This is a genomic window from Deltaproteobacteria bacterium, from assembly GCA_023382265.1.
Classification (GTDB): domain Bacteria; phylum JAMCPX01; class JAMCPX01; order JAMCPX01; family JAMCPX01; genus JAMCPX01.
Window position 1 is genome coordinate 1 of record JAMCPX010000054.1, and the last position, 57,671, is coordinate 57,671.

At 39.3% G+C, this 57,671-nt stretch carries 47 protein-coding genes (1 of these 47 running past the window's edge); 21 read left to right on the top strand and 26 right to left on the bottom strand.

Going from position 1 to position 57,671, the window contains the following annotated elements; translation table 11 throughout:
• Window positions 1-425: 425 nt before the first annotated feature.
• Both M1381_09480 and M1381_09485 read right to left on the bottom strand, forming a co-directional pair.
• Window positions 426-2,081, bottom strand: coding sequence for a glycosyltransferase family 39 protein (locus M1381_09480; protein MCL4479310.1), 1,656 nt, complete (start codon window positions 2,079-2,081; stop codon window positions 426-428).
• A gap of 6 nt (window positions 2,082-2,087) precedes the next feature.
• A complete protein-coding gene (locus M1381_09485; protein MCL4479311.1) occupies window positions 2,088-3,512 on the bottom strand; it encodes a B12-binding domain-containing radical SAM protein in 1,425 nt (474 codons plus the stop codon).
• A 163-nt stretch (window positions 3,513-3,675) separates the two neighbouring features.
• Here M1381_09485 and M1381_09490 point away from each other — a divergent pair, with 163 nt between their 5' ends.
• The 3 genes from M1381_09490 (at window position 3,676) to M1381_09500 (ending at window position 7,675) form a co-directional block, all read left to right on the top strand.
• Window positions 3,676-4,470, top strand: coding sequence for an alpha/beta hydrolase (locus tag M1381_09490; GenBank protein MCL4479312.1), 795 nt, complete (start codon window positions 3,676-3,678; stop codon window positions 4,468-4,470).
• Between the two features lie 89 nt (window positions 4,471-4,559).
• Entirely contained in the window at window positions 4,560-6,974 is a 2,415-nt protein-coding gene (locus M1381_09495) for a TonB-dependent receptor (protein ID MCL4479313.1), read from the top strand.
• 44 nt (window positions 6,975-7,018) lie between these two features.
• The gene (locus tag M1381_09500) at window positions 7,019-7,675 is read left to right on the top strand and encodes an energy transducer TonB (protein ID MCL4479314.1); all 657 of its coding nucleotides are present in this window, start codon (window positions 7,019-7,021) and stop codon (window positions 7,673-7,675) included.
• 50 nt (window positions 7,676-7,725) lie between these two features.
• Here the strand turns inward: M1381_09500 and M1381_09505 are convergent, their stop codons facing one another.
• From M1381_09505 to M1381_09590, 18 genes are all read right to left on the bottom strand, one after another.
• Window positions 7,726-8,496, bottom strand: coding sequence for a cytochrome c biogenesis protein CcdA (locus tag M1381_09505; protein MCL4479315.1), 771 nt, complete (start codon window positions 8,494-8,496; stop codon window positions 7,726-7,728).
• A 1-nt stretch (window position 8,497) separates the two neighbouring features.
• Window positions 8,498-9,088 carry a TlpA family protein disulfide reductase gene (locus M1381_09510; GenBank protein MCL4479316.1) on the bottom strand — a complete coding sequence of 197 codons (591 nt, stop codon included), beginning with the start codon at window positions 9,086-9,088 and terminating at the stop codon, window positions 8,498-8,500.
• A gap of 2 nt (window positions 9,089-9,090) precedes the next feature.
• Window positions 9,091-9,645 (bottom strand): TlpA family protein disulfide reductase, encoded by a 555-nt coding sequence (locus M1381_09515; protein ID MCL4479317.1) that lies wholly within the window; start codon window positions 9,643-9,645, stop codon window positions 9,091-9,093.
• Window positions 9,646-9,749: 104 nt separating this feature from the next.
• Window positions 9,750-10,403, bottom strand: a complete 654-nt coding sequence (locus M1381_09520) for a MazG family protein (GenBank protein ID MCL4479318.1) — start codon at window positions 10,401-10,403, stop codon at window positions 9,750-9,752.
• An 11-nt stretch (window positions 10,404-10,414) separates the two neighbouring features.
• Window positions 10,415-11,473, bottom strand: coding sequence for a sensor domain-containing diguanylate cyclase (locus M1381_09525; protein ID MCL4479319.1), 1,059 nt, complete (start codon window positions 11,471-11,473; stop codon window positions 10,415-10,417).
• A gap of 248 nt (window positions 11,474-11,721) precedes the next feature.
• The gene (locus tag M1381_09530) at window positions 11,722-12,762 is read right to left on the bottom strand and encodes a YIP1 family protein (GenBank protein MCL4479320.1); all 1,041 of its coding nucleotides are present in this window, start codon (window positions 12,760-12,762) and stop codon (window positions 11,722-11,724) included.
• Window positions 12,763-12,800: 38 nt separating this feature from the next.
• Complete coding sequence (thiC, locus tag M1381_09535; GenBank protein ID MCL4479321.1) at window positions 12,801-14,099, bottom strand: phosphomethylpyrimidine synthase ThiC; 1,299 nt, start codon at window positions 14,097-14,099, stop codon at window positions 12,801-12,803.
• A 163-nt stretch (window positions 14,100-14,262) separates the two neighbouring features.
• Complete coding sequence (gene bioF, locus M1381_09540) at window positions 14,263-15,438, bottom strand: 8-amino-7-oxononanoate synthase (GenBank protein MCL4479322.1); 1,176 nt, start codon at window positions 15,436-15,438, stop codon at window positions 14,263-14,265.
• A gap of 30 nt (window positions 15,439-15,468) precedes the next feature.
• Window positions 15,469-16,449, bottom strand: coding sequence for a biotin synthase BioB (bioB, locus tag M1381_09545; GenBank protein MCL4479323.1), 981 nt, complete (start codon window positions 16,447-16,449; stop codon window positions 15,469-15,471).
• A gap of 60 nt (window positions 16,450-16,509) precedes the next feature.
• The gene (locus M1381_09550) at window positions 16,510-17,448 is read right to left on the bottom strand and encodes a phosphatidylglycerol lysyltransferase domain-containing protein (GenBank protein ID MCL4479324.1); all 939 of its coding nucleotides are present in this window, start codon (window positions 17,446-17,448) and stop codon (window positions 16,510-16,512) included.
• A 120-nt stretch (window positions 17,449-17,568) separates the two neighbouring features.
• Window positions 17,569-20,853 (bottom strand): IPT/TIG domain-containing protein, encoded by a 3,285-nt coding sequence (locus tag M1381_09555; protein ID MCL4479325.1) that lies wholly within the window; start codon window positions 20,851-20,853, stop codon window positions 17,569-17,571.
• 9 nt (window positions 20,854-20,862) lie between these two features.
• Window positions 20,863-21,510 carry an outer membrane beta-barrel protein gene (locus tag M1381_09560; GenBank protein MCL4479326.1) on the bottom strand — a complete coding sequence of 216 codons (648 nt, stop codon included), beginning with the start codon at window positions 21,508-21,510 and terminating at the stop codon, window positions 20,863-20,865.
• 190 nt (window positions 21,511-21,700) lie between these two features.
• Window positions 21,701-22,423 (bottom strand): nucleotidyltransferase family protein, encoded by a 723-nt coding sequence (locus M1381_09565; protein ID MCL4479327.1) that lies wholly within the window; start codon window positions 22,421-22,423, stop codon window positions 21,701-21,703.
• A gap of 702 nt (window positions 22,424-23,125) precedes the next feature.
• Entirely contained in the window at window positions 23,126-23,365 is a 240-nt protein-coding gene (locus M1381_09570) for a hypothetical protein (protein ID MCL4479328.1), read from the bottom strand.
• Window positions 23,366-23,532: 167 nt separating this feature from the next.
• Window positions 23,533-23,796, bottom strand: a complete 264-nt coding sequence (locus M1381_09575) for a PqqD family protein (protein MCL4479329.1) — start codon at window positions 23,794-23,796, stop codon at window positions 23,533-23,535.
• Window positions 23,797-23,832: 36 nt separating this feature from the next.
• On the bottom strand, window positions 23,833-26,916 hold the full coding sequence (locus M1381_09580) for a hypothetical protein (protein ID MCL4479330.1): 3,084 nt from the start codon (window positions 26,914-26,916) through the stop codon (window positions 23,833-23,835).
• Window positions 26,917-27,113: 197 nt separating this feature from the next.
• Window positions 27,114-27,983 (bottom strand): agmatinase, encoded by an 870-nt coding sequence (speB, locus tag M1381_09585; protein ID MCL4479331.1) that lies wholly within the window; start codon window positions 27,981-27,983, stop codon window positions 27,114-27,116.
• The gene (locus M1381_09590; protein ID MCL4479332.1) at window positions 27,980-28,525 is read right to left on the bottom strand and encodes an arginine decarboxylase, pyruvoyl-dependent; all 546 of its coding nucleotides are present in this window, start codon (window positions 28,523-28,525) and stop codon (window positions 27,980-27,982) included. The genes speB and M1381_09590 overlap by 4 nt, the downstream gene beginning before the upstream one ends.
• A 169-nt stretch (window positions 28,526-28,694) precedes the next feature.
• On the opposite strand from M1381_09590, the gene M1381_09595 reads away from it, so the two are divergent.
• The 8 genes from M1381_09595 (at window position 28,695) to M1381_09630 (ending at window position 38,751) form a co-directional block, all read left to right on the top strand.
• Window positions 28,695-29,342, top strand: a complete 648-nt coding sequence (locus M1381_09595; GenBank protein MCL4479333.1) for a TetR/AcrR family transcriptional regulator — start codon at window positions 28,695-28,697, stop codon at window positions 29,340-29,342.
• Window positions 29,339-30,658: a TolC family protein gene (locus M1381_09600; protein ID MCL4479334.1), complete on the top strand. Its 1,320-nt coding sequence runs from the start codon at window positions 29,339-29,341 to the stop codon at window positions 30,656-30,658. The genes M1381_09595 and M1381_09600 overlap by 4 nt, the downstream gene beginning before the upstream one ends.
• 55 nt (window positions 30,659-30,713) lie before the next feature.
• Window positions 30,714-31,673 (top strand): HlyD family secretion protein, encoded by a 960-nt coding sequence (locus M1381_09605; GenBank protein MCL4479335.1) that lies wholly within the window; start codon window positions 30,714-30,716, stop codon window positions 31,671-31,673.
• A gap of 69 nt (window positions 31,674-31,742) precedes the next feature.
• The gene (locus tag M1381_09610; GenBank protein ID MCL4479336.1) at window positions 31,743-33,326 is read left to right on the top strand and encodes a DHA2 family efflux MFS transporter permease subunit; all 1,584 of its coding nucleotides are present in this window, start codon (window positions 31,743-31,745) and stop codon (window positions 33,324-33,326) included.
• A 63-nt stretch (window positions 33,327-33,389) separates the two neighbouring features.
• Entirely contained in the window at window positions 33,390-34,127 is a 738-nt protein-coding gene (locus M1381_09615) for a TPM domain-containing protein (protein MCL4479337.1), read from the top strand.
• 19 nt (window positions 34,128-34,146) lie between these two features.
• A complete protein-coding gene (locus M1381_09620; GenBank protein MCL4479338.1) occupies window positions 34,147-34,863 on the top strand; it encodes a hypothetical protein in 717 nt (238 codons plus the stop codon).
• Window positions 34,864-34,865: 2 nt separating this feature from the next.
• A complete protein-coding gene (locus M1381_09625) occupies window positions 34,866-35,444 on the top strand; it encodes a LemA family protein (protein MCL4479339.1) in 579 nt (192 codons plus the stop codon).
• A gap of 49 nt (window positions 35,445-35,493) precedes the next feature.
• Window positions 35,494-38,751 (top strand): UvrD-helicase domain-containing protein, encoded by a 3,258-nt coding sequence (locus M1381_09630; GenBank protein ID MCL4479340.1) that lies wholly within the window; start codon window positions 35,494-35,496, stop codon window positions 38,749-38,751.
• A 353-nt stretch (window positions 38,752-39,104) separates the two neighbouring features.
• On the opposite strand, the gene M1381_09635 is transcribed toward M1381_09630, so the two are convergent.
• Window positions 39,105-39,407: an RNA-binding protein gene (locus M1381_09635; protein ID MCL4479341.1), complete on the bottom strand. Its 303-nt coding sequence runs from the start codon at window positions 39,405-39,407 to the stop codon at window positions 39,105-39,107.
• A gap of 345 nt (window positions 39,408-39,752) precedes the next feature.
• On the opposite strand from M1381_09635, the gene M1381_09640 reads away from it, so the two are divergent.
• Window positions 39,753-41,759 (top strand): cytochrome c3 family protein, encoded by a 2,007-nt coding sequence (locus tag M1381_09640; protein MCL4479342.1) that lies wholly within the window; start codon window positions 39,753-39,755, stop codon window positions 41,757-41,759.
• Window positions 41,760-41,816: 57 nt separating this feature from the next.
• Here M1381_09640 and M1381_09645 read toward each other — a convergent pair whose 3' ends face one another.
• From M1381_09645 to rlmN, 5 genes are all read right to left on the bottom strand, one after another.
• Entirely contained in the window at window positions 41,817-43,949 is a 2,133-nt protein-coding gene (locus M1381_09645) for a bifunctional alpha,alpha-trehalose-phosphate synthase (UDP-forming)/trehalose-phosphatase (protein ID MCL4479343.1), read from the bottom strand.
• Window positions 43,950-44,083: 134 nt separating this feature from the next.
• The gene (locus M1381_09650) at window positions 44,084-45,301 is read right to left on the bottom strand and encodes a glycosyltransferase (GenBank protein MCL4479344.1); all 1,218 of its coding nucleotides are present in this window, start codon (window positions 45,299-45,301) and stop codon (window positions 44,084-44,086) included.
• Window positions 45,302-45,955 (bottom strand): DUF5752 family protein, encoded by a 654-nt coding sequence (locus M1381_09655; GenBank protein ID MCL4479345.1) that lies wholly within the window; start codon window positions 45,953-45,955, stop codon window positions 45,302-45,304. It abuts the gene before it with no gap.
• Entirely contained in the window at window positions 45,952-46,794 is an 843-nt protein-coding gene (locus tag M1381_09660) for an MBL fold metallo-hydrolase (protein ID MCL4479346.1), read from the bottom strand. Before M1381_09660 ends, M1381_09655 begins: the two co-directional genes overlap by 4 nt.
• A 57-nt stretch (window positions 46,795-46,851) precedes the next feature.
• Window positions 46,852-47,892 (bottom strand): 23S rRNA (adenine(2503)-C(2))-methyltransferase RlmN, encoded by a 1,041-nt coding sequence (gene rlmN, locus M1381_09665; GenBank protein ID MCL4479347.1) that lies wholly within the window; start codon window positions 47,890-47,892, stop codon window positions 46,852-46,854.
• A 265-nt stretch (window positions 47,893-48,157) separates the two neighbouring features.
• Between rlmN and M1381_09670 the strand changes: the two genes are divergently transcribed.
• The 9 genes from M1381_09670 to greA all read left to right on the top strand — a co-directional run.
• Window positions 48,158-48,529, top strand: coding sequence for a hypothetical protein (locus M1381_09670; GenBank protein ID MCL4479348.1), 372 nt, complete (start codon window positions 48,158-48,160; stop codon window positions 48,527-48,529).
• Between the two features lie 232 nt (window positions 48,530-48,761).
• On the top strand, window positions 48,762-49,304 hold the full coding sequence (pyrR, locus tag M1381_09675) for a bifunctional pyr operon transcriptional regulator/uracil phosphoribosyltransferase PyrR (GenBank protein ID MCL4479349.1): 543 nt from the start codon (window positions 48,762-48,764) through the stop codon (window positions 49,302-49,304).
• Window positions 49,301-50,236, top strand: coding sequence for an aspartate carbamoyltransferase catalytic subunit (locus tag M1381_09680; GenBank protein ID MCL4479350.1), 936 nt, complete (start codon window positions 49,301-49,303; stop codon window positions 50,234-50,236). The genes pyrR and M1381_09680 overlap by 4 nt, the downstream gene beginning before the upstream one ends.
• A complete protein-coding gene (locus M1381_09685) occupies window positions 50,217-51,539 on the top strand; it encodes a dihydroorotase (GenBank protein ID MCL4479351.1) in 1,323 nt (440 codons plus the stop codon). The genes M1381_09680 and M1381_09685 overlap by 20 nt, the downstream gene beginning before the upstream one ends.
• Entirely contained in the window at window positions 51,520-52,641 is a 1,122-nt protein-coding gene (carA, locus tag M1381_09690) for a glutamine-hydrolyzing carbamoyl-phosphate synthase small subunit (GenBank protein MCL4479352.1), read from the top strand. The genes M1381_09685 and carA overlap by 20 nt, the downstream gene beginning before the upstream one ends.
• Window positions 52,625-53,269 (top strand): hypothetical protein, encoded by a 645-nt coding sequence (locus M1381_09695; GenBank protein ID MCL4479353.1) that lies wholly within the window; start codon window positions 52,625-52,627, stop codon window positions 53,267-53,269. Before carA ends, M1381_09695 begins: the two co-directional genes overlap by 17 nt.
• Window positions 53,266-54,189 (top strand): radical SAM protein, encoded by a 924-nt coding sequence (locus M1381_09700; protein ID MCL4479354.1) that lies wholly within the window; start codon window positions 53,266-53,268, stop codon window positions 54,187-54,189. Before M1381_09695 ends, M1381_09700 begins: the two co-directional genes overlap by 4 nt.
• A gap of 135 nt (window positions 54,190-54,324) precedes the next feature.
• Window positions 54,325-57,564: a carbamoyl-phosphate synthase large subunit gene (gene carB / locus M1381_09705; GenBank protein MCL4479355.1), complete on the top strand. Its 3,240-nt coding sequence runs from the start codon at window positions 54,325-54,327 to the stop codon at window positions 57,562-57,564.
• A 20-nt stretch (window positions 57,565-57,584) separates the two neighbouring features.
• A protein-coding gene (gene greA / locus M1381_09710) for a transcription elongation factor GreA (protein ID MCL4479356.1) crosses the window boundary here: on the top strand, window positions 57,585-57,671 show its start. The gene runs 402 nt beyond the window's last position; the window shows 87 of its 489 coding nt (coding positions 1-87); its start codon is at window positions 57,585-57,587; the stop codon falls past the right edge of the window.

Sequence of the window (57,671 nt, forward strand, 5' to 3'; positions counted from 1 at the left end):
ACCCCATAACCTGCCTCCTTTATCAAAGGCAGACTATAATATCCATCTCTGAAGCTGTATCTTTCGGTTAGATTTTTACATGACAAGATGATACCCTCCATGGTTAGATTTTACATGACTCGATTCGCAGAATTCAAAAATACCTTATTTAGATGTATAATCCTTTTAAAACAGGAAATTTTCCATTACACTACACAAACCTTCTTATTCTCAAATATATTATTTTGATAAAAAAATGATGCACGATGTTATGAGTGCAACCAATTAATACAAACAGATATTATAATGGCTTTAATTTGAAGTTGTTTCTTGACGGTATAAGAGCTTATGTTCTAAACATAAGCCTGCTTAAACCTATAAAGGTAAATAAAGCACGCGTTCTTTTTCAGTATCACTTTTATGCTCCCGGTTTGAAAATATAAACACTAAGGAATTTTTTCATCTTCGTTTTCCGCATAAGTGCGTTTAAGCAATTTGTATGACCCGATATCCGAATCCCCTATTTCTTTTACCGGTTGATAGTGTGTGAAGATATATTTCTCAAGCGTATTGAGGGAAAAAATCTTACCCTGTTCCTTCGATATACGCCGAAGTTCGGTGTATGACCATTGGTAGGTAATAATGTATTTTGTCTTTGAAGCCTTCAGTTCCCCGATGATCTTATTCATAATAAATAATGGAGCACTCGCAACTGTTCCTAAACTCGGCACTATATCATAGCTTGTAGGGTTTTGTATATCCATTGCAGTATAGAGAATCGGAGCAAAAGGATAGACGAATACTTTTCTATCGTTTTTAATGATTCTGTCTGTTTCCGTAATGAAATTCACCATAGTCTCCGCTCCGTATCTGTCAAATGTCCATAATCGCTCGTGATCAAGAGTGAAATGGTAACCCTTTTCCTGTATCTTTTTGACAGAGAAAAACAACATCACAAACACAACTACCATACATGCGGATATAACCGCGTTGATCCCTCTCTTAAATAATTTATTATACAATAACTCCCAGCTTTTTTTCTGCAGCATATCATCAAACAGGTATATCAGATACACCCCGAAAACCATTGAGAGTCCCATATTAATGTAGGTAGTCGTTGGAATAATCAGCATGATGCGATGACCGTTATTAAGAAAAAAGATGATGGAGCCCGCAAACAAAATATATTCTATGGATGTCCTGGCTTTTCTACGTATGAACATGAACACGCTCAATAACGCAGTTATAACCTGGAATAAACGAATGGGGTCGTCTACGACATATTTCGTTGACGCGAACGGAGACATTAAAAACATGTCTATCCTTGGGTATGCGGACAGCAGGATGTATTCGTCCTGCAAAAATCCATAGACTGCTCTATTCACAATAAGGAACAGCAGCATGAATAAAAGCGGAATGCCGGCCCCAATCATAAACTTTATGATCATGCTCAATCGTACGTGTTTGGCCGATCTACCTTCAACAGCTTTACCCGCATTTTTAAAGAATTTCTCCGGTATCCATAGCAATAAGATTGTAAGTATAACAATCGTATAAACACCCGTAGACTGAAGGAATACGGTGGTGAGCCCTGCAAGAAATCCCGATACATAAAGGAATATATCCTTTCCTGAGGAAAAGAATTTATTCAAAAATGCCAGTGTCAGAAGCAGGATAATTGCTGCTGTGATATAGTGGTTAAAAGTAAACCATTCGGTGAACCCAAAAGTGAGAAACAGCAGGGGTGCTAAAATCGCATACCACCTTTTTATAACCAATCTGGAGAAATGGTACAGGAGTACATTGATCACGCAGCCCGTTACAATTGTAATCTCGTTCGTTACAATAATGCCGGAACCAAAGATTTTGTATAAACCGGCGAGCAGATATGTATTACCCGGAAAAAATATATCAAAAAAGTCCCTGTATATCACCTGGCCGTGAAGAACCCTTAATGCGCTGATCATTGTACCCTCGTCATTTGAAGGGTTTGTAAGGAAAAAATAACGTGTGTAAAAAGAAAGGTATGCAAAACTTATAAGAGCAGCTATTATATAGGGTATTGTTGTATATACAGGTTCAAGCAGCTTTCTATTTTTCATTCTTGTTCAATCCACTGTATGTGATTTTAACCCGCCAAAGATTTGATGTTTTAAAATATGCCATAAAAATACAAGTATAGTAATTGGTGTAATGCGTTTCATGGCATTGAGAAAATGTTTTGGAGTACTATAGAATCTTATGTAAGCGTACAATTGGTAGAGTTTTAATCGTTTGTAGCTAATATTTTCCAACTCAAGAATACCGCCGGTTTGTTTTCCATACTTGCTCCAGTCTTTTGACAACAGCCTTAATCCCCCTTCATTATGCTCTGCCATTATCGCAACCTCTGTCCCAGGGTATGGAACAAGAGTAAAAAAACTTGCATAATCAAGCGGCAGAGAGCATGCAAAATCTATCGTTTTTTTTATTGTATGTTTATCTTCATAAGACAGACCGAGTATGAAATTCGCATCAACCTCGAGTCCTACTTCTCTTGCAAGGTTAACGGCATTTAATGAATCTTTTCGTGTTATTCCTTTTGAGTTTTTTTTGAGGATCTCATCATCCCCTGATTCAATACCAAAAGTGACACTTCTCACGCCTGCGTTTTTCATATACATGAGTATCTCTCTATCAACGACATCGGTTCTTGTTTCACATATAAACTCAACTTCTTTGTTTATACCCTCTTTTATTATTGATTCACAGACCTCGATTACGAACGATTTCTTTATAGTAAAGGTATCATCACCTATCAGGATCTGCGATGGATGATATCTTTCTATGTCCATTTTGAGTTCTTCAATAATGTTTTTAACAGTTCTGAATCGTACCTTTCTCCCCATTGGTCCCGAACAAAAACTACAGTCATAAGAGCATCCCCTTGTTGTAAACACCGGTAATGCAACACCCCTGTCATGAGAATACTGAGGCTTATAATTATCAAGCAGGAATAGATCATAGGCAGGAAAAGGGATGTCATCAAGATGTTCAATTAATGGTCTTGATTTACCGGATTTTATATTACCGTTTTCTCTATAATATAGTCCCCTATCATCCAATTTCTCTTTTCCGGAAAGATACGATATCAATTTGTAAAAAGTTTCTTCTCCTTCACCTTCAACTAGATAATCAAATGCTTTGAATTCTTTTAATGTTCCCTCCGGTAAGGCACTTGCATGGGCACCGCCAATAACTGCAACGATATTGTTATCTATGGATTTGCTTAAATCGGCAATATAGTTTGCATCGACTATCTGAATTGTAGATGCGGATATGCCGATAATATCAGGTTTTTTTTCCATTATTACTTTTTGTAAATCGGATGTTTTAAATTCGCCGACACTCGCATCATAAATACTGACATTTATACCTCTATGTCTAATGTACGAAGCTATGTATGCAATGCCTGTATTCATACTGAGTTGTTTTTGCCCTATTTCGCCAAACTTGCTAAAGTATCGGGGCGGCTGAATTAAAAGTACCTTCATAATGTTAATTTATCTCTTATGAGTGAAACATTAGCACAATAGTAAGTATGTAAACAAGAATAAAATACCCCTCATTGTATTTTTCAATAAGTGCAATTTTTGTGTAACAAAAGATATTATTGTGGTAATATTCTTCTGATAAATGTTTAGGGTTATAAACCAAATGCCATACATAAACATAGATAACAAAAAAATATATTATGAGATCAATGGAAATGGCAGTACAGTACTGTTATTTTTACATTGCTGGACATGTAATCACACCTTCTGGCAGGAACAGGTAAATACATTATCAAAGATGTATAAATGCATAACAATTGATTTCCCCGGGCATGGTTTATCAGAGGATGCAGGGAATTATACAATTGATGAGTTTTGTAGATATGTTTATGTGGTAACAAGAAAACTTCGTATCAGGAAATTCATTATTATAGGGCATAGTCTTGGAGGCATGGTGGCTTTAAAATTGGCATTGGACTATTCTGATTTATTAGCCGGCATGATCTTAATAGATACATCGGCAAAACTAAAAAGGCATCTTTTGCAGAACGTTTCTTCCATGTTGGGCATTGCCGGCGGCAAATTAGTTTTTCCTGCAATCAAAAGAGCAGTTATTGACTTCAGCGCTGTTCATCCTCTTACCGGATGGAAAACGAGAAAAAAGATTAAAGACGACATAATTAAGGTTCCGAATAATATAACTGTAAAAACCTTAAAAAGTATCAGATCGTTTGATGTGATTGATACACTCGGGCGTATAACAGTCCCTGTCCTGATAATGGTTGGCAGCATGGACATATTCACGGACATCCGTCACGCGCTTACACTTTATGTGAGAATACCACATTCCAGCCTGAGGCTCATAGGAGGAGCAGGGCATATGTCTATGCTTGAACAACCGGGAAAAGTCAATGCGTATATAAAAGAGTTTATTTCAACATTACTCCATAAGACTTGAATATTTAAAGGATAAGGCTTAATTATGGAGTTTTATAGGAATACGGATGTATTTGGGAATACATATAATAACGTGAATGGAGCAAAACAATGCGCCGTATATTATGCCATATAACTAAAAAAGGAATCAATGGATTGAATAGTTTTATCTTTGGTGAAGTGAGATACCATTCTATTGTATTATCCGGTTTCATTATGTTGTTTTCATGTTTATACGTTTCCAATACAATGGCTGCATCCATATCTGGCACGGTTAAAGATGCAGTTACAGGTAAACCCATTTACTCCGCCCACATATATACTAAAGCCGGAAAGGTAATCGAAAAAGAGACATTGTCCGGGAAAGACGGCAGTTTCTTAATAGACAATATTAAACCAGGCAAATACACATTAAACATAGAACATAACGGATATGAATCTGTTAATAAGCGTATTCTGTTAAATGATAAGGTACATCTGAATTTTAATGTTGAACTTATAAATATATCTGTAATAACGGGGAAAGAATTTCTCGTAACCTCAAGCAGAATCATGCAGAAACACATGAATAAGGTAGAACTTGAAAAGCCGTCAACCGAGTATGTGGTAGGCGGACGGGAGGCAAAAAGGATAGCAGGAAATATTGAAAATCCTGTTCAGGCTATTGTAACACTGCCGGGGGTATCCGATGCCGGAGAACTATCATCATACATGTACGTTCTTGGCGGAGGTGCTGATGAGAATAGCTACTACCTTGACGGTATACCTCTGTTTGATCCAACACACCTGGGCGGCACAACAAGCATATACAATGATGACATGGTTGATGTAATGCAATTTTATCCCGGCGGTTATCCGGCTACTTACGGCAATGCTTTAAGGGGCATCTTAAATGTTGATTACATCAATGGTAATATGGATAAGTACACCGGCAAAGCCAACTTCAGTTTGATTGATGCATCAGTGCTGGCGCAGGGACCGCTCGATAAAGGCAAGGCTTCTTTTATTATTGCTGCAAGAAGAACATACTATGACTTACTTATAAATGCGCTCGATCTCGCAAATAATACCGTTATACCAAGTTTTTATGATGTTCAGGCAAAACTTTCTTACATACCGGATGATAAGCTAAAAATATTCATGGATTATATTCTGTCGGGAGATAATGTCTCCGGATATCTGAAACGATCCAGTCAATATAATCAACCTGCTTACGGGGACGTATACTGGCTGCATAGACAGAACATTCTCGGTGCAGGGTTGATTTACACACCTTCTAAACTGTTAAAGTATGAACAGCTCCTGTATGGTGCAGCAGATGAGAATAATGCATCTCTAATAGGCTCAAGCTCTAATATCGCAAATACCTTGATACAGCAGCTAGGTGCAAAAGGTACACTGAGTTTATACCCATCTTCATGGGATAAACTATTTTTGGGTTATGAAGCCGAATATGCTCCTGTTAACGCATCGGTATCTATACTTAGCGCACTTATTGTAGGTTCTGCTCAGAATCAGACAACGAATTATTCTACAAGAAACCATGGCCAGTACAACAATACACTGAGCGATATCTTTAAGATCTACAGCGGATTTATAGGTAACAGGTTTACAATAGCAAAAAGATTTATTATAACCCCCTCGCTGCGTTACGATTATTTTATATTAAATAAAGAAGCGACGTATAGCCCGAGTCTTGAGCTTGGCTATAAAATAAGCAAACACCAGACAATAAAGTTTGTTACGGGATTGTATCATCAACTGCCACTTACAGAGGTTGCTGAAACAGGGAATTATAGCCTTTCATCATCTGAATCAAGGCACTTTATCCTCACCTATGAGATCTACAAAGGAAGTTATTACGGCAGGGTAGATGCGTTTTATATGCTTGATAATAATCTCATCTATACATACATCAATCCTGCAAACATAAAGTTCGTTAATCCGTGTGAGCCTGTTGTTACTATCAGTTCAGCAAACTCATCAAAAAGGATGACTTACGGAGCCGACGTAATGCTTCAGAGGTATGTTACGGGTAAATGGGATGGGTGGATAAGCTATACGTATATGTTTACAAAACAGCAGGATACATCAAATGGACCGTGGTATTTCCCACAGCAGGACCAAAGGCATACAATAAACGTGGTTGCCGACTTCAGGCCTTTCACAAGCTGGGAGTTTTCATGGAGATGGAGCATACATTCGGGCAATCCTTATACGCCGATTACAGGCTCTACAATTGTACCAAATCCACTCGGCTCATGTCCAGATCAGCCAAAGACAATTGTAATGCCTTTGCAGGGTTATCCCGATTCAGAGAGATTTCCGTTCTATAACCGCCTTGATTTTACCGCTTCAAAAACATTTAATTTTAGCTATTCAAGTTTAAAGGTATACATAAGCGTAATAAATTTACTTGATTACTCGAATGTTGTTGGATATTTTTACAATTCTAATTATACACAAAAAGAGACCATTTATTCATTGCCCATTATACCCTATTTTGGTATCGAATACGATTTCTAATGCGCAGCAGCTATTTTGATAAAAGATTTAAGTATTTTATCTTAATGTCCATTGCATTACATTGTAGTTTCTTAGTCTTTATTTACCTTTACAGCTCTCCAGCTTATTCGCACTCTGAATCAACTATAACATTAAATCTTAATATGCTAAGCAGCGGAGGTGGAGCGGCAAGGGTAGAAGAGCATAACAGCAGAGTAAAAACCCTATCTGCCGTAAAGAAAATACGGCATACGATGACATTACCTGAAAAAAATAAATCAAATTCAATAAAACAAAAAAACGCGGTGCATAAAATGACCGGTACTACCTTATCCAATACAATGGGAGGGATTACAGAAAACAACAACGGCGTACAGCGTAGCAGCGGTAATGGGAGTGGAACTGGAACGGGTCATGGCATGGGTTCCGGCTACGGTATTGCGTCGACAAATGCACTTGATCATACCCCATCACTCGTTCAGTTTAAAAACCCCGAATACCCTATCGAAGCAAGAAAAGAGGGGATACAGGGCGTTGTAGTTCTGAAGGTACTTATAGAACCTGATGGAAAAATAAAAGATGTGAGAATTATCCAATCAATTCCTCAACTTGATCGGGCTGCTATAGATGCAGTTAGAGCATGGATATTTACGGCAATTACATCACACGGCAATCCCGTTTATGTCTGGATGATAATACCAATCAGATTCCGGTTAAAGTAGTAGTATAAAACCTTATATTCATTTTACAGATTTACTTCGTTATGTATAGTTCAGCGGCTTTTTGTGTGAGACGGGGTAATCATATTTATTTGAGGGATCATACCCTCCAGATAACTTGATATTGTTGTAAACTTATCTGATATGAGTAATATACCAATGAGCACAAGAAACACGCCGGAAGCTACTGTTACTGCTTTTATGTATTTTCGGAATTTTTTAAAATAAACGAGAAAGCTGTTTATTGCAAGTGAAGATAAAAAGAAAGGTATTCCAAGTCCAAGTGAGTACGCTGTTAATAATATTATACCTGCGTATACGGTTTTCATATTCATAGCCATATAAAGAATAGCACCGAGTATGGGTCCTATGCATGGTGTCCAGCCTGCGCCGAATGTAATGCCTACGAGGAGTGTCCCGATATAACCTGCCGGTTTGTTTTTCAGCTGTATCGTTTTTTGTTTTTCGAGGAACTTTAGATTTACTAAACCGGTAATATGTATACCAAATATAATCACGATAATGCCGCCTATAATCCTTATTAATGTCTTATAACTGTTCATGAGATTACTTATAGCTGTTGCAGAAGCGCCAAGTGCCACAAAAACCATCGTGAAGCCAATAATAAATATTATTGAATGAAGAATGGTTAATTTTCTGACCTGAGCTTTACTTTCTTCTTCCGAAAAATCCTCAAAAGATAAACCCGTTATGTATGTTATATAAGACGGAATCAAGGGTAATACGCATGGCGAGACAAATGAGAATATGCCGGCAACAAAGGCTATAAATATTGAAATATTTGTGGATGCAGCTCCAAACATTTCAACGTTCTGATATTAGTTTCTTAAAATCATCCACATATCCCTGCTCGTCCCATGCCCTTGCACCACTTACTATGGCATATATTGTACCATCTTTTTTGATAATCAGCGTAGTTGGAAGTGCATTAATCCTATACATACTCGAGACTGTATTATTATCGACGAGTACAGTAAAGGTTAGCCCCATGTCCTGGGCAAATTGCTTTATACTCTGTATATTTGTTTCATCTACATTTACAGCAAGAACAACGAAAGGCAGGCCTTTAAGTTTCTGTGATAATCTTTCTATGGATGGTAATTCCATTCTGCATGGGGGACACCATGTTGCCCAGAAATTAAGAAATACAACCTTACCCCTATAATCGGATAATTTGATAATATTATTATTTATGCTTGGCAGTGAAAAATCAGGCGCCTTTTCATTCTGTTCGGGACCAACGCTGGTTAAAGGGTTTTGAATATCATTAGATTGTTTTGAATTGGAAATTCTTGAACCGATGTAACCTACAACACTAACAATAAGCATTATGCCGATTATTGTTCCAATTATTATCAAACCGCTTTTCCCGAGTGTTTTTTCTTTTTTGCTCATACCTATTCCTTTATAATTGTTTTAAGGTAATTTATGACATCATAAGATGTCCAGTCCAACGGACCGATTACGTGTTTTAATAGCTTGTAATCGGATGTAAGAATAAATGTTTCCGGAACCCCTGTTAATCCATAGGATGCTGCCACTGTCTCGTCGGGATCAAAAAGTACAGGGAATGTTATTGAATATTTTTTTACAAATGATTCAGCATTAGCTGCATTATTGTCAATCGATATGGAAACCACAGTAACCCCTTCATTTTTCAGCTTATTATACATTGCCTCAAGGGATGGAGCTTCTTCATTACAGGGGCCGCACCAGCTTGCCCAGAAATTAATAAGTATCACTTTACCTTTATAATATTTAAGTGTTCTCTTATTCCCGTTTATACTCTGTAATTCGAAATAAGGGACTTCACTACCTTCTACAATTTGGGCTGTTTTATTGGCTTTAGATTCATCCTGAGATGAATTAATAGCCCTTGGAAAGATGCTGTAGAGAAAAAACCCTATCAACCCAATCACTATGATCAATGTTAAAATGTGTTTTGGTTTCATGTCTTTATTTTAAAACCTCTATTTTATTATAAAGAATATAATAATATGATCTCAAAAGTCAAAACATATACAAATAATTTTTTACCATTATACGTACATTCATATCATCGTATTCTGCCGGCCATCATCTTAAAATCGTTTATTAGTTTTTTATTATAAGCTCTCAATAACTCTTCCGGGTTTATATCATAATCCATAGATATTGACACTATTGAAAGAATCGCATCGGTTAATGCCTTTTCTATGTTCCCCTTTTTCTTGTACCTTAGTTTGTTTGCCGCTCTCTTATTTTTTTTAAAAGTATTTAATCCTAGTCTTTTTGCTTTCTCAAGCAATCGGTAAGAAACAAATAAGGATGGCATCTCAAGTGGTACATCAAATATTTTTGAGCCCTTTTCTTTATGTTTGAGTTTCCCCCAATTTTTTAAAACATCTTCCTTTGAATCGACATTCGTATCTCCAAAAACATGAGGATGCCTGTGTATAAGTTTTTTATTTATCCCGTTTAAAACATCTTCTATATTAAACCATCCTTTTTCCCTGGCTATTCGTGCTATGAAAACAACCTGTAAAATAAGATCACCGAGTTCTTCTTTTACATACTCGTATTTACCCGATTCTATTGCATCCGTTACCTCATAAGCTTCTTCTATAACATACCGTTTTAGTGAATCTATGTCCTGAGCCTTATCCCATGGGCAGCCTTTGTCACTGCGTAATGTATCCATTATTTCAACAAGTTCGTCAAAAGACCTCATTATTCACCCAACTATGCAAGCGCAATACTATCTCTGGTCGTTTCTTTTACGCGATACATTGCCTGATCGGATAATCTCACTAAATCTAGTGTGTTATCGGTATCTTCCGGGAATGCCGATACACCAAAACTTGCTGTCAGCATTATTTCAAAACCTTCCTCTCTGAGAAACCTATAGCTGTTTAAAGACTCTCTTATTCTTGCAGCAACTTTATATGCACCCTTTTTATCGGTTTCAGGCATGAGAACAACAAATTCATCACCGCCGTATCGTATGGGTATATCCGGTTTGCGTAGGTTTTGTTTTATGACTTCGGCGGTTTCTTTCAATACCCTGCTGCCTATAAGATGTCCGTGTCTATCATTTACCAATTTAAAGTGATCAATATCCAGAAAAATTATAGAAAAATGTAATCCGTACCTCTTTGATCTTTCCATCTCACTCTCAAGCATTATATATAGATAACGGGAGTTATAAAGTGTAGTGAGATCATCTTTTATCGTTAATTCCTGGACCCTTTGAAGGTATTTTGCATTTTCAATAGCAATTGCAGCATAATCAGCAAGCGTTAAAAGTACATTTATTTCTTCAGGATCAAATGCCTGATCTTTTATATTGTTTATAAGTTCTACAACTCCAAGAACCTTGCCTTTACTTTTTAAAGGGACACAAATTATAGATTGTGTTTTAAAATGTGTAAGTTGATCCATTTTAGGAGTAAATCTTGGATCTTTTGAGACATCCGGGAGTACAACAACCTCACCTGTCATAGCTACCCAACCGGCTACGCCTTCACCAATTTGAAGTTTCATATCTTTTAATTTGTCGGCATTTTCACCTACTGCTATCTCAAAAAATAGTTGCTGATGTTCCTCATCAATAAGTAATAATGACCAATTTGTAGGCTTTAACAGTTCAGAGATCTTTTGCATTATAATGGACAACACCTCTTTTAGATCAAGTGTTGATGTTAAAGTTTTACCTAATTCATGGAGTATTTCAATACCACGATTGTCTTTATCTGCCACTGTCTCTTTGTTTTTAATTTGTATGCCAGTCTCCTTAATCATTTATCTTTATCTTGCTATTCTCAGAGTGCAACATTCTTTCCAAAACGGGTATACTGATTATATCTTTTATTGATTGTCCTGCAGGGGACAAAACATCTGTAACTCTCCGGCCGCAATTACATACTCTATATTTTATTTTATATCCGTCTACCGCTTTTATTTTATAATTAATTAATTTTTTACATTTTTTGCATGTATAACTCATTTAAATCCTATAATATAGGTAAAGACAAAAAATCAACCTTAATTTAAGCCGGAAATCCGTATATCGGCGATGTAAAATGTTTTAAAACATTAAAACCCATACCCAAGATAAACAATGCCATCATCACAATCATGAACAGAACAAACAAAAATATTGGGAATAATGCTGCCACAAATGCCCTTGCTGTTGTGAGCTTATGTAATTCCCTGAACCCGATAGTGTAGAGGTACAGCGAGTAAAACCAGTACAGAGGTGTACCGATAAAAGGTACAACCTGAAGTACCATGGCAGCTATTGAATAGGATATAACCTTTACTGTTGAACCAAATCCGCCCTTTCCACCGACGAGCAGTATGAATGCATGGTATATTGCAGAAATAATAAATATGCCTACAACAAGAAGAAATGGTGATGTAAACAGTACTGATGTGTAAAAGGAACCCGATGACGGCATGGCTCCTGAAAAACTGTCTCCAAAAAATCTGAAAAAGATTGCATGCCGCATGCGTAGTACTGTTGGTATATTAAGCAGGATGGAGATCGTACCCCATATTACTGCAAAAATGATTGGGAATACGATTTGTTTCTCATTGATAATGCTTTTAAAAAAAGGCGAGGGATTAAACATGACATCAACCCAGTTTTGCCATAACCTCTTTATAAATGATGGCTCGTTCGCTATCGGGATTGCTTGTGAATATGGATTTGATTGGGTGTTCTGATCTTGTTCAACATCATTGTTAAAGGCTATTGAAGAAGGTGTTGCGGTTATAGACTCACCTGATAGTGGAATATCTGCAGATGCCATGGTTTTACCAACCGTTGTATCTCCCGGGATAAGCTTAATAAGTCTTACAATGGCACCTCTTGCCTCAAGCTTTTCTTTTAACGCAGCAGCCGTTTGTTCTGTTACTGCGCTAACTACCTTGAAGGGCAAAGAAGAGATACCTGTTAGCACTTCTTCAAGCTGCATATGTTTAACGATTCCTGCAAGGAATAGAACTATATTTTTCTTTTGTTCTTCATTTCCTACACCGTCAATATAAACATCATAACGATAACCTGTGTCTGAATATTCTGTCATTTATACTCCTTTAAAATATCAGGTAAAATCATAAAACACTACCCAATCATATTTTTCACTTGTTTTAATTCTACCTGCTGTAATTTGATTGCACAAAACTCGCCGCACATACTGCACGCATCTTTATCTTTTAGTTCTACCGATTCTCTATATGCCTTTGCCTTTTCAGGATCAATAGAAAGTTTATACTGTTTCTCCCAGTCCATTGCCTTTCTCGCCTTTGCCATCTCCATGTCCCAATCAATAGCGCCTTTAACACCTCTTGCTATGTCTGCTGCATGCGCCGCTATCCTAGAAGCTATTATGCCATCTTTAACGTCTTCAATACTCGGTAACCGTAGATGTTCCGCAGGCGTTACATAGCACAGGAAATCAGCACCGGACATACCTGCGATTGCACCGCCAATTGCCGAGGTTATATGATCATACCCGGGTGCGATATCGGTAACAAGTGGACCAAGCACATAAAAAGGAGCACCATTGCATAGCTTTTTTTCAATTTGCATATTAGTTACTATTTGATTTATAGGCACATGACCCGGCCCTTCTATCATAACTCCAACGTCATGCTCCACAGCGTGTTTAGCAAGTTCTCCAAGTATTATCAATTCCTGAATCTGTCCTCTATCTGTTGCATCCGCAATTGCACCGGGCCTTAAGCCGTCGCCAAGGCTTATGACAACATCATATTCTGACAAAATATCTATGAGCCTGTCATAGTACTCATAAAAAGGATTTTCTTTATCATTATATTCAATCCATTCCATCATGAACGTTCCGCCTCTACTAACCATGTCAAGCAGTCTGCCCTGTTTTTTAAACCTGCTAATAGATTCTCGCGTAACACCACAGTGAATCGTCATAAAATCCACACCCTGCCTTGCCTGATTCTCAATATTGTCGAACATCTCGTCAACAGTGAGTTCAACGAGGGATTTCTTCTTTTTCACTGCTGTAATAACGCTCTGATATATGGGAACAGTGCCGATAGGGATTGAAGAATGATGTAATAATATGTCTCGGATCTTTGTTATATTACCTCCTGTTGACAAATCCATTATTACGTCCGCTTTATATTTTATAGATACGTTTAGCTTTTCAAGCTCCTCATCAATATTAGACTTATCTTCAGAAGAACCTATATTGGCATTTATCTTTACAGACAGGCCTTCACCGACACCAACCGGGTTTATATCATGATTTTTGTTTTTTAATACAGCAATCCTGCCGCTTGCAATGCTCTCAAGCATAGAAGCAATAGGTATACCTTCTTTTTGTGCGATGAATTGTACCTCTTTCGTTGCTATCCCATTTCTCGCTGACAAAATGTGACCCATATAATCATCCTTTCTAAAATTAGGATAACAAAATATACATATTTAATCAATACATTGCTATGAACTGACCAAAAACACAGCAGGGCAGGGGCGGGTTTAAACCCGGCCCCTGCTTAACTGCAATACGCCTTAACGATTTAAACGGTTCAAAGATTTAAGCAGTTCATCGGAGCATATGGTTTACGGTATTTATTATATCAAGCGATTTGTAGAGCATCTCTTTTGTATGAGATGCACTGACAGTTATTCTTAATCTTGATGTCCCGGGAGGCACTGTTGGGGGCCTTATGCCGGAAACGAATACGCCTCTATCAAAAAGCAAAGAAGAGAACTCCATTGTTTTTTTAGAATCACCGATTATTACAGGTATTATTGGAGTAGGGGCATCGGGTATTTCAAAACCCATATTTCTCAGTCCATCTCTCATGATTTTGATATTTTCTTTCAATGCTTCACGCAATTCCGGGTGATTCCTGATAAGTTCTATTGCTTTTCTGCTTGCCGAGCATAAAGCGGGTGGAAGTGATGTTGTGAATATGAATGAGCGGGATTTATTGATAAGATAATCTATCAATAACCTGTCCCCTGCGGCATAGGCTCCAAAAACACCCAATGCCTTACCCAGTGTTCCCATTTGAATATGAACCCTGCCGCTTAATTCAAACAGCTCTACAGCCCCTCTGCCGTGTTTGCCAAGAATACCGGTTGCGTGCGCCTCATCAACCATTAACAATGCATCATACCTTTCGGCAAGTTCGGCAAGTTCTTTTAGAGGCGCGATATCTCCATCCATGCTGAATACACTATCGGTAACGATAAGCTTTTTTTTCTGTTCAAGTGATTTTAAAATATCTTCTGCCATGCTTGTATCCCTATGTCTGTATATAAATATGTTTGCCTTGCTTAATCTTATCCCGTCAATAATGGATGCATGATTTAATTCATCACTGAGCACAGCAGTATCAGTATAGGCAATGGCTGAGATGATCCCGATATTTGCATGATAGCCGGAATTAAAAACGAGTGCCGATTCTGTTTGTTTAAAATCTGCTATATCCTGTTCGAGTTGTTCATGCGGACCCATATTGCCTGAAATCAATCTTGATGCACCAGAACCGACGCCGTAACGATTAATGGCCTTAATAGCATCATTCATGAGTTCCGGATGATTGGCAAGTCCAAGATAATTATTTGAACACAGCAGAATTATATCTCTACCATCGATATTAACAACAGGACCCTGTGCACTCCGGATAGTCCGCATGAATCTAAAAAGGTCCCTTTCTTTTATGCTGCTAAGTTCCTGTGAAAGGATTGAGTAAAAATAAGATTTTGACATTTATATCATGAAAACTTTCATCAATATCCGCTATACTGCCAAAGGTTTTGCAGGCGCAAGCCCGAGGTCTTTTAACATTTGAAGGTCTGTTTCTACAGGTCTGCCTGATGTCGTAAGATAACCGCCAAGCATCATGCCGTTTGCACCTGCAAAGAAGATCATGGATTGAAGGTCCCGGAGATTTACTTCTCTGCCTCCACATATAACAATGTCCTTATCGGGCAGAATCAATCTATATATGGCTATAACCTTGAGACATTCCAAGGGTGTAAGGTTGCGTACATCTTCAAGCGGTGTGCCTTTTACAGGGTTCAAGAAGTTTATAGGGACAGAATCAACATCAAGTCTTTTTAGTGTAAACGCAAGCTCTATTCTATCTTCCCATGATTCTCCAAGACCAAAAATCCCGCCGCTGCAAACCTTTAGCCCTGTTCTCTTTGCATTACCTATTGCTTCGATATCATCCTCGTAAGGATGCGTTGTGCAGACGTTTGGGAAAAACGACCTTGACGTCTCAAGATTGTGATGATACTTCACAAGTCCTGATTCTTTAAGATGGTTCAACTCATGCTCTGTAAGTATGCCGAGAGAAGCACATCCATAAAAATGGGTTTGCTCTGATATACCCTTAACTGCCTGGGCTATGATCTCAAGCTCGTCAGAATTGTCGATCCCATACCCGCTTGTTACAATAGAAAAGCCCTTTGCAGGAATATTATCTGCCTGTTTTGCCTTATCAATAATGGTGCCGGCCGACAGCAGCGGATACACCTTAGCAGATGTTTTATGATGAACAGACTGAGCACAAAAATTGCAATCCTCTGGGCATAATCCGGATTTGGCATTAAGTATTGAACAGGTATTTACTTCATTCCCCTTGTAATGCAGCCTCATCTTGTTAGAGGTATTAAACAGATCTAATAAGCGTTCATTATCAATAAGGCTAAGTTCCTTGGCTTCATCAAACGTAATACCGTTATTCTCTATAACATATTCAGCGGATAGTTTCATTACAGCCTCCTGTAAATAGACATGTTATTACAAATTAAAAAAAAATACAAGTTCACGATTTTATTCAGGGGTTATGAACACGCGGTATTTTTTAAGTATCTGTACGGGATGATAGGATAGTTTTGCTTTCCTTAACCCTTCGTGACCGAGATCCTGCTCACGGTTTATATACTTGTAATGACTAAGCTCGTGAATGCAAAACTCATTGCTTATAACCTGCGGGATACCCTCATATGACGGATCGAATTTTTCAATATGTCCCACCGCTGTGTCTGGATTTAACCCTTCTGCAATGCAAAAAGCTATGACATTATCGTCCACGATTATTGTACCGCCGGTAAGACCGAGTGTATTGAAATTGATGAGCGCTTCTTTTGTTGCAATAACATCATCTTTGAGCAATGGATTACCTTTGTTGCTGTACCATTTATCGGTCAAAAAGATACAACTATTTATTAGTTGATCGGTTATTCTTTCATACGTGTAAGTATAATGATTCTTGAACTTTTTTATATGATTTCGTTTACCATCAAATTTCCTGCCCCTGAGTTCTATTAGATCTGAAGCTAAATAGATATAATCATAATTATCCCTATCCTCTTCATATCTGATATCAGGGAATGCATGCTGCAAAGGTTCTATAAATCGTTCTTCGACCCTGAATAATTGAATAGGCTCGTCACCCGTATTTTTATAGAACGATACTATGTGTTTAACGGTATCGACATACGATTCTATATCTTTTGCAATAAACATAAAAAACCCTTTACCATCTTTATCAAGTCCTTTTATGCATATACTCTCATTTACAAGACCGGCCTTAAATTTATAAAAATGCCGCCATATAAACATATTCGTAAAATCATACTCAGATGCCTGAGGCGGGTTAAGCCTTAAAATCCGATCAAAGTACGGTTTCATCTTAATGTCTATCTCTGCAAACTCAGGGAATACCGGTATCGATTCGGCATACCGGGTTAAACGGATTATTTGATCCATAGATGTTTAAATTAGCTCTTAATAATAATAATTTCAAGAGGCAGTTAAAAGAATATAAAAAAAGTTTATATCGTATTTTTTGGATTATGTAGGGGCGAGATTCCTCGCCCCTAAGCACCTTTAGTATATCACCTGCTCAATCGTGTTGAGCACTGTATCGCTTGACATGGTCGTCGGTGAGCCGTTGGACGTGCCGCCGATTAAGTAGAAGTAAGGTCCGAGTAATATACCCGCACCAAGGTATCGATAGGTCAATGTCTTGCCTCCATCATTATTTGGATATCCTGTATGTAATGTGTAAGGCGTTGTTCCAAATTCAAAATCTTCAATATTATGTGTCAATGGGTATCCGGCAAAGAAATAAAAGAAGTTATTTGTATCCACCAATGTTATCTGGCCACTTATGGTATAAGAAGCGTTTGATAAACCATTAGAAGTCTTTAAGTATTGAAACGGCTCAAGTCTTCCATCGCCCTGAATACGGGAGACCTCTGTTGTGTTTATAACAGCTCCGTTGTACCCGGTTACTGCATATATATAACCGGATGTATCTGTTATTGCCAGAGGCAGATTTGTTTTATCTGCTGATAATGCACTGAGCTGGCACCTGGCTGTTTGTAGCGATGCTGTTGCAAAGATATTTCCAATGCCTCCACCCATAGGCAATGCACCCGGGGTTGGGCTGACAGAACCATTATCAGAGAATGCAGTCGTTGGAGAGACAATGTTGCCTATATACTCTAAGCCATGCCCGCTGTCCCTGTATATGTTATAAGACGATGCATCCGGCACAGATGCCCATGTAAACTGTATGCCGCCTGTTACAGATGTCTGGAATGTTCCGGCATAGGCAAGCTCGCCGTCAGGCACGATTGCTGTAACAGCGTATGTGTATGTAGAAGCAGCAAGCCTGCCCGTTGTAGCGCTCGCTTCTGTTATAGGAGCCGCGGACAATTGTATTGAGTCAACTGTTGAAAGTCCTGTCGAACCATTTGCTGTCCCTCCAACGGCATAACCGTACACGGTGCCTGTCTGCGTATGACCTACTGCAGCGCCAAGATAGCCCCGTGCAGAAGATAATGAAGCAGAAACAAGTCCGAATGGACCAAGGCTGCCATACGGTAATGGTGGTATATATCCATCGGAAGGCGTTGTCATCGTAACAGGCAGTGAACTACCGTCATCCGTAATGGTTGTGGTTAAGGTAACAGGCACAAGCAATACCTCATTTCCCTGTCTGATATCAGGGGATGGGCTTCTATAGACCTTATAATATTCTGCTTCAGGAACGGGATTAAATTTAAGTGTTACGTAAGATGTGTTTGATGTGGTTGTTACTGAGGCAAAGTTTAATGCAGGTGATTCTCCCCTGTAGTTTACGGCAGAAACCCTGTAATAGTATGTGCCTGCCGATAATGTACCTCCCGATGAGGAAGGTGTTGCAACAAGGTTTGTTGGATCCTGGATGGTTGTTGGGAAACCTGACGTTGTATCTGTTATGCTGATAGGCTGAGATGTCCCATTATCAACAAAGCTTCTGCCGCTGATATTCCATGCAATAAGCACAGGTCTGAATGTGCCTGGGGTATTCCTGTAAACATTGTATCCAGTAGCAGTGATAAAGCTATTTGTTACAGGGCTCCACACGCTCACTGGCTGCCATGATACCTGGATTGAGCCCGTCTGCGTGGTTGTTGTAAAAACAACCGGTGAAGGCAGGCTTTCTCCTATGTACGTTGTGCCTGTCGGCAGGTTTGCAGAAACTTCATATACCCATGTGCCAGCGGGCAGTGTACCCGTCGTAAATGCGGAAAGACCTTCGAACGATACAACAGGAGTACTGTCGGTTGTAAGAATCTTTGCACGCTCTATTACTGAGGTGTATCCTGAAGAAGGGGTAAGCCCGCCGAGTACATACACATAGCCATTATACTGGAATGCCGCTGCACCCGTGGTTTTATAGATAAGAGGAGATGTAAGGTTGAATGGATTGAGATTACCAAACCTGTCCGGCTGTGCGTATTCAACACTGTCAAGTGTATGCCTGCCTATGCCATCATCGCCGCCGATCGCATAAATAAACCGATCACCGATATTGTCATGCCCTGTAACCGATGTAAGCCCTTGCCTGCCAATAATAAGTTGACTTGTTGATGCATTAGTATTTCCAACATTTTGCGCAGGGTTCGTGACGATAAAGCTTGAATAGTCATAATAGGTATTATCCGATGTGTTAGTAACTCGTATTACGTAAACACCTGTTGCAAGCACTGCAGTTGTGCATGTAATAATAGTCGATGATTGAGCGCTTATTGAACATACATTAATTGCACCTGTAGAATCGATAGTCTCTGCAGTTGCATCTGATGCAAAGTAATTGCCTGTTATGGTTATAGATGTTAAAGCATTGGATGAGCCCGATGCAGGCGATATGCTCGTTATAACAGGCGGCGGGTTGGCAGAAACGTAGAACCCGGACGGGTATACAGCCTGCTGCCCATCTGGATTTTGTACTGTTATATCATACCACCCGACAGCCATACCATTCGGTACGACAGCCTGGATCTGTGAGGATGATACATAAGCGACATAGGTTAGTTTTACACCAGCAGTTGAACCGGCGGGCGCAAATATCACGGTAGCAGGAAAACTGAAGTTCATGCCGCTTATTGTGATATTTGTATCGGCGTTTGTCCATCCGAACTTTGGCTCTATTGATGAAATGACCGGTGAAATGCACGCGTGGATCTGTGTTATTGAGATTGATGCACTTGTCTGCTGTGAATCGGGGTTGGTGACAATAATGGTATATGTGCCTGCACTTAAACCTGTACCTGTTGTAGCTGTTATGGATGTTGAGGATACTGAATTTACGGTTGTAGTTATTTTATTGCCCGATGCTGATACTACTGTAACATTGGGTATACCGAAAAAGCTTGTTCCCCCGATGTTTACAACAACCGTGCCTGCCATGCTGCAGATCGATGCGCTGCTTATTGTTGGTGGGGGATAGCTCGAAACGATGTAAGCGTTCTTAAGCGTGCCGCTCTTGCCAGTGGGGTTGACGACCGTAACGCTGTATGTAACCCATGTACCTGCAGCGACAGAGATCCCGGACGGCACAGTTGCATTTATGACGGTCTGTGAAACCTTTGTCATAGAGAGATGTGTAATTGGCGATGTGCTCAGATATACCTGCGGCAGTTTTGTTGTAAGGTTGCCTGAAAGAATATTGAATGGTACTGCCTGAAAGCCGTTACCGGTGATTGTTACCGGTATGGTGCTTTGATTATACCCACCCCCCGGTGTTATGGATAACGGTTGCGGTGCTGGACCAGTTGTCGTCTTTGAACAGCCGGCAAATATAGCAAATGCTGATAATGTTATGTATATAAGCTTCTTCATATTGTCCTCCTAAAAAAAGATATTGTAGCCGATCAGAAATAAAGTCCCTCCGATGTTTGCAGAGCCTGTTGTAAGGTAATTCACGGATGAGGATATAAAGTTAAATTCTGCAAAAATGGCCCCGGGCCCAAGTTTATTTATCCTGATGCCGGGGTATACGGAAAAACCAAACGAACTACCCTGTTCACTTACGGATGAAAATTTTGATATAGATGTGTTTACAGAAGAGCTAACAATACCCAGTCCTATACCCCCGTAAATATCTATCAGATCATTAATCGTGTAATCGTAAGTGAGTTGTATAAGTATGGGTAATGCATAACCTTTTAAATGGTAACTAATCGTGCCTGTCTGGATTGAACTGGCAGAGCCTGATTTATCTATGGGATAGTAGTCTATGCCAAGACCAATTGATAATGAAGAGCTGGAGTGTCTGTAGACCCTTTCCCCGGCCCCAATACCAAAGGAGAATCCGCTTTGAAAAGATGAAAAAGGCACAATCATGTCACCGATGCCGGCATTAAAGTATGTGTTTTTGTTTTCCGTGTAAGTTTCTCTATAATCGCTCTGCCTCATCGAGTATTCACGCGCATACAGATTGCTTGATGTAAAAACGCATGCCAGTAAAAAAAACATTACTACCCATGTTTTTATCATTACGCACCTCCATTTTTAATATAAGACAATGAAATGGTTTAGATGTAACATGAGCACACTCAAATACCGGCTGTAGTTTTACTTCAATCGTATTTTTCTTATGCATGCAAAAAACGGAAAGATTAACAGATAGCCTGCACCGACGGCAATGATCCACATGCCCATAATGACCCTCTTTAAAACTGGCAGCTCAGATGTTGTTTTGAAAAATACGGGCCGCCCATTTTCTAAAACCCGATGTCATTAATGTTGCAATCCCGGGTATTGCCTCGGTTAGTCTTGAGGAAATTTGAATCGGTACACGTTTCATAACCACGCTATTTATATAGTAAATGTATGCATCCGATATCCCTGTATGTTCCGGCTTATATATTATCTGGGCATTTTCAAAGGCGGTATACATTATGGGCTCAAACAAGCCTTTTGCCTGTGTCTTATCAATGTAGGTGATGATATTCCCGTACTCAAGACTGTAAGCAGTTATCAGGTATGAAAGATCGATAAAATCCCTAAGTCTAAATGAATAATTGTGATGTATTGCCATATGATAAAGCGTATAAATAAAGGATATCATGGGCTCAAACACATAAAAATTTTCGTTATCCCATTTTATCTTCATAGTGCATTCAAACGGGTTTAGAGGAGTTAAGAAAATAAATCTATCATCGAATAACCATGTATGGATCTCGAGCGATAGAATATCATCGGCGGATTGATACGGAGTGATGTGTGATTTTACCTCCTCAAACCATTTTCCACTCAGAGTTTTAAACAACGCATACATACTCTGTTCTTTCATCAATTCTTTCATTTTCAGGATATGTTCTTTTTTAATAAGTATGTCCACGTCAGCCATGGGTCTTATACCGACCTCGTTATATATAGAAACGGCGAATGCAGAGCCTTTTAACAGGATAATATCTATACCATACTTTTCAGCGGCTTGTCTCAGCAGTTTTTTTTTTAGCGCTTCAACAATAGTATGTTTCTGGCTGTATTCTGCATATAACTATTTTTTAAAGATGCCGGTATCTCAGGACTAAGAGTTGTGATATTTTTTTAATATTATGATATAAAAGGGGAGATAAAAATTACATGCTTGCAAGTTTTACGAGTTTTTTAAAATCCATACGTGTCAGTCTATTTTTGATAATGGTTATCCGTGAGTTTGACTTTGCCGGAGCACATATATCTATCAGTAATGTTCTGGAAGTGTTGAAAAGCATATTATAGATAAGAAAATGTTATATGATAATAGTTGGATATATCCGGCTGATCATCAAATACAACACCGTCTATACAAACCCAGCTATGTCCAATTATGGATGTTTTGTCTATACGGTCTTTTCGTATACCAGTATACAGTACGGCATTGTATCCCGATTCATTTAAGAATTTATAAAGTATTATTGTACGGTTCCAGCGATGCTGTGTTTTAAATATGCTTTTTATCTTTAACCATACGTGTGCATACCTTTTTATAAGTATCTTATTGAAAGATTTTTTTTGTCCTTTGAGAGAGTATCAAGAAATTCTTTCAGCCCATACTCCTTTTCAAGAAAAGGAATATAAAATATGTAAAAACCCATTCTCAAGAATAAAGATAAGCTGCCGGTTATTTTATCGGCGGTATTGTTATCCATGCGGGCTGATCATTAAGGTATGCATTGTCTGTTAATCCATGATTGTTTGAGCCGTTTATGGACATTGAGTATAATTGAAATCTTCCGGATCTGTTCGATGAGAATACAATAGTATAACCGCATGCAGTAGGATGCAGATCAAAATACTGGCTTAGGACGCAATCGGTTGAAGGATCGGTAAGCCTTTTCACGCCTGACCCATCCGGCTTCATACTATATATACTGTAATCCCCATCCCTTGTTTATACAAAGATTATCAAAAATTGTTTTAGATTCTTAAGCTTATCAGGCTGATGATAAACTTCGCGTGAGCATGAACCTATAAATAGGGCAGCTGCCATAAAAAAGCTTCTATATAGCATTGTTGGTAGTTTTGGAATCATGCCTTTTCAATTAATTTGCTGTTAAGTAATTTACTTATCAATGTGTTAACGCTGTCAAGAGCCTCTGCCTTATCCAAATCGTAAATAGAAATAAGTTGTTCAATATTTTTTTCAAGTGTCAGCGATACCTCAATACCTTTATATATAAGAAGTCCTGTCTCATTTAATGAATAATACCGTTCGCTCTTCAAATCAAGAAGCACAGCCTCGTTATCGTCAAGTTCTGTAATTATTATGTCCTTCGGGATGGTGTAGTTCATTTTGATGGATAAGGAGGGCAATGCCCTCCTTATTATTTATAATGAACTCGTTAAAGAATTAATGAGCAATGATACAAGCCCGACAAACTGGTTGACCTTGCCGTTGGTAATGTCCATTGTCGAATAACTTGTTGTACCGCAGCTCAGTGTTCCCTGATCTGCTATACCAAGCCATGAAGAGTACTGTGTACCCCAATGGAAATGTCCCATAGTTAATACGCCGTCAAAGCTTGGATCAGGGAAGAACACGTACGTGTCATCCGGTATGAACACCAATAGATTTATCCCCATACCTGAGAACATAACAGGCGTGGGAGGATCCACTGCCCTTCCGTCTGGCCAGAAATGGTATCTTGAAACGAATGGAGTATAACTCCCGGAAAATGGAGCAACAGTAGTTCCGGAAACGGTAGACAACAGTGTCATAAAATTACCGTCATATCCATCGTATATACCATTCTTCTCACCGCACACCGACCATGATTGTTGTGGATAATCAGGGAATGGATATGGAGGATTTGTACACGTTATATCATCTCCATAAGGATCCGGATTATTTGTAGGACTATATCCGAGTTCAAGATTATCAGCCACCCTGCCTGTCCCCGTATCACTAAATGCGGTTATAGGTAAACCCTGCCAATCTTTACCTACAAACGGAAATGTCTGCTCTTCATCATACTGGACTATAATATCTCCTGCATTGTGATATTGTCCGTCACCATATATGTCGTCAATCGGATCACCCGATTCCCATTGTACATATTTACCGGTTGAATCAGAGTACCATTCGCCTCCATATCCTGCAGTAAAAGGATTACCTACGCAATTATCGCATGTGCCGTTTACAAGGCTTGCTGTTGCTGTCCAGTAACCAGCCCCATTATTATATGCGGGGTCCGGCACATGGACAAATCCATCTGCAAAAGGCTCCGGCGGTACATATATGCCTGTTCCAGCCTTATCGACAAAAGGCGTTGCTTGTGGATAGTATAACGGTGCAAGTGTTTTCAGATTACCGGGTGGATAATTAAAGAACGCACCGAGATCTATAGAAGGTAATACACCGGGCAATAAAGTATAAAGCGTCCCGGCAGAGGCATAGTTTGTTAGAACCGGTAACAGCCCTCCAAGCATTGATGTAATTGCAGGACTACCTGAATAGGAAATGCCATTTACCATTCCTAATAACCTTTTGAGCAATATGCCTATTACCGGATAGAGATCCAGAGGGTGCTGGCCATTAGTATCAAGAATAGACCCCTGAAGGGCATAGCTTGTAGAAGAAATATCGGTTAAATATATAATCTTGGAAAGCGGAGGTATGGTTACGTTTGATACTCCGATCGGTAAAGATATACCCTGTATAAATAAAAGGTTGTCAATAAAAGCCGCTGCCCGTTTTCTATTCATCCCTGAAATGAGTATGGATACAGGGGATAAAGTGCTACTCAAACTTGGTACAATGGCAGGGAGTATTTGAAGAGCAACTACAAGCAATTGACTTAATAAAGGCGAACCCCACGGCTCTCCCGGATCATAATGCCCATTGCCGTCCGTACCCATAGGATTCTTAACTGGATCATAAAGATCACCTTTTGGATCAAGTCCTCTGTAACAGCCATTTGGTCCTGTTTCCAATTGATCGGGTGTATTATCAGTGCCCCAATCATGGAATCGTTTGCCAGGCTCATATACTCCGCTTCCCTCTGCTTCTGTAAATGGTATTCCCGATACCATGATAGGAACCTGATGATGTATAAGCCATGGAAAGTTTGGCGGAAATGCGTCATTCATGTCCGGATCGGGATTACAATCAGCATTGTAACCTGTTTCCTGAACATTAAATAAACCATCTATACCGGTATCATCAGGACCCGGCGAGAATACTGTACTCATATTTACCGCGGGGTTCCTTTGTTCCCATCCAGGCATAAATACGCCGTTCGGCAGTGTCGTAGAAACGTCTTCGACATAAGTGGTACCGGAAATCTCTCGTATCCCATCTCCGTAGCCGCAGGGTGTCCCATTTGAGAGATCCTGGGATGTGCATGGATGATTATCGCCTGCTGGATAAAGATTGAACTTAGAGGAATCAGTAATGTAATCAGGGCATTTATTAAAACTTGCCTCAGAAATAGAAGACGCAGGTATGGACATGGTTATATTGAGCCCATTAAAAGACAGCACAACTTTTTTTGGCTGACACTGCGGGAAATAAGACGGGCATCCGCCCCAGTCATCATAAAACATCAGCACATGATTAGAATTGTCACCCTTTCTGTTCATTATGAATGAAGCGCTGTCACCGAACGACTTGAATGCGTCTCCAAGTAATGATTGGGCATCTGTTAACTCCTGAGCACCGTTGGATGAAATCGTCCCGAAGGCTGGATCAAGTAACGGGCTTTGAGGTGCCGGACAACCTGATTTTACAGGGATTACAAGATTTATAAGTGCATTTGCCACACCATTATATGCAAACAATAGCTTAACTCCGCCTTGAATCGTTTCAAGGAGTCCTATAAAAGAGTCAACCTCTCCGAGGTCATAAGTACCCGACATATCAAGATATAACCTTGGATCTGTTAAGCTTGACGTATTGATTCCAAGGGTACTCATGTTATTTAAGATAACAAGGTCGGCACTATTTATTGTAAATGAAAAGCCCGTGAAAGGTAAAACCGCTTTTAAATTAGAAACAATTGGAGAAATAATATTATCAAGAATAGGACCAAGTAAATTTTGATACGGCGTGATATCAATGGGTTGACATGGATTTGATGATGATCCTCCTGTTAATGACCCAAGCATGTTAGAGCTTAATAGACTTGAAATGGTCGAGATCGCATTCCATATACCTATCATTCCAAGTCCGAAGTTTGCATGCGATTCAACATAAGCATAATTACTATCCCCTGGATTTATATTATTCAAGGCATCTGTGTACAGTGACTGTGCCTCTGATATTTGTGAACTGTTATTAAGTCCCCCGTTCATGATAATTTGATCCGCATTATGTGTGTTCTGGTATGGATTAACCTTTGAAGTTGCACACCGGGTTGTTAGAAAAAATAATGACAAAATAATTATAGAAAAGTGAATCACCCTTTGCCTCATGCCGCACCTCCATTTTTTATTAAAGGTGATTTAATCTTAGTTTTGTATAATAGTCAAGCACAAATCACAGAAAAAATGACAACTTGCCTACCCACGATTTTATCTTTGTAAGACAATTGATCCAGAGTACAATAGAGAAATACCGTGTTTTAAACCCGGCCTTTCTTGTTATCCGCGTTAATCACTATTACTGCTTTCTAATATTTATACAGCATGGCTGTTATTATTTTATAAACAAGCCTTGCTGCTAAAAAATCGGTATTGATGGATAATGGCGCCGGTGAAAGTTCAACAACATCGCATCCAACAAGGTTATGATGTTTTATAACCATTTTTATCAGATCGATTACATCATACCATCCCAACCCACCTGGTTCGGGTGTACCGACAGCAGGCGCAACGGACGGATCGAATCCGTCGAGATCTATAGTCAAATACACATTATCATGAAGCGATTCTGTTGCGTGTTCTTTCCATTGTGCATCTTTTCTTATGTTATGCATATAGAAGGTATGGATCCTGTCTTTTTTTATGGTCTCATACTCTTCTTTACTCTGGCTTCTTATACCTACCTGAACTATAGTTGCCATATCTTTTATTCTTGCCATTACGGATCCATGGCTGTAAATACTGCCCTGGTAACTTTCTCTTAGATCCGAATGTGCGTCAACGTGCAAAACACTTAAGGACTTAAACTTTTCTTTATACGCTTTTACGATTGGATATGTTATAGAGTGTTCGCCGCCTAACGAGATCAAAAACTTTTCCTTTATCGGGAGTTGTTTTACAGTTGAGTAAATTCTGTTGATGGCATCATCGGGTATAAGGTTCTGGAAATTAATATGTTCAAGTGTATTTATACCCGTAAGATATGTTTCAACGCCTGCCTCTTCGTCAAATAGCTCTACATAATGTGAAGCCCTTATTATAGCCTCAGGCCCGTTTTTTGTCCCATCGATATAGGATGTAGTTTGCTCGTAGGGGATGGGCAGAATTAGAAAATTCGCCCTTTTAAAGGGAACATTATATCCAATAAAGCTATTTTTGTCTGCAATGGGTATCATCATGGGAGAAGCACTGCGGATGCAAGTACCGTTGTCCAGTATCCGTCTTTATCAACCGTAGCTGATTGGGTTATGTTACGGGTTGTTACAATATGACCTTTGATTGTCCATATCTCTTTTTGTTCATCATAGCTTTTGTTTGAATCAAACTCTACTCCCATTGTTGTTGCAAGCATGTAGGCAGCAAGGTCCTCTGCATAATCTCCTGCTACCTTTTCCGTCTGGCCAAAACCATGATGTTCTGATAAATAGCCGTGAATTGTTTCATCCTTCGGATTAGCAAGTCCGATTGATGCTGCAACAAGCCTGTGCGGTTCGTTAGAAGAGTTTTCCGATAATACACAAAACACGATTTGACCTTGCTGTAAATGCTGCAAGCCCTGTTCAATGCTTATTATTTTGCATCGTGGCGGGATAATGCTGCTCACCTTGACAAGGTTATATTCTGCTATTTTTGCATCTCTCAATGCCATCTCAAAACTTGTTAACTTTTCTGTATGCCTGCCAATGCCCTTTGTTAAAAATAGTTTAGAAGGTACAAACATTTATCCTCCTTATAATCATGTGCGTATCTCTATACATAGATTTTACGATGTCAATAAAAACGTTGATTTGGTGCTAACGGTTACTATTGATAGCGTATTTCGACAGGTACGTATATTGAACTCCTTGACAATGAATATATATTCTTATACAGAATGTACAATTAAAAAAATGAACCATAATTCAAAAATGAAACTTACAAGAAAAGAAAAAGAAAAATTAGTCAGGAAGCAGGACATAATAGAAGCTGCGATAAAAGTGTTTTCCGAGAAAGGATTCTACGAAACATCTGTGCAGGATATAGCAAAAATAGTGGAAATGGGTGTCGGTACTATTTACAAATATTTCAAGAATAAAGACGATCTGTATTATAATGCGATTTTATACAAGTTTGAAGGATTTGATAAACTCTTGAGTGAAAAACTTGTTGACAATAAAACCTTTATTGACCAGCTTACCACTATTGTAAAGGTATGGCTTGAATACTTTGACACAAATAAAGCATTTTTTATGGTCATATTTTCTGAATGGGCAAACGTAAAGAAAACGATGATGCACGGATTAAAAATAAGAATCATGCGTAAGATGGAGAGAGACAGTAATAACATAAAGCTGCTGATAGAAAAGGCGAAAAGAGAAAATGAAATAAGGGATGATATAGACACCGATATCCTGAATTCAATAATTACCGGGACTATTCGGGATGTTATTCACAGAAAGTATTTTAATATGATAAAGTCTGATTCTACTACTATAATAAACAATATTATCGTGATCGTATCAGAAGGTATAATGAAGGAAAGGAAGGAAATTCTATGAAACGGATGACTATAGCTATTGTAATGCTATTAATGATTACACAACCGTATATTGCAAATGCATGCGAGCAGCTTAGTATAGATAATGCCGTACAGCTTGCATTGGGCAACAACAAAACGTTAAAGCAGGCGGAACAGGAAAAAGAAGCAGCATATTCAAAGATCATACAGGCAAGAGCCGGATTCATGCCGGAGATACAGGCATCGGGAACATATATATTCACTTATCAGCTTCCTATACTTACTATACCACCTAACGCTTTTGGTCCCAAATTCCCGTCAACAGCTATTAACACAAGGATCAATTTCTCTACATGGAATTATACGGCAGGGTTTAATGCGTCGTGGACATTATTTGCCGGTGGTATGATATGGAATAATTATAACGCATCAAAGTACTTGTACGAATCATCCTCCGCATCGGTGCAGGATACAAGACAGGAAATCATATATCAGGTTAAAAAAGCTTATTATGATTTTTTGCTTGCAAAAGAATCTGTAAGTATAATTAAGCACTCGATTGTTATTGCGAAGGAGCATTTTAAGAACACACAGAACAGATATAGTGCCGGCGAGGCATCGGAACTCGATGTTTTAAATGCGAATGTGAGTCTTGCCAATTTACAGCCGCAGGTAATAGCTGCTGAAAATAATGTGAAGATCACGGAACTTAATCTGAAAAATCTCCTTGGTGTTGAGTTTACTGATAATGTATGCGGAAATGCTGATGTCCCTTTACCTCAGCTTTCAAACAGCCTTGGGCAGTTCCAGCAGGACGCGGAGCAAAAAAACTATCAACTTAAATCGGTCGAAAAACAGATCAAGGCATCGGCGTATTACAAGAGGGTTTCATTTGGCAGATTCATACCGTCACTTACAGTAGGCGGGTATTACAACTGGTTATCAAATGACTTTGGTACATGGCAGCCCATATATCAGGCTGAACTTGTCCTCTCAATACCGCTTTTCAGCGGTGGTTCAGATGTCGGCAAGGTAAAAGAGGCTAATGCGGATTATTATAGACTTACCTTTTTAAAATCACAGATAAAGGATACTATCAGACTATCGATTGAAGGCGTATATTCAAGTGCGGTTGTTGCAGAAAAAGAATTAAAGGCTGCGGAATATGCCGTAAATACTGCACAAAAAGCAGAGTCTATTGCCGAAGAACAATACCGGATCGGGACTGCCATAAATATAGATGTACTTAATGCGGATTTAGCTCTAAGAGAGGCACAGATAAATTATGTAAAGGCAAAGTACAACTATTTAACTGCTGTAGCAGAACTTGACAGGATTACCGGCATAGGGGAATAGGCGTTCAAAAGAATCATTAATTTTAGTCGAAAATTACCGTGAAAGGAAGTTTAATATGGATGGTCAAACTAAAGAAACAAAAAAGAATAATAGGATGTCTTATAAAAAACTTCGGGTACAGGTGCCTGTTCTACTTATAATAGCAGGTATAATATTTGGGTTGGTGTGGTGGAGGTACTGGGCAAATTTTGCTTACACAGAGGATGCACAGATTGATGCGGACCTTATTTTAATAAGTTCTCCTCTTCCTGCTTATATTGATCAACTGTACGTTGATGAAGGTGATCCAGTAAAGATTGGTATGCCTCTTGTGCGGGTAACATTATCCAACATTATCACAGACAAGGATCTTAAATCAGCAAGGTCGGAGGCAAATATTCAATATGTTAATGCGGAAAAAGAACTTAAGGTACTTAAATCCCAGATGATAGATGCGCAGAAAAATTCGCAGAGGATTGAGGCGATATACAAAAAGGGCGGTATAAATGCGCAGTCCGTTCTTGACGCAAAAACCAGGTATGAGGTTTTAAGAGAGCAGTACGAATCTCAACAGATAACAGCCGGTCTTCAAAAAGACATACTCGATGCCACATATAACAGGCTTAGCGGTATTATCTTAAAAAGCCCTATAAATGGTGTAGTTTCAGAGAGAAGTGCAAACATAGGACAGAATATGGGACCAGGTGATCCCATTTTTGGGCTTGTTGATTTGGATAAGGTCTGGATAGTTGCTAATTTTAAAGAGACGCATGTCGGTAAAATTAAAGCAGGGCAGAAAGTAGCTATATCCGTAGACACGTATCCGGGCGTTAATTTTAAAGGTACTGTCTTACATGTAGAAAACGCTACGGTGGGCGCATATTCCGTAATACCTTCAGAAAATCCATCAGGAACATTTATAAAGATTGTTCAAAGAATACCTGTAAAGATTGCGGTTGACACGGAAGGCTATGTCTTAAGACCCGGCATGTCTGTTGAAGTTAAAGTACGTATAAGGAAGTTTAGCTGGTTATGACAACAATACCAAAGGTCTTTAGGGCAGCAGCCTTAATTTAAAAGAAAATACCGTCCGAGACAAATACAAATGGAAGATAATACCAATCATAATGATGCATCCTACAAGTGGTGGGTGCTTGCAATAGTAATGATAGGCAGCTTCATGGGTGTGATGGATAACTCTGTCGTTAATGTTGCCCTGCCGCATTTCATGGTCGCATTCGGAGTAAACACAGAGCAGGTTGAATGGGTTGTTACGGCTTATATGCTTGCATTTGCAATACTTATGCCGCTTGCAACATGGTTAAGGAATTTGCTTGGATTAAAGGTCGCATTTTTGCTCGAGCTGATGATATTTGTGATAGGTTCATTCTTGTGCAGCTTGTCATGGAGTCTTGAATCGTTGATAGCTTTCAGACTCCTCCAGGCTGTTGGAGCAGGTGATATAATGCCTACAGGTATGACAATGATTGCAGAGGTTTTCCCAAAAGAGGAAAGAGGACTTGCACTTGGTATATGGGGAGCAGGTGTAACAGCGGCCCCTGCAGTAGGTCCAACACTTGGCGGATATTTGCTCGATCATGTGAGCTGGCATGCACTATTTTATATAAACATTCCTATAGGTGTGCTTGCGTTTTTCTGGGGTTTAACAATCCTTAAGTCGTCAAAAGGTGATATCAATGTTCTTAAGAGTTTTGATTTTATCGGATTTATTACCTTTGGGCTGTTCCTTGGCACATTACTTGTCGCGCTTGAAAAGGGACAGGAAAAAGGCTGGTCATCCGGTTATATTCTATCATTATTTATAGTATCTTACTTCTCTCTCTGGATATTTATCGCTACAGAATTTATTGTAAAAAAACCAATCATAGATCTCAGAATATTTAAGAATTATAATTTCGTTATGTCTAATATACTTGGTGTAATAAGATCTATTGCCTTGTTTGGTACCGTTTTCTTGATGCCGTTGTTCTTCCAGAACCTGATGAGTTATTCCGCCACATTAACCGGCATATTACTTATTCCACAAGCATTAGCAGTCCCTTTTGCTATGCCCTTGGCGGGAAAACTGACCGATAAGATAGGACCAAAGATACCTATCTTGTTCGGCGTTTTGTTAACATCATATTCGTTGTTTTATTTTTCATCCTTATCCATAATCTCAAGTTACGGCTTTATAGTTATTGGATTGGTTATGCGGGGTTTTGGTATAGGTTTTTTAATGGCACCTCTTACAAGTACTGCCGTAAATTCACTTCCTAAAGAGCAAATAAATCTTGGCTCAGGAGTATTGAATGTTATTATGCAGGTTGGAGGTTCTCTTGGTATTGCTACGTTAGGAACAATACTAGAGAGCAGGGGAGATTTCTACATGTCAACTTACGCGGGACACCTGAGTTTTACTTATCCATATACAAAGCAGCTATTGAATAGGATTGCATATTATACTATCAATAGAGGTGCTACTTTATATAATGCCTCGATCGCATCAAGAGGCTCGTTTATTGCATATCTGCATCTATGGGCTCAATCCAATGCATTTGATGATGCCTTTTTGATAGCCGGCTTATTTGTTTTAGCAGGTATTATACCGGCACTTCTACTTCGAAATATTATTTATAGGAAAAAAAATAAAAAAACTGAAGAAGAGATTGAATTTATAGAAATGTAAACCTTAATAAGAATAATTTATCTGTTGACTTATAGATTTTATGACTTTAATTCATCATTATATATGAAAAGGATTTACTTATTATTAGGTACTTTATTCATACTTTTGTTTTCTGCATCTGCAAAGGCTTATGATTTTCCTTCTTATGTCGGATATGTGAATGATTTTGCAGGGATCATGGATCCGTCCACAGTATCTCAGCTTAATTCGAGTATAAGTGAATTCAATAAGGCAACGGATATACAGATCGCCGTTGTTACTGTTAAAAATACCGGTGACATGGGCATTGATGAATATGCAAACAGGCTTTTCCATCACTGGGGAGTCGGTGTAAAAGGTCTTGATAACGGTATAATGCTTATTGCTGCTATAAAAGAAAAGAAGGTAAGAATAGAGGTTGGCTACGGACTTGAACCGGGTCTTACCGACGAAGATGCAGGCGTTATAATAAGACACGACATAATCCCTGCTTTTAAACAAGGTGATTTCTCACAGGGTATATTAGCCGGTACACTCGGTATAATGAAGAGGCTGAATACCTCCATAAAACAAGGGGACATATCAAAACATGCCTCTTCTTCGACGGCAAAGTCATCAAATGCATTTAATCTTATTCTTGGTATAATTATGTTTGTAATATTTATTTACTTTGCAATCAGACACCCATTCCTTACCCTGTTTTTTCTTGGATCCGGTTTCGGCGGCGGGTTCGGTGGCGGTGGAGGCTTCGGTGGCGGTGGAGGCTTCGGCGGGTTTGGCGGTGGTAGCAGCGGCGGAGGCGGCGCGTCCGGAGGCTGGTAGGACTTTATAGGAGGTTGTCATGCATGAAGATATATTAAAAAGATTACTTGATACGTTAAAATCGGTTTTTGATACAAGACTGATAAGCTTTGTAATGTACGGATCTTCACATACAGGCGAGTATCATAAACGGTACTCAAATATTAATACCATTGTATTAGTCAAAGATGTACATACGGATGATATAATTAAGCTTGGCAAAGAGATAATATGGTTTTTGAAAAATGATAATCCTGCACCGCTCATTTTTACAGAAAATGATATAAGTTCATACAAAGATGTGTTTCCTATAGAGATGCTTGATATCATAGAGAATCATACGGTTGTTTATGGAGATGATCCTTTTAAGGATTTACAGATTGATAAGACGAATCTCCGCTTCCAGTGTGAATATGAACTTAAATCAAAGCTTTTGCTGTTAAGGCAGTCACTATTTAATAAAAGCTCAAGAAGGCGTGTGCAGGAGATTATGCTAAATACACTGCCGGGGATCGTTGCCTTGTTTAAGGGTGTTTTAAGGCTGAAAGATCAAGAAATACCTGCCCGTAAAAAAGATACGATAGAGAAACTTTCACAGTTTATAGGCTTTGTGCCGTCCGGTTTATTAAAGATGCTTAGCGTAAGACAGGGTAATGAGAGATTAAAAAAATCAGATGTGTATACCGTGATGGATGGTTATATTTATGCAATAGTAAAGGTTTTAGATTTTATTGAAACAATTGAAAGGAGCAAATAAGTATGAGCAAGAAATTGATAGCTGTGCTTATAACCCTTGGGATTTTTGTCCTTTTAGTGCTGATAGCAGTTGGGACATTTGCAAGTAGTTATAACCGTTTGGTTACTCTGAATGAGAACATCAATAATTCATGGGCACAGGTTCAAACTGTTATGCAAAGACGTGCTGATTTAATCCCAAACCTTGTTAATACAGTTAAAGGCTATGCAAAACATGAGAAGGCAATATTCGATCATGTCGCAGATGCAACAGCCAAACTCGCCGGGGCAACAACACCAAAAGATAAATTTGCAGCAAACGACCAGCTTGACGGTGCCTTGAGCAGGTTACTTATGGTTGTACAAAATTACCCGAACCTTAAAGCAAATAAATCATTCAATCGTTTAATGGATGAGCTGGCCGGTACAGAAAATAGGATTGCGGTTGAAAGACGTAGATACAACAATGCTGTAATGGCTTATAATGTTGCCGTTAAAAGCTTCCCTACAAATATCATTGCGGGTATGTTTGGATATGCGCCAAAAGAGGTTTATTTCAAAGCAACAGAAAATGCAAATAAAGTGCCAACGGTTAAATTCTAAAATAACGGTTTTTATTTTTACATGTTCAGGTTAAAGATTTAAGGAGAAGATGTCAGAAGATGTTGTAAGCAAAGAAACAGAGCTTGAGTTCCCTCATGTATTTCAGCTTGCTGCCTCAGCAGGTTCCGGTAAAACACACAGTCTTTCATTAAGGTATGTCCAGTTTTTGCTATCCGATTCCGGGAAAATATTAAATAAAAATCTTAGAAGTATACTTGCCATTACCTTCACAAACAAGACTGCCAATGAAATGAAGGAGCGCATACTAAGGCAGCTTAAGCTTATTGCAATTCCTGCTCTAAAAGATGATAAACAAGCAGCAGAAAGAGAGCAGATATTAAAGCAGCTTAAATCTATTAATCTCGGCGATAAAAACTTTCAAAAGGCTACGGATAAACTCGTTGAGGAAATCATAAGACATTACACGGATTTCCAGGTTCGTACTATTGACAGCTTTTTAAGAAGCATCATTGTGGCATCTTTACGGGAAACGAATCTACAGCCCGATTTTGATATAGCTATAGATGCTATGCCGTATATAGAATATGCTGTTGATGACCTTCTGTCAAGAATTCAAACAAATCCGGCTGTGAAAGAGCTTTTTATAAGGTTTCTTGACATCTATCTTAATGTAGAGGGCAAAACTGGTTTTTACCCGCGTGAAGATATTATCAATCTTGTGAATAGGTTTAGATATCTGGAAAACAAGAAATGTAAAAGGATTGAAAGTAAAAAAATAACGCGGGAAGAGATAGACAAAAAAAAATATACATTCAAGAAGGCTGTTAATAACCTTTATGATATTATAGCCGAAGAAAATATTGAAACAAAATATCTTCCCGGTAAAGATGATCTGATCGGTAAAATCGATAGCAATGATTTCTCAAATAAACTATGGGTGCAGCATGATGTTGAATATATTCTAAAAAAACAGAGTAAACACTTTAGGGACCAGCTCCAGCATGCATGGGACAATATAAGATGGCTGTTGTTTGATCTTTTAATTACGGTTGATAGCAGCCGTTACAGTGCTTATCATGACATCCTTATAAATATAGAAAAAACGCTTCATGAGATTACGCAGGCAAGAGGCGAAATTTTAATAGACGATATAAACAAATACGTTAAAGAACTAACAGATAAATACAACGTACCGGAAATCTATTTTAATCTCGGTGAAAGGATATTTCATTATTTTATTGATGAATTTCAGGATACGGATAGGGCACAATGGAATAATATAAAGGACCTTTTAATGGAGGCCCTTTCAAATGGAGGCTCTCTTTTTTATGTTGGGGATAAAAAACAATCCATCTATAGATTCAAGGGCAGCGATTCAAGCCTTTTTGACGAGGTTATAGAAGATGAAGGAATAGTCCACATCCTGAAAGGGATTTATATAAAGCAGTTGAGTTCCAATTACAGATCAACAGCATTACTTGTAAATTTCTTTAATGAAACATTCCATCCTGATTATCTGAAAAGGATGATTGTTGATAACGAAAAAGAGCAGATCAAATTAAGGATAAATAAACAGATTATAGAGCTTATTAATGACACATACAAAGGTTCAGGACAGGCCGTAGCACAAAACAATAAAACACAAAAACAGGGCGGGTATGTGTTGGTTGAACATATTGAATCAAAAGACGAGCAATCAAATGCTGATGCTTCAACACCTCCAGATGCAGATGCCGTTGAACCTGCCCAAGATGAAGATGTTTACATAAAAAGAATCGATGAGGTTATTGTAGACTTGCATGATAAGGGGACAGCCTATTCAGATATTGCTGTACTTGTCAGAAAAAACGAACAGATAGAAGCGCTCTCAGGCAAACTAAAACAAAAAAGCATTCCTGTGCAGTCGGTGCAGGGATTGGACATCAGAAAGCATCATTTAATAGATGAAGTAATATCTTTTTTAAGCTTTTTAAATAACCCTCTCGATAACCTCTCTTTTGCCGGGTTTATTACCGGAGAGATATTCAATACGGTATCCGGAATACAGACCAACGATATGCATGCTTGGTTTGTGAAACAAAGAGGATCCAAATATCTCTATATAGCCTTTAAACAATGGCAGGTTCAATTGTGGGATGAGTTTATAAGACCATTGTTTAATGCGGTTGGATATCTCCCGGCATACGATATTGTTAACGAGTTTATCGAACGATTCAATGTCCATGAAAACTTTAGTACATCAATAGGCTTTTTTATGCATTTACTTGAGATGCTAAAAAAAAGAGAGGATAAGGGCGAGAATAATCTTTATAGTTTTCTTGAATACTGGAATACTAAAGAAGAGAATGATAACAGCTTTTTTGTAAATCTGTCATCCGGGGATGCTGTTAAGATTTTGACCATACATAAGGCAAAAGGGCTTGAATTCCCTGTTGTGATCCTTCCTTCTGTATCATTTGTATCATTAAATCCTAAAAGTAAAGGCAATGACCAACAAAGCATGTTCATAACAGAAGATAATGATAAACTTAATTTGTCCTATTCTAATAAAATGCATCGCAGCATCTTAAACAGTATAAACGAAGAGGATCCCTCTATTAAGGCTTACATTAAGGATCAGGCATTATCATTTATAGATGAGCTGAATACATTTTATGTGGCACTAACCAGGGCCGGACAAGAACTCTACATTTTTATACAGGATGAAAAAGACCCGGTTTATACATTGTTTGAACACAAGCTTGATACAAACGGCAGGTATGAGCAGGGTGAACATATTGTTTTAAAAAAACAGGGGAAGGAAGAAGAGGATGTTTTTACGGCAAAGGTACGGGCATCTACCCGCTGGCAGGATCACATATTCATAAAACAGCCTGACATGGACAGTCTTGAAAATTACAAAGAAGAAAAGCGCGGCAACATCATCCATGATATCCTTTCGAGGATAACAATTGTGGATGAGCATATAGGGAAACGGATATCAGGGCTCTTAGACATGATCAAGAATGAGACAATCAAAAATCAGTCAGACATTATCGATAAGCTAACAGAGGTCCTTACATCAGAAGAGGTTAAAGCATGGTTTACCCCTGGGCGATCTGCAAATGTTTTTAAGGAAAAAGAGATTGTAAACAAGCATGGCGAGTTAAAAAGAATAGACAGATTGATTGTAACTCAAGATGAAGCAATCATTGTAGATTATAAAACTGGAGGTTTAAAGGATATTGAAAAACACAAAAAACAGGTGAGAGGATATATGAATATAATCTCGGATATATATCCTACCAGACGGATAAAAGGATATCTATTGTACGTTGATCATAATAGGGTTGAAGAAGTCAGATGATTTGAAGCATACAGGAACAAGAGATCGAAACCGGACAATTCCTTTTCATATTAGCAACAATAAATGATTACTTATCCATTTGCTTTGAATTCTTAACCGCACTAAGATTCCCTTTGCTATTTCAATGTGGGATAATCGGTTTTTACCACTCCGTTTAATGGCATCTAACCCGGCTTTAAAATTACAACATTTTAAGGTCTTTAATAATCCATTCTGCTGCAAGCCAAGTAAAGGTCTGCTTACTTCAAGTGCATTTATTTTAGAGGAACCCTCTCCATAGCTTTTAGAGAGGGTCCATTTTTCTGAGTAACTTTATGATAACAAAATTACCAGGTTAACAATAAACGAATTTTTTATCTGTATCCACCTCTGCTGCTCCCATACCCGCCTTTTCTTGGACCATCTCTTTTCTCCATTGGTTTTGCCTCATTTACCTTGATGCTTCTTCCCTTGAAGTCAGTGCCGTTCACCTGTTCAATGGCTTTCTTAGCCTCTTCATCGTTTGGCATTTCAACGAATCCAAAACCTTTTGAGCGATCCGAGTACTTATCCTTGATTATGGTAACACTCTGAACCGCTCCGATTTTCTCAAACAACCCTTTTACATCTTCTTCTGTGGTGTCAAACGTCAAATTGCCTACATACAGTTTTAGCATTTTTTTCTCCTTTGTTTTAAGTATGACTTATTTTTATATAAAAGTAAAAGAAAACAGAGTCACGATTAAAAACCAGAACCCGCTGTTATTTTAATGGCAGTAACATAATATTTATTTAATTACATCAAATAAAATTCTTTGTCAAGTATGTAAAGGCCGACCGAGAATTCAGATTTTTCAAAATCAACATCAATAAAATCAAATAGTTAACAAGTCAAAATAGGTAAAAATGTTATTCTCGGCCAGCCTGTGTAGCTGTAAACACAATTTATGACTATTCTTTTTAAGATAATCAACTTGACAGCTATTGTATTTGGTATTTTGTATACAATAAAGGAGCTAAATATGAAATTACGAAAAACGAATATGATGTTAACAACCATTGTGGCTGTGCTTACATTCTCAACAGTATTATCTGCAAATGCTAAAAACATTAAAAAAGCTCAATCCGTGACTCATAGTGAAGTTTCTTTATTAACAGGGAAAAAACCGTTATTCTCAAGCAGTGATTGTCTGACCTGCCATGGTATTAAAACCGAGGGAATCCCTTATGTTGATGCAGATCACTTAAAGGCGTCCGTACACTCGGGTTTAACATGCACCGACTGTCATTCAAGCATAAAATCCCTTCCGCATCCTGAGAAGCTGCCGCTGCCGAATTGCGGTGCATGCCATAGCGATGTTGAAAGTAAATACAAAAACAGCATTCATGGCAAAGCAGTAGCAATGGGTATAACAGGGGCTGCCTATTGTTGGAGTTGTCATGGCAGGCACGATATACTTTCCGCCGACAACCCTTCTTCCACTGTTTATCCTCAAAATCTACCATCAACATGCGGCAAATGTCATAACAGTGAAGAGTTTGCCACACGGTACAATATCCCTGTTATAAACCCGTATAAACTTTATGAAAAAAGTATTCATGCTGTAGCGCTAAAGGATGGTTTACCTGCTGCTACCTGCTCAAGCTGTCATGGTGTCCATGATATCTTACCGCCCAACATAACAACATCAACTATTGCAAAGACAAATGTACCAAAAACATGCGGGCAATGTCATCAGGAGCAATACGAAAATTACATACAATCATCTCACTGGAAGTCTTTTGAGAATGGTATATCCAATGCACCGGTATGTACAGACTGTCATGCAGAACATGCTATACTGGCACAAAATAACCCCAACTCACCAATCTATCCATTAAATATCCCCAAAACCTGTACTGATTGTCATGGTAATATAACAATGTCTGAGAATTTCGGACTACCCGCTGTTAGCTTATCGTCTTATTTGAGCAGCTTTCATGGTATTATGATAAAAGGTGGCAGCGTTATAGCCGCTAATTGTGCTTCATGTCATAGGGCGCATAAGGTTTTAGGTCCGTCCAATCCTGAATCATCGGTATATCCTGCCAATCTATCCAATACGTGCGGCAAATGCCATCCAGGTATTACAAAGGCAGATATAAAACATCTCAAAGAAATCCATGGACCAACCGGTATTGGTAGCAGGGTAATCAATATTGTCAGGACAGCATATATATGGCTTATCACGATAACCATACTCGGAATGATTCTTTTTGTATCTGCGGACTTTGTCCGGAAGACCATCGACAGGAACAAAAAAGGTATAACAAGGCTTCCGGACGAAGGTGATTATATAAGATTCAACAAAACTGAAATTGTTTTGCATACATTGAATTTTATCAGTTTTATTCTCCTTGCCTATACAGGCTTTGCATACCATTGGCCCAATGAGTGGTGGAGCTCATGGATTACACACATTGACAATGGTCTGATAAGGGCGTGGATTCACAGGGTATCGGGTGTGATATTGCTCATTGTATTCTTCGTTCAGGTCGTACTGATGGCTGCTACAGAGAGAGGCAGAGAACAATTTAAAGAGCTGTTACCGGTTATTGATGATATAAAAGGTACACTGCAGTTGTTCTTCTACAATATAGGGAGAACGGACAAGAAACCCGCGTTTGGCAGATTTACACCTTTTGAAAAATTCGAATACTGGGCCCTCGCGTGGGGCAACACTGTTATGGGGGTAACGGGATTGGCCCTATGGTTCAAAACAGATATACTCAAATATATACCCTTATGGTGGTTGAACCTGTTCCTCTTAATTCATTTCTATGAGGCGCTTCTGGCTACCCTTGCGATAATATTCTGGCACTTCTACTGGGTTATATTCAATCCGGTACTGTATCCATTGAATACCTCTATTTTTACCGGCAAAATTTCTATAAATCTAATGGAAGAAGAACATCCGCTGGAACTCGCAAAACATCAATCAAAGAAGCAGACAGGGACAAGCAATACGGAAACAGACCAGTATATATAGAAAGATGCATAGATAAGATATGGGGGTAAGATTATAATAATTGTATAGGGCGTGGTCTTACATGATCCATTCAAGAAATATTTTCATCTCTGTTTGTGATTCAAGGTAACACGATGCATTGCTGTTTTTACCTATACTTATGGAGATGCCCATTTGGTTTATCACCTTAAATGCATCATCATCGGTAGTATCATCACCGATATAAATGGGCATTTTCCCTGCACCAAAGTTTTTGAGTATCCATACGACGGCGTCCCCTTTATTCCATACATTGAGTGGCCTTACCTCGAACACTTTTTTGCCTGTCACTATTCTAAGTTTATCCATATACCCATCTGCTACATTCCAGAATTTTTCAACCATCTTTTTTATATTCTCCTGCCGTACATTCCTATAATGGATACCGAGGGTAATGGTTTTATCTTCCACCAAAACGCCGTCTATATTTATCAACGCCGCGGATATTTTTTCTTTGAATTCATTTAACAGTCCGGCATCGGAAGGTTCGTAGCCTTTGGTGACTATAGTACTGCCGTCCCATATTTCTGCTCCATGATTTCCAGCATAGATAATATCTTTTATATTTATCTTGTCCATTATATCGGCAAGTTTCCTGCCGCTTATAATCGCTACCGGATACTTCGATTTCAGCCTGTTGAGTATATCGCGAATACTTTCATCCAGTACTGCGGCCTGGGGTGTATCTACGATGGGTGTAAGCGTGCCGTCATAATCGAAAAACAGGAAAACACCGTTTGATGCACCCTGTACGGACGAATGACATTCCCCGAGCGCCCCGATAAAATCGTCTGTCCATCTCCTGAGGTTATTGATTTTAACATGTTCGCGCAGTGCCCTCATCCTGCTCCTCTTTTCTTCGACAGGCATAAGCAGGGCTTTCTTGATAGTTTCGGCAAAGGTCTCTATGTCGTAAGGATTCAAAGGCAAAGCCCCGGTGAGTTCCTCCGATGCACCGGCAAATTCGCTAAGTATGATAACACCCTTTTCATCTACCTGAGATGCGATGTATTCTTTTGCGACAAGGTTCATGCCGTCGTATACAGAGCTTATTATGGCAACATCCGCTATGCGGTAATACAGAGCGAGGTCTTTATGCTCTATCTTCGTCGTAATGTATGCAATGGGCTTCCATGCACCTGTCGAGTACTTATCATTGATCCTGTGTATAAGCTCTTCCACGGATTTCTTATAACTTATATACGGTTCGCTTAACCGAGTCGGCACCGCAATCTGGATAAAGGTAAATTTTCCTATAAAACTGTGATATTTGTCAAAAAAAAGATCGATTGCCTGAAGTCTTTTCAATAATGCCTTTGTATATTCCAGCCTGTCGACGCCTATTCCGGTATATCCATCCTTTATACCGAGTTGCGACCTTAAGTGGTTTATTGAATGTTGTTTTTTGGAGAGAGCCATGGAACTGAAGCTGTCAAAGTCGACACTTATAGGAAATGATTTTAACCGGGTACTGTGCCCGTGATAGATGACGGATGCGCTTTCATAATCGATATCCGCGTTCAAACCTTCCCGGGCACAATTCATAAAGTTTTTAACGAACAATGGTATCTGAAAGCCTATGAGATCGTTTGCCAGCAATCCTTCGAGTATATCTTTGGCCTGCGGCAATATCCTGAATGTACTCCAGTCCGGCCACGGAATGTGCCAGAAATGTCCGGTTGTTACCGAAGGGAGCGTCTCTTTGATAAACAGAGGAACAAGGCATAGATGGTAATCGTGTATCCATACGGCGGTACCGGTGATAGCCTGTTCCATTTGTTCAATCACGGCATCTGCAAATTTCCGGTTTACCTTTTTGTAGTAATCCCAGTACTGCTTTTTATAGTAAACCCTGTCCAGTGTCAGGTGTGATAACGGCCAGAGGACCCTGTTGGAATATCCTGCATAATAGTTGTCCACCTCGTTTTGATTGAGCCACACCCTCTTCAGAGTGTATGAAGGGCCGGATTGAGGGACGGAGACACAGTTACGCCCGTCTACAACCCCTCTGTCCCCGCTGCCGCTTCCCCATGCTATCCATATCCCGTTTAAGGTTTTTAAGACGTTGTCAAGGGCGGATGTAAGCCCTCCCGCGGGTTTTTCTACACTGATATTATTGCCTGTTTTTCTATGGATATAGGGTTCTCTGTTGGAGACCACTATCAATCTCATTGTAATCCTTTACTGAAGGGTTTGAAAGGAACTTCAAATCTCTCCCCTCTCCCCCCTTTTCTAAAGGAGGGCAGGGGGGATTTACCACACCTAACAGGGGTATTACACAATAGGGTAATCCTTTACCTTTCATTTCACAGTTCCATAGAAGTCTTTGATTTGTTTAGCATAGCATACCACACGAACAGGTAGTCACGTATCTGCCGTGTGATAAGAAAATGATTGCGCACATACTGTCTTGCATTTTCGCCCATTTTGCTTGCCATATCGGGGTTGTTCAGTATACGCCGGATCCTGAAGGCGGATCCTTCTTCCGAGTTTACGAGGAATCCGGTAACGCCATCGATGATCTGTGCAGGAATACCGCCTACATTACCTCCGATAACCGGTTTGCCTTTCCACATTGCCTCGGTAACCGTCAGTCCAAAACCCTCTTTCAGGGACTTCTGCAGCACAACGGTTGCCATTCTCTGAAGGGCGTTTATATCTTTATCGCTGAACGTCGGCAGCAGCAGAATGTGGATATCCGGATCGCTGCCGGCAAACTCTGTCACCTCACGGATCACTGCTTCTCCCTCGGGATCATCCGTTGCAGAACTGCCGGCAAGCACCAGTCTGCATTCGTTATATTTTTTAACCATTCTGTATGCCCTGATAACGCCCTTGGGGTCTTTAAACCGGTCAAACCTTGAAACCTGCAATATTATAGGTTTGTCCAGAGGAATTTTAAACCTGCTTGCCACCTCATTGATCTCATCTGCCGTCAAATCATTGTTCTTCTCGCTCAGCGGGTCTATCGTCGGCGTTATGATGAATTCATCCAAAGGCATTTGTTTTGCAAACTTCGACACCGAAAAAATCGCTGCGTCATATTTGCCCGCATAAGCGGATATTCTGTTCCAAACCTCCTGGACCGGATTGGCCACATCGATATGACATCTCCATATCCATAGCCCCTTATCCCTGAATTTTATTAAGGGTACAGGCTGCGGATCGTGTATAAATACTACATCGGCATTTAGATCCAGTGTTTTTGCATTCTTCTCGTTGATGGCATCATGATACTTCCACATATCGTCCGTAAACTCTTCAGGCAGCCCCTGTAAACTGTTGTGGATCTTTTTTGTTATGGTAAAGAACCTTTGATCCCCCTGAATAACCTCCCATCTTACCACAATGCCAAGCTTGCTCAACAACGGGGTCATCCTGCCGAGTATCTCGGCTACACCGCCGCCTGCCTTGGTAGAGTTTATATGAAGGAATTGCTTGGACGAAAGTTTGTTTGCAAGCCTGGAGATAAGCTGGAGGTCCGATTTTGGAGATATGCCCGAGTAATCCGACAGTTGTAACATCTATAGTGTCTCCATATCCTTTTGTACCTTCTGTTCGACTATCTGAACGATAAGCCTTCTCATGCCCTCAATATCATACATAAAAGGGTCGATGTGCACGAGTTTTTCAGAAAGTTCTTTTTCATTTAACTCTTCTTTTAACCACAGGGAGAAGTCATCCGGTCCGTGCATGCCATGGATCCTTCCTTCGTAAAAATGGTAGTATATGGAACTGCTGTCCACATATTTTAAAGCCTGTAAAAATTCAGCGAGATTATGGGCTATAATCCCTGTTGGGAAAACAATAGTTGCCGATTCGTTAAAATAGAATTCATTGCCTTTCATAGAAGGCCGTGGTTCAGGGAAATGTGCAAGGTAATCATCGATTACCCTCGCTATTTCTTCTCGCAGGGCTGATATTGTATTGAAATCATACGGATCCACACTGGAAAGGTGCTCTGCAAGCGTATGTTCTTCCAGACTTTCGCCAACCCATTGGGAGAAGTCATTTGTATATTCAAGAATGTGTTCTTTTAAGAAATATTTATAGGTATGATGAAAGATAGACGCATCGCTTACTTCTTTGATACCATGCTCCAGCTCTTTGATAGTGCCTGCGTTTCTCTGTGCGGACTTCAGTATGTTTGTGCATTGCCTAAATATAAACGGTTTCATTCAATCGTATCTCCGGCTCTGAATTTTCTCCAGTATCGGATAAGCCCCGGTGCGTTCATATATGCCGGGTCCGCGAGTTCATAGAGTTCAAAAAGCCCATTGTCTGTGCTTGTTTTCTGTATCAAATCTTTAAAATGCACCTCAAATTCTTTTACGATTACATCATCCCTCTTGCCCTTTTTTAACCCGTCTCCGATCCAGACTGTCCATTGCAGCAGCATTTCTTCAAGCCTTCGAAGGTGCTCATCAACATTTTTGAATATCCCGAAGTGAGTAAGGTAGAGTGCTGACGGGGCTATCCGGCGCATCTTTTTAATAGAGTCCTGCCAGACTTCTACATTTATATCGGGCGGAGGTGTGGGTGCAAAAACAGGCCCATCCTTTATACGTATACCTCCTGCATCGCCTGTGAACATCATACCGTTTACAAGGTAAACATTGTGATGAGATGCATGACCCGGTGTTGAAAATGCCTGTATCTTTACACCTCCTATGTTAATGCTCTCTCCGTCTTCGGTAGGGTGAATGCGATCTGGAGGTATTGGTTTAATCTGTCCCCATAACCTGTCCATATCGTCTTTGTAGATTTGTTTTGCGGATGCAAACAGTTTTGAGGGATCTGCCATGTGCCGTGCACCGTTGGCATGCACATATACTGTTGCGCCTTGGTCAGCGAAATGCCATGCTGCACCGGCATGATCAAGGTGTATATGGCTGACAAAAACCACCTTTATGTCTCTAACAGAATATCCCAATGTTTTAAGCGATTCTACAAGGTTTTGATAGGTAGAGTCTGGTCCTGTCTCGATCAATACCGGACCCTCGCCTGTCTCTATCAAAAAGCTTGCTATTGAATTCGGCTTAAAAAAGTTAAGATCGATAATGTGTATGTTAATTTAGCTGTCTCCTTCAAAGTTTTTGATACCTCCAAGCTGTCCGCACGCAGCCTCTATCTCTTCACCATGCGTTGTTCTTACCATGCATGCAATATTGTGGTTTAAAAGGTATTCCTGAAATGCATGTACATGCTCTTCATCAGGCCTTTCATAATCAACGCCCCAATGTACGTTAAATGGAATCAGATTGACCTTGAATGGAAAGTTCTTGATAAGCTTTGCAAGCTGGATAGCATGGGCTATGCCGTCGTTAATGTTTTTGATCATTACGTACTCAAATGTAATCCAGCCTTTCCTTTTCTTATGGTAATCTTTTAAAGCGTCTATCAAATAGATCAATGGGTATGTAGTGTTTATAGGCATTAGAGCCGTTCTTGTATCGTCGTAAAAAGCATTCAGGGATACAGCAAGATGTGCCTTTGATTCTTCAATAAATCTCTTTATCTGAGGAACAAGCCCTGCCGTCGATACCGTGATCCTCCTGTGTGAATATTGATAACCGTATTCCGATGTCAGTACGTCAATCGCCTTCAGGGTATTGTCATAATTGGCAAATGGTTCTCCCATTCCCATGAATACAATATGGGATATGGATGTGCCAGGGTTTTCAGCCTGAACAACCGCGAGCTGGTCCGTAATCTCTGAGGTGCTTAGCTGTCTTTTAAACCCTTTTATGCCTGTAAGGCAAAACTTGCATCCAAGCGCACATCCAACCTGTGTTGAGACACACAGAGTATGCCATCTGCCCATTGGTATAAGCACGGACTCTATTGTATAGCCGTCGTTAAGACTGAACTGATACTTTGTTGTATTGTCCCGGCTGACTTTTTTGTCAAGTGTCCGTAGGGAAGCGATTTCAAACTGCTCTGAAAGCGAACGCCTTGAATGCCTGGATATATTCGTCATCTGTTCAAAATCAGAGACATGCTTTTTGTAAAGCCATACAAAAATCTGTTTTGCACTGTACGCGGGCATACCGAGCTTTTTAAGTGCCAGTTCAAGCTCTTTTATTGAGAGATTTTTTATATCCGTTTTTGCCATGGTTATAATATGAGTATTGTTATGCTATGCCTTGACTTCTTGTCATATGGTCATATTTACAATTCCATATATTTTTTGTTATTTTACCATTTTTAATATGGATTGTGAAGCTTTTTCAGAATTCAGATATGCAGCCTCCGGTAATGGCGGGCAGGGAGTATCGGTTTTATATGTTTTTTTAAAATAACATGTGGCAGCAAGCCCGGGAACTTAAAAAATACAACTGTTGACTTCATTTCTTAAAATGATTTATATTATAGCGGTTATGAAAACAACATTCAATGATGCAGAGAGCGGAAATTCAAAATTTACCATATTGGTTTCTTTGCTTATTATTGGATTTATAATTTATATAATTATAAAGATTGCGCCTGTTTATCTCGTAAACTTTGAGCTGGAAAATATGTTTCAGGTGAATGCAGATAGGATTCAGACTACACCCATTAATATGATAAAACAGGACATTGCAGAACAATTGGCATCAATGCATGCACCGATCACATTGAATGATGTCAGTATATTGCAGAATGCTACAAATGACATAACCATATCGGCAAGTTATTCGGCGGAAGTTAAATTACTTGACTACTATAAAATAAAGTTTCATTTTAATCCAAAAGCAGAAACAGGCGGATAAGCAGTAAACCCAGTTAGAAAGGATGTGGCTTTAAACCGCGCCCTTTTTATAAGGACTTTAAAATTTATCGTATTATATCCGCCATAAATGGCGGAGCTTTCTAACTGGATGAAAAATATCCTTTAAGTTGATCCTGAGAGGTTAACAAGGAGCAAATATGATTGTAAAAAAAGATGAATTAAAGATAGCCTTCCTGAGCTCGGGAAGGCTATCTTTTTATTAAGAGGGGATTATGAAAAATTTAGTAATGGATGTAAAAATGATAGAAAGGGCGTTGAAGCGTATTGCACATGAGATTATAGAATTGCATACATCGATTCCTATATGTTTTGTAGGTGTAAGGACAAACGGCGTATTTATCGCAAATAGGCTGGCAGCTTATGTTAAATCTTATGAATCCATTCCTGTAAAGCTTGGTACACTCGATATAACTCTTTATAGAGATGACATAGCAATGAAGGCCGGCAGGGCCATTTTGAAATCAACAGAGATAGATTTTCCTGTAGATAATGCATTTATAATACTTGTGGATGATGTGCTTTTTACAGGAAGAACAATAAGGGCAGCAATGGATGCGATTATTGATCTCGGAAGACCCAAGGTGATTCAACTTGCCATACTTGTTGATAGAGGACATAGAGAATTGCCTATAAGGGCCGATTATGCAGGTAAAAATGTTCCAACCTCTGTTGATGATGAGATAAAGGTAGAATTTAAAGAAGGCGAACATGATGAAGATGCAGTTTATTTGATAGAAAAGGGGGTTATTCAATGAATGTCAAAAATGGTTTAATCGGGCTTAAGGACATTTCAAGAGAAGAGATCGAAAATATTGTAGACACTGCCTTTTCAATGAAGGAAATATCGTTTAGGAACATAAAAAAAGTGCCGACGTTAAGAGGGAAAACGATAATAAACCTTTTTTTCGAATCAAGCACAAGGACAAAAACCTCCTTTGAAATAGCAGCCAAAAGGCTGTCAGCGGATGTGATAAACTTTTCCTCCTCATCAAGCAGTGTTTCAAAAGGTGAAACAACAATTGATACCGCAAAAAACATAGAATCAATGAACCCAGATGTGTTTATTGTAAGGCATTATTCATCGGGCGTTATGGAACTGCTTCAAAGACATCTCAAAACGCCCATTATCAGTGCAGGTGATGGAACGAATGAACATCCTACGCAGGGGCTTCTCGACATAATGACAATCATTGAAGAGAAGAAAAAGATTGATGGTTTAAAGATTGTTATTGCCGGGGATATTTATCATTCAAGAGTAGCACGGTCTGATTTATACGGAATGAGCAAACTCGGTGCATCCGTATGGTTTTTTGCACCGCCGACACTCATAAGCGATGATTTTAACAGTCTCGGTGCAAAGGTTACTTACAGTCCGCAAGATGCATTTACCGATGCGGACGTAGTTATTATGTTAAGGATACAGCTTGAACGGCAGGGATCCGGGCTTTTTCCCACAACCAGAGAGTATTCAAGGTTTTTTGGTTTGAGCGAACAAAAACTGAGCCTTGCAAAACCTGATGTGATTGTTATGCATCCGGGACCAATAAATAGAGGGATTGAGTTGCCGAGCGGTATTGCAGATGGTATTAATTCACGGATATTAAAGCAGGTTGAGAACGGAGTAGCAGTGAGGATGGCTGTTATATATAAAGCTGCAGGAGGTGCAGATGAACATACTGATAATTAACGGGTTGGTTATAGACCCATCACAGGGACTGGAAAGGCAGTCGCATTTATTAATACACGAAAAAAATATTGCAGGTATTATTGAACCGTCGGCATTTACATTAAAAGGGGACAGGGCTGTTGTTAAAGGATATGAAGGTGAGGAGTTTACGATCATAGATGCAAACGGTAAATGGGTTGTTCCCGGGCTTATTGATATGCATGCACACCTCAGGGATCCTGGATACGAATACAAGGAGGATATTATTACAGGGACAAAGGCGGGTGCGTCATCAGGGTTTACATCTATATGTGTCATGCCGAACACTAAACCTGTAAATGACAATAAATCGGTAACAATGTATATGATCTCAAAAGCAAAAGAGTACGGCTATACAAATGTATTCCCAATATGTGCCGTATCAAAAGGTAGTGAGGGAAAGGAGCTTGCAGAGATATACGATCTTGTTGAGGCAGGCGCGGTTGCGATCTCGGATGACGGTAAGCCCGTTGCTTCCGCTTCACTTATGAGAAAGGCGCTTCTGTATGTTAAGCCGCTCGGTGTCTCCGTTATAGATCATGCAGAGGAATTATCCTTGAGTGAAGCAGGCTATATGAATGAAGGTGTTGAAGCGGTCAAACTTGGATTAAAAGGCGTACCGTCAAGTGCTGAAAGCACTATGGTAGCAAGAGATATATTACTTGCGGACGAGACAGGATCGAGACTTCACGTAGCACACGTAAGCGCCTCGCGCTCGGTTGAACTCATAAGATGGGCAAAAAAAATGTACATACCCGTAACATGCGAAGCAACTCCTCATCATTTTATGCTTAACGAATCTGCCGTTAGTGGATATGATACCAATGCAAAGGTAAACCCGCCTTTAAGATCAGAAAAGGACAGGCAGGTAATATTAGAAGCAATTTCTGATGGGACAATCGATTGTATTGCGAGCGATCATGCACCGCACAGCCATGGTGAGAAAGAGATAGAATTTGATAAATCTTTAAATGGTATATCTGGTATAGAAACGGTTGTTGGATTGTCGCTAAAGCTTTTTCATGAAGGAATTATAGATAAAAAAAGATTCGTTCAGCTTTTATCAATAAATCCTGCAAGGATCATGAAGCTTAAAAACAAAGGAACACTTGTAAGAGGTGCTGATGCGGATGTTACTATTATAGATCCTGAGATTAAATGGGTTGTAGATAGGAATAGATTTATATCAAAAGGCAAGAATACGCCTTTTCACGGCATGAAATTAAGAGGCAGGGCTTTTATGACAATAGTAGGAGGTAAAATCAGTGGCAATATTAGTGCTTGAAGACGGCTCCGTGTTCAGGGGTACATCATTTGGATACAGAGGGAAAACAACCGGTGAGGTCGTTTTTAATACCTCAATGACAGGATATCAGGAAGAACTGTCAGACCCTTCTTATTATGGACAGATACTTACTGCCACCTATACACAGATCGGGAATGTGGGTACAAATATACAAGATTATGAATCTGATAAAACGTACGTAGGAGGTTTAATTGTAAAAGAGTATATTGATTACCCCTCAAATTTCAGGTCAAATGAAACCCTTGATAGCTTTATGGTAAGGCACCATATAATCGGGATGGGCGGCATCGATACTAGGATGCTGACAAGAATGATTAGAACAAAGGGTGCAATGATGGGTATACTTTCATCGTTCGATGAATCAGAGGAACAACTCAAAAATGAGCTAAAACTTTCACCACCACTTGTAGGGAGGGATATTGTAACAGAGATTACAACACAAAAGCCTTATGATTTTAACGAATCATTATGGACAATTGAGCATGGTTATAAAAAGATTGGTAACAGCTTTGCTCCGGCTGTTGCGGTGTATGATTTCGGCATAAAAAAGAATATACTAAGATCATTAGTATCTGCGGGATTAAGACCAAGGGTTTTTCCATGCACTACGCCTGTACAAGAACTGCTAAAAGATGAATATAAAGGGGTTGTGCTTTCAAATGGGCCCGGTGATCCATCTGCGCTTTCATATGTTATTGAGAATACAAAAGAGATTATAAAGAGTAATAAGCCTATACTTGGAATATGTCTTGGGCATCAATTACTCGGACTTGCACTTGGCGGAGAGGTCGTAAAATTAAAGTTCGGGCATCATGGAGCTAATCAGTCCGTTATCAATATGAAAACCCGTGGCATAGAGATCACAGTACAAAATCACGGTTTCGCCGTAAAACCAGAATCAATTCAGAGTAAGGTAAATATAACCCATATTAATTTGAACGACGGCACACTCGAAGGGTTCGTACATAAAGATAAACCGATACTCTCAATGCAGCATCACCCGGAGGCTTCGCCGGGCCCCACGGAGAGCGGTTATATCTTTGAAGAGTTTGCAAAACTTATTCATGAAAGAAATTTATAAAAATATAGAAAATGGGCTTACAAGCCTTTATGAATATTCATTGGAAAGGTTCGGTGATGAGATGGATACCGCACGTAAGGAGTTTAATACTATAATGCATATCCCTCCGTATGATGATTTAGAGAATCAGCAAAGGCTTATGATATTTATACACTGGTTTATAATGGACAGGCTCGCCAAAAGTGCGAATACGCCTGCATGGGTATTTTATTCTGAAAGGTGCTTAAGTTTTTCTTATGAAGAAGAAGCCCTCTATAGGGGACTTGCAAACTCATACACTGGGATTTATAGGATTATCAAAAAACACAATCATTATGCGGCCATCGATGTCGGAACTGGTGAGCGGTTTAAATTTATACTGGATGATGACATTAATATACCCGTTAATAATGAAATACTTAGTATAAGATTTTTGCATATCAATGCCAACACAGCACTGCTTGCAACATACTGTACCCATTCATACGGCGCAGCATCCATTATAAAAAATGAGCTAAAAACTGTTAATTATTTTGATAAGAGGTTGTTTTCTAAAAGGATGCTTGAATTATGCTTATTAAGCATGAAGAGTAAAAAATATAACTGGATAAAGCCTGTTTTGATTTATAACAATATGGCAAAAATATGAATACTATCGGGTTATACCCGTCATATCTTAATCTTATGGAAAATGGTGAATTTGAAAAAAGGATCCACGAGTCTAAGGCATACCTTTCTCTCTGCAGGGTATGTCCAAGGAATTGTATGACCAACAGATTGGATAATAAAATGGGCGTATGCCTTTTGGGAAGGGATGTTCGCATCTCAAGTTATAATGTACACAACGGAGAGGAACCGCCGATATCAGGGATAAACGGCTCCGGTGCGATCTTTTTTTCCGGATGCATCCTGAGATGCAAGTTCTGTCAGAACTATCCCATCAGTCAAAAAAATAATGGCGTTAATTATACAATAGAAGATCTGGCAGATATGATGCTTGAGCTTCAGGCACAAGGCGTTCACAATGTAAACCTTATAACACCTACGCATTTTATACCGCATATTATAGAGGCTATTTACAGAGCGGCATTAAAAGGACTAAGGATACCGATTGTTTATAATACAGGCGGATACGAATCAGTCGGTATGCTGAAACTGCTGGATGGAATTATCGATATCTACCTGCCCGATATAAAGTATTCAGATGATCGTTATGCTTTTAAATATTCATCTGTAAAAGATTATGTAGAGGTGAATAGACAGGCAATTGCTGAAATGTATAGGCAGGTCGGAGGGCTTATTCTTGATAGCAATGATATTGCAATACATGGCTTGATTGTAAGACATCTTGTTTTACCTTATGGTATTGCAGGTACCTGTGAATCTATGGCATTTATAGCAGGACGGATATCGGAAAATACCTATATAAGTCTTATGAATCAATATTTCCCTGCAAACAGGGCTTATGAGTATAAAGAGCTTTCAAGAAAGATTACGCGCGAAGAATATATCCATGCGGTTCAATGCCTTGAGAAAAACGGATTGGAAAACGGATGGATACAGGAATGAATTGTATAGTAAAAATTAAGCAAATTCTTTATTACATAAAAAGAAGAAGTTAACCAATTATAGAGCATTAACAGATGTTAAACATGAATTGTTTGCTATTTTTGATATAAGAAAAAGATATGAAATGGAGGATTAATGCCGGGAAGAAGAGATATAAAAAAGATAATGTTGATAGGTTCAGGGCCTATTGTCATAGGACAGGCATCGGAGTTTGATTATTCAGGGACGCAGTCATGCAAGACACTAAAGGCGGAAGGGATTGAAGTTGTTTTGGTAAACAGCAATCCCGCTACGATCATGACCGACCCTGAATTCGCCGATAAGACATACATTGAGCCGATAACCCTTGAGGTATTGGAAAAAATAATAGTCATAGAAAAACCTGATGCACTCTTACCAACGATGGGTGGCCAGACCGCATTGAATATGGCCGTCAGACTTGCGGATGCCGGTATTCTTAAACATAATAATGTTGAGCTTATTGGAGCAAGACTCGATACGATAAAAAAGGCAGAGGATAGAGAACTGTTTAAGGCCGCAGTGCAGAAGATAGGTTTAAAAGTGCCTTTGAGCAGATATGCGCATTCAAAATCGGAAGCCATGAGTTACGCAGATGAGATAAAATTTCCTATAATCATAAGGCCGTCTTTTACACTCGGCGGTACTGGCGGCAGTATCGGATATAACATGGAGGAGTTTGAAGAAAAGGTTGAATACGGACTCAGCGTAAGTCCAACGCACGAAGTTCTGCTTGAGGAATCTGTAATCGGATGGAAAGAATTTGAGCTTGAGATGATGAGGGATCATAATGATAACTGTATTGTCGTGTGTTCAATAGAAAATTTTGATCCAATGGGTGTGCATACGGGTGATAGCATAACGGTAGCACCTGCTCAAACCCTTACAGATAAAGAGTACCAGAATATGCGTAACGCCGCTATTAGGATTATGCGAGAGATTGGCATAGAGAGCGGCGGCTCAAACATACAATTCGCTATCAATCCTTCTGATGGCGATATGGTTGTTATTGAGATGAACCCCCGCGTTTCGCGCAGCTCTGCTCTTGCATCAAAGGCTACTGGTTATCCAATTGCAAAGGTTGCAACAAAGCTTGCGATTGGATATACACTCGACGAGATAACAAACGATATAACAAAAAATACAAAAGCTTCTTTTGAACCAACCATAGATTATGTCGTAACAAAGATTCCAAAGTTTGCGTTCGAAAAGTTTCCCGGAGTGGATGATACGCTCGGCACACAGATGAAATCGGTTGGAGAGGTTATGGCTATAGGAAGAACGTTTAAAGAATCCCTGCAGAAGGCGATAAGATCCCTTGAATCTGGTGTTTATGGGTTAAATGGAAAAGTAAAAAAAGAGGATTTTGCAAAAGAATCAGCAAAGGGAAGGGTTATTGGTGGATTGAAGAAGCCTTCATCGGAACGAATATTTTATATTGCGGATGCCTTTCGCATGGGATTTTCCATAGAAGAGATTTATAAATACACATTTATTGATCCATGGTTTCTTAACAACCTGAAACAGATTGTAGAATATGAATCAAAGATCAAATCCATTAAAGGCTACTCATTATCTACAGAGGATGCAAAAGGTATATTGCTTGAGGCAAAAAAAATGGGTTTTGCAAATAGATATATAGCAGATCTATTGGGAACCGCAGACATAATAATAAAGAAGGCCCTCAGAACTAATAATCTCGATCCCGTTTACAAGGTTGTTGATACATGCGGTGCAGAATTTGAGGCATACACACCATACCTTTATTCAACCTATGAAATAGAAAACGAATCGATCCCATCGAATAGGGGAAAGGTTGTGATCCTTGGAAGCGGACCTAACAGGATCGGTCAGGGCATTGAATTTGATTATTGCTGTGTTCATGCAAGTTTTGCTCTTAAAGATGAAGGCTATGAATCGATAATGGTAAATTCAAACCCTGAGACGGTTAGCACGGATTATGATACCTCCGATAAGTTATACTTTGAGCCTATAACGTATGAAGATATTATGAATATTATTGAGCTCGAGAAGCCGCAGGGTGTTATTGTGCAATTCGGAGGCCAGACTCCGTTAAAACTTGCAAAACGGCTTGAGGCAAACGGTGTTCAGGTACTCGGCACATCACCGGAAAGTATTGATATCGCGGAGGATAGAAAGAGGTTCAGAGAATTGCTTGAAAGGCTTAATCTGAAGCAGCCAATGAGTCTTACGGCAACGTCAATTGAAGAGGCAATAAGGATTGGCGGAACAATCGGTTTCCCCTTGATTTTAAGGCCGTCCTATGTACTTGGAGGAAGGGCCATGGAGATTGTTTATGACAATGAGAGCATTATAGAGTATATGGAGAAGGCAGTAAATGTTAGTGAGGATAGGCCTGTTCTTATAGACAGGTTTCTTGAAAATGCAATTGAGATTGATGTGGATGCAATCTCTGATGGTGATATGGTTGTTATCGGCGGCATTATGGAGCACATAGAAGAAGCGGGTATACATTCGGGAGACAGTGCATGTTCGCTACCGCCCTTTTCCCTGTCACAAAACTTGATTGATGAAATTACAAGAGAAACTAAAATACTCGCAAAAGCATTAAACGTTATAGGGCTTATCAATATACAATTTGCAATAAAGGATAATCAGGTTTATGTGCTTGAGGTAAATCCAAGGGCAAGCAGAACAATCCCGTTTGTTTCAAAATCAATTGGGGTTCCGCTTGCAAAGCTGGCCGTTAAGGTTATGCTTGGTAAAAGGCTTAAAGACATAGGATTTACCAAAGAAGTAGAGATGGGTTATTTTACTGTTAAGGAAGCTGTATTGCCGTTTATGAAACTGCCTGGTACCGATACTATTCTCGGCCCTGAAATGAAATCAACGGGTGAGGTTATGGGTATTGATAAAAATTTTGCCCTTGCTTTTGCAAAATCGCAAATAGCTGCGGGAACAATATTGCCTTTGAGCGGAAAGGTTTTTATAAGTGTAAAGGACGCTGATAAATTGTTAATCGTACTTATTGCAAAACGGTTAAAAGAACTCGGTTTTGGCATAATTGCTACAAAGGGGACTGCCCGGGTCTTAATGAGCAGTGATTTGAAGGTAGATACTATAAATAAGGTTGTTGAGGGCAGCCCTCATATTGTAGATTTTATAAAGGCGGGTGAAATAAACTTAATTATAAATACAACCTTTGGTAAAAAATCTATAAGGGACTCATACTCTATAAGAAGATCAGCCATAACATACGATATACCGTATTATACAACAATAGAAGGAGCTACAGCGGCATATAAGGCGATAGAGGCATTAATGAGAGGAGAGCTGTCGGTTATGCCTATCCAGAAATTATATAAAACAGTATAACGGGAATGGAGGGATAAAACATGTCTAAGATACCAATGACAAAGGCAGGATATGAGAGCCTGAAAGAAAAACTAAAAACGCTTCAACGGGTAGAGAGGCCAAAGGTA

What these genes read in the sequence shown, in the direction of transcription:
- M1381_09480 (MCL4479310.1), bottom strand. Translation starts at nt 2,081, where the DNA reads ATGAAAAATAGAAAGCTGCTTGAACCTGTATATACAACAATACCCTAT.
- M1381_09485 (MCL4479311.1), bottom strand. Translation starts at nt 3,512, where the DNA reads ATGAAGGTACTTTTAATTCAGCCGCCCCGATACTTTAGCAAGTTTGGC.
- M1381_09490 (MCL4479312.1), top strand. Translation starts at nt 3,676, where the DNA reads ATGCCATACATAAACATAGATAACAAAAAAATATATTATGAGATCAAT.
- M1381_09495 (MCL4479313.1), top strand. Translation starts at nt 4,560, where the DNA reads ATGCGCCGTATATTATGCCATATAACTAAAAAAGGAATCAATGGATTG.
- M1381_09500 (MCL4479314.1), top strand. Translation starts at nt 7,019, where the DNA reads ATGTCCATTGCATTACATTGTAGTTTCTTAGTCTTTATTTACCTTTAC.
- M1381_09505 (MCL4479315.1), bottom strand. Translation starts at nt 8,496, where the DNA reads ATGTTTGGAGCTGCATCCACAAATATTTCAATATTTATAGCCTTTGTT.
- M1381_09510 (MCL4479316.1), bottom strand. Translation starts at nt 9,088, where the DNA reads ATGAGCAAAAAAGAAAAAACACTCGGGAAAAGCGGTTTGATAATAATT.
- M1381_09515 (MCL4479317.1), bottom strand. Translation starts at nt 9,645, where the DNA reads ATGAAACCAAAACACATTTTAACATTGATCATAGTGATTGGGTTGATA.
- M1381_09520 (MCL4479318.1), bottom strand. Translation starts at nt 10,403, where the DNA reads ATGAGGTCTTTTGACGAACTTGTTGAAATAATGGATACATTACGCAGT.
- M1381_09525 (MCL4479319.1), bottom strand. Translation starts at nt 11,473, where the DNA reads ATGATTAAGGAGACTGGCATACAAATTAAAAACAAAGAGACAGTGGCA.
- M1381_09530 (MCL4479320.1), bottom strand. Translation starts at nt 12,762, where the DNA reads ATGACAGAATATTCAGACACAGGTTATCGTTATGATGTTTATATTGAC.
- thiC (MCL4479321.1), bottom strand. Translation starts at nt 14,099, where the DNA reads ATGGGTCACATTTTGTCAGCGAGAAATGGGATAGCAACGAAAGAGGTA.
- bioF (MCL4479322.1), bottom strand. Translation starts at nt 15,438, where the DNA reads ATGTCAAAATCTTATTTTTACTCAATCCTTTCACAGGAACTTAGCAGC.
- bioB (MCL4479323.1), bottom strand. Translation starts at nt 16,449, where the DNA reads ATGAAACTATCCGCTGAATATGTTATAGAGAATAACGGTATTACGTTT.
- M1381_09550 (MCL4479324.1), bottom strand. Translation starts at nt 17,448, where the DNA reads ATGGATCAAATAATCCGTTTAACCCGGTATGCCGAATCGATACCGGTA.
- M1381_09555 (MCL4479325.1), bottom strand. Translation starts at nt 20,853, where the DNA reads ATGAAGAAGCTTATATACATAACATTATCAGCATTTGCTATATTTGCC.
- M1381_09560 (MCL4479326.1), bottom strand. Translation starts at nt 21,510, where the DNA reads ATGATAAAAACATGGGTAGTAATGTTTTTTTTACTGGCATGCGTTTTT.
- M1381_09570 (MCL4479328.1), bottom strand. Translation starts at nt 23,365, where the DNA reads ATGAAGCCGGATGGGTCAGGCGTGAAAAGGCTTACCGATCCTTCAACC.
- M1381_09575 (MCL4479329.1), bottom strand. Translation starts at nt 23,796, where the DNA reads ATGAACTACACCATCCCGAAGGACATAATAATTACAGAACTTGACGAT.
- M1381_09580 (MCL4479330.1), bottom strand. Translation starts at nt 26,916, where the DNA reads ATGAGGCAAAGGGTGATTCACTTTTCTATAATTATTTTGTCATTATTT.
- speB (MCL4479331.1), bottom strand. Translation starts at nt 27,983, where the DNA reads ATGATGATACCCATTGCAGACAAAAATAGCTTTATTGGATATAATGTT.
- M1381_09590 (MCL4479332.1), bottom strand. Translation starts at nt 28,525, where the DNA reads ATGTTTGTACCTTCTAAACTATTTTTAACAAAGGGCATTGGCAGGCAT.
- M1381_09595 (MCL4479333.1), top strand. Translation starts at nt 28,695, where the DNA reads ATGAACCATAATTCAAAAATGAAACTTACAAGAAAAGAAAAAGAAAAA.
- M1381_09600 (MCL4479334.1), top strand. Translation starts at nt 29,339, where the DNA reads ATGAAACGGATGACTATAGCTATTGTAATGCTATTAATGATTACACAA.
- M1381_09605 (MCL4479335.1), top strand. Translation starts at nt 30,714, where the DNA reads ATGGATGGTCAAACTAAAGAAACAAAAAAGAATAATAGGATGTCTTAT.
- M1381_09610 (MCL4479336.1), top strand. Translation starts at nt 31,743, where the DNA reads ATGGAAGATAATACCAATCATAATGATGCATCCTACAAGTGGTGGGTG.
- M1381_09615 (MCL4479337.1), top strand. Translation starts at nt 33,390, where the DNA reads ATGAAAAGGATTTACTTATTATTAGGTACTTTATTCATACTTTTGTTT.
- M1381_09620 (MCL4479338.1), top strand. Translation starts at nt 34,147, where the DNA reads ATGCATGAAGATATATTAAAAAGATTACTTGATACGTTAAAATCGGTT.
- M1381_09625 (MCL4479339.1), top strand. Translation starts at nt 34,866, where the DNA reads ATGAGCAAGAAATTGATAGCTGTGCTTATAACCCTTGGGATTTTTGTC.
- M1381_09630 (MCL4479340.1), top strand. Translation starts at nt 35,494, where the DNA reads ATGTCAGAAGATGTTGTAAGCAAAGAAACAGAGCTTGAGTTCCCTCAT.
- M1381_09635 (MCL4479341.1), bottom strand. Translation starts at nt 39,407, where the DNA reads ATGCTAAAACTGTATGTAGGCAATTTGACGTTTGACACCACAGAAGAA.
- M1381_09640 (MCL4479342.1), top strand. Translation starts at nt 39,753, where the DNA reads ATGAAATTACGAAAAACGAATATGATGTTAACAACCATTGTGGCTGTG.
- M1381_09645 (MCL4479343.1), bottom strand. Translation starts at nt 43,949, where the DNA reads ATGAGATTGATAGTGGTCTCCAACAGAGAACCCTATATCCATAGAAAA.
- M1381_09650 (MCL4479344.1), bottom strand. Translation starts at nt 45,301, where the DNA reads ATGTTACAACTGTCGGATTACTCGGGCATATCTCCAAAATCGGACCTC.
- M1381_09655 (MCL4479345.1), bottom strand. Translation starts at nt 45,955, where the DNA reads ATGAAACCGTTTATATTTAGGCAATGCACAAACATACTGAAGTCCGCA.
- rlmN (MCL4479347.1), bottom strand. Translation starts at nt 47,892, where the DNA reads ATGGCAAAAACGGATATAAAAAATCTCTCAATAAAAGAGCTTGAACTG.
- M1381_09670 (MCL4479348.1), top strand. Translation starts at nt 48,158, where the DNA reads ATGAAAACAACATTCAATGATGCAGAGAGCGGAAATTCAAAATTTACC.
- pyrR (MCL4479349.1), top strand. Translation starts at nt 48,762, where the DNA reads ATGAAAAATTTAGTAATGGATGTAAAAATGATAGAAAGGGCGTTGAAG.
- M1381_09680 (MCL4479350.1), top strand. Translation starts at nt 49,301, where the DNA reads ATGAATGTCAAAAATGGTTTAATCGGGCTTAAGGACATTTCAAGAGAA.
- M1381_09685 (MCL4479351.1), top strand. Translation starts at nt 50,217, where the DNA reads ATGAACATACTGATAATTAACGGGTTGGTTATAGACCCATCACAGGGA.
- M1381_09695 (MCL4479353.1), top strand. Translation starts at nt 52,625, where the DNA reads ATGAAAGAAATTTATAAAAATATAGAAAATGGGCTTACAAGCCTTTAT.
- M1381_09700 (MCL4479354.1), top strand. Translation starts at nt 53,266, where the DNA reads ATGAATACTATCGGGTTATACCCGTCATATCTTAATCTTATGGAAAAT.
- carB (MCL4479355.1), top strand. Translation starts at nt 54,325, where the DNA reads ATGCCGGGAAGAAGAGATATAAAAAAGATAATGTTGATAGGTTCAGGG.